This is a genomic window from Thioalkalivibrio sp., from assembly GCF_007692535.1.
Lineage (GTDB): Bacteria > Pseudomonadota > Gammaproteobacteria > Ectothiorhodospirales > Ectothiorhodospiraceae > Thioalkalivibrio.
This window is the reverse complement of the sequence record NZ_REBW01000144.1, coordinates 1-46,439: the sequence shown is the minus strand read 5'-3', so window position 1 is coordinate 46,439 and position 46,439 is coordinate 1. Positions and strand designations below refer to the sequence as shown.

28 protein-coding genes are annotated in these 46,439 nt (G+C 62.9%); 9 read left to right on the top strand and 19 right to left on the bottom strand.

Features of this window, described 5'->3' with window-relative positions; translation table 11 throughout:
• Positions 1-178: 178 nt before the first annotated feature.
• Together EA346_RS07955 and EA346_RS07950 are read right to left on the bottom strand one after the other, a co-directional pair.
• The gene (locus tag EA346_RS07955; RefSeq protein ID WP_296757327.1) at positions 179-466 is read right to left on the bottom strand and encodes a hypothetical protein; all 288 of its coding nucleotides are present in this window, start codon (positions 464-466) and stop codon (positions 179-181) included.
• Positions 453-1,484: a DUF21 domain-containing protein gene (locus EA346_RS07950; protein ID WP_296757326.1), complete on the bottom strand. Its 1,032-nt coding sequence runs from the start codon at positions 1,482-1,484 to the stop codon at positions 453-455. Before EA346_RS07950 ends, EA346_RS07955 begins: the two co-directional genes overlap by 14 nt.
• Positions 1,485-1,710: 226 nt before the next feature.
• On the opposite strand from EA346_RS07950, the gene EA346_RS07945 reads away from it, so the two are divergent.
• The gene (locus EA346_RS07945; RefSeq protein WP_296757324.1) at positions 1,711-3,066 is read left to right on the top strand and encodes an MgtC/SapB family protein; all 1,356 of its coding nucleotides are present in this window, start codon (positions 1,711-1,713) and stop codon (positions 3,064-3,066) included.
• 287 nt (positions 3,067-3,353) lie between these two features.
• Here EA346_RS07945 and EA346_RS07940 read toward each other — a convergent pair whose 3' ends face one another.
• Positions 3,354-3,734 carry a hypothetical protein gene (locus tag EA346_RS07940; protein ID WP_296757323.1) on the bottom strand — a complete coding sequence of 127 codons (381 nt, stop codon included), beginning with the start codon at positions 3,732-3,734 and terminating at the stop codon, positions 3,354-3,356.
• 388 nt (positions 3,735-4,122) lie between these two features.
• Here EA346_RS07940 and EA346_RS07935 point away from each other — a divergent pair, with 388 nt between their 5' ends.
• On the top strand, positions 4,123-5,580 hold the full coding sequence (locus EA346_RS07935) for a phospholipase D-like domain-containing protein (protein ID WP_296757321.1): 1,458 nt from the start codon (positions 4,123-4,125) through the stop codon (positions 5,578-5,580).
• A 309-nt stretch (positions 5,581-5,889) separates the two neighbouring features.
• On the opposite strand, the gene EA346_RS07930 is transcribed toward EA346_RS07935, so the two are convergent.
• A complete protein-coding gene (locus tag EA346_RS07930; protein WP_296757320.1) occupies positions 5,890-7,128 on the bottom strand; it encodes an MFS transporter in 1,239 nt (412 codons plus the stop codon).
• A 471-nt stretch (positions 7,129-7,599) separates the two neighbouring features.
• On the opposite strand from EA346_RS07930, the gene EA346_RS07925 reads away from it, so the two are divergent.
• The 4 genes from EA346_RS07925 (at position 7,600) to EA346_RS07910 (ending at position 10,778) form a co-directional block, all read left to right on the top strand.
• A complete protein-coding gene (locus EA346_RS07925) occupies positions 7,600-8,082 on the top strand; it encodes a DUF302 domain-containing protein (RefSeq protein WP_296757318.1) in 483 nt (160 codons plus the stop codon).
• A 183-nt stretch (positions 8,083-8,265) separates the two neighbouring features.
• Positions 8,266-9,009, top strand: coding sequence for a 2,3-diphosphoglycerate-dependent phosphoglycerate mutase (gene gpmA / locus EA346_RS07920; protein ID WP_296757317.1), 744 nt, complete (start codon positions 8,266-8,268; stop codon positions 9,007-9,009).
• A 469-nt stretch (positions 9,010-9,478) separates the two neighbouring features.
• Positions 9,479-9,682: a cold-shock protein gene (locus tag EA346_RS07915; protein ID WP_296757316.1), complete on the top strand. Its 204-nt coding sequence runs from the start codon at positions 9,479-9,481 to the stop codon at positions 9,680-9,682.
• A gap of 82 nt (positions 9,683-9,764) precedes the next feature.
• Positions 9,765-10,778 (top strand): hydroxyacid dehydrogenase, encoded by a 1,014-nt coding sequence (locus EA346_RS07910; RefSeq protein ID WP_296757314.1) that lies wholly within the window; start codon positions 9,765-9,767, stop codon positions 10,776-10,778.
• A gap of 312 nt (positions 10,779-11,090) precedes the next feature.
• On the opposite strand, the gene EA346_RS07905 is transcribed toward EA346_RS07910, so the two are convergent.
• Together EA346_RS07905 and EA346_RS07900 are read right to left on the bottom strand one after the other, a co-directional pair.
• The gene (locus EA346_RS07905) at positions 11,091-12,626 is read right to left on the bottom strand and encodes an L-lactate permease (protein ID WP_296757312.1); all 1,536 of its coding nucleotides are present in this window, start codon (positions 12,624-12,626) and stop codon (positions 11,091-11,093) included.
• 68 nt (positions 12,627-12,694) lie between these two features.
• Entirely contained in the window at positions 12,695-14,020 is a 1,326-nt protein-coding gene (locus EA346_RS07900; RefSeq protein WP_296757310.1) for an ATP-grasp domain-containing protein, read from the bottom strand.
• Between the two features lie 448 nt (positions 14,021-14,468).
• Here EA346_RS07900 and glgX point away from each other — a divergent pair, with 448 nt between their 5' ends.
• From glgX to treZ, 3 genes are read left to right on the top strand one after another with little or no spacing between them, the layout of a single operon-like run.
• Positions 14,469-16,610 carry a glycogen debranching protein GlgX gene (gene glgX, locus EA346_RS07895; protein WP_296757309.1) on the top strand — a complete coding sequence of 714 codons (2,142 nt, stop codon included), beginning with the start codon at positions 14,469-14,471 and terminating at the stop codon, positions 16,608-16,610.
• Positions 16,600-19,257 carry a malto-oligosyltrehalose synthase gene (gene treY, locus EA346_RS07890; protein ID WP_296757307.1) on the top strand — a complete coding sequence of 886 codons (2,658 nt, stop codon included), beginning with the start codon at positions 16,600-16,602 and terminating at the stop codon, positions 19,255-19,257. Before glgX ends, treY begins: the two co-directional genes overlap by 11 nt.
• Entirely contained in the window at positions 19,254-20,993 is a 1,740-nt protein-coding gene (treZ, locus tag EA346_RS07885; protein ID WP_296757306.1) for a malto-oligosyltrehalose trehalohydrolase, read from the top strand. The genes treY and treZ overlap by 4 nt, the downstream gene beginning before the upstream one ends.
• Before the next feature lie 141 nt (positions 20,994-21,134).
• On the opposite strand, the gene EA346_RS07880 is transcribed toward treZ, so the two are convergent.
• The 13 genes from EA346_RS07880 to otsB form a co-directional block, all read right to left on the bottom strand.
• Positions 21,135-21,422, bottom strand: a complete 288-nt coding sequence (locus EA346_RS07880; protein ID WP_296757304.1) for a hypothetical protein — start codon at positions 21,420-21,422, stop codon at positions 21,135-21,137.
• A gap of 328 nt (positions 21,423-21,750) precedes the next feature.
• Positions 21,751-22,254 (bottom strand): GNAT family N-acetyltransferase, encoded by a 504-nt coding sequence (locus EA346_RS07875; RefSeq protein ID WP_296757303.1) that lies wholly within the window; start codon positions 22,252-22,254, stop codon positions 21,751-21,753.
• Between the two features lie 7 nt (positions 22,255-22,261).
• A complete protein-coding gene (locus EA346_RS07870) occupies positions 22,262-22,777 on the bottom strand; it encodes a type 1 glutamine amidotransferase domain-containing protein (RefSeq protein WP_296757301.1) in 516 nt (171 codons plus the stop codon).
• A 117-nt stretch (positions 22,778-22,894) separates the two neighbouring features.
• Positions 22,895-24,841, bottom strand: coding sequence for an ATP-dependent zinc metalloprotease FtsH (ftsH, locus tag EA346_RS07865; protein ID WP_296757300.1), 1,947 nt, complete (start codon positions 24,839-24,841; stop codon positions 22,895-22,897).
• 101 nt (positions 24,842-24,942) lie between these two features.
• Positions 24,943-27,369, bottom strand: a complete 2,427-nt coding sequence (ppsA, locus tag EA346_RS07860) for a phosphoenolpyruvate synthase (protein WP_296757298.1) — start codon at positions 27,367-27,369, stop codon at positions 24,943-24,945.
• An 87-nt stretch (positions 27,370-27,456) separates the two neighbouring features.
• The gene (locus tag EA346_RS07855) at positions 27,457-30,114 is read right to left on the bottom strand and encodes an AMP-binding protein (protein ID WP_296757297.1); all 2,658 of its coding nucleotides are present in this window, start codon (positions 30,112-30,114) and stop codon (positions 27,457-27,459) included.
• Positions 30,115-30,234: 120 nt separating this feature from the next.
• Positions 30,235-32,199, bottom strand: coding sequence for a 4-alpha-glucanotransferase (locus EA346_RS07850; RefSeq protein WP_296757329.1), 1,965 nt, complete (start codon positions 32,197-32,199; stop codon positions 30,235-30,237).
• 2 nt (positions 32,200-32,201) lie between these two features.
• On the bottom strand, positions 32,202-34,415 hold the full coding sequence (gene malQ, locus EA346_RS07845; RefSeq protein WP_296757295.1) for a 4-alpha-glucanotransferase: 2,214 nt from the start codon (positions 34,413-34,415) through the stop codon (positions 32,202-32,204).
• Between the two features lie 61 nt (positions 34,416-34,476).
• On the bottom strand, positions 34,477-37,812 hold the full coding sequence (gene treS / locus EA346_RS07840; protein ID WP_296757293.1) for a maltose alpha-D-glucosyltransferase: 3,336 nt from the start codon (positions 37,810-37,812) through the stop codon (positions 34,477-34,479).
• 12 nt (positions 37,813-37,824) lie between these two features.
• Positions 37,825-39,822, bottom strand: coding sequence for an alpha-1,4-glucan--maltose-1-phosphate maltosyltransferase (locus EA346_RS07835; RefSeq protein ID WP_296757292.1), 1,998 nt, complete (start codon positions 39,820-39,822; stop codon positions 37,825-37,827).
• 6 nt (positions 39,823-39,828) lie between these two features.
• Positions 39,829-41,757 (bottom strand): 1,4-alpha-glucan branching protein GlgB, encoded by a 1,929-nt coding sequence (gene glgB, locus EA346_RS07830; RefSeq protein ID WP_296757290.1) that lies wholly within the window; start codon positions 41,755-41,757, stop codon positions 39,829-39,831.
• 118 nt (positions 41,758-41,875) lie between these two features.
• Complete coding sequence (locus EA346_RS07825; protein WP_296757289.1) at positions 41,876-42,175, bottom strand: hypothetical protein; 300 nt, start codon at positions 42,173-42,175, stop codon at positions 41,876-41,878.
• Positions 42,176-42,262: 87 nt separating this feature from the next.
• Positions 42,263-46,348: a trehalose-phosphatase gene (gene otsB / locus EA346_RS07820; protein ID WP_296757288.1), complete on the bottom strand. Its 4,086-nt coding sequence runs from the start codon at positions 46,346-46,348 to the stop codon at positions 42,263-42,265.
• Positions 46,349-46,439: the final 91 nt, after the last annotated feature.

Sequence of the window (46,439 nt, the reverse complement as noted above, 5' to 3'; positions counted from 1 at the left end):
CCCGTCGGGTTACGCCCTTTGGGCTAACCCGACCTACAGTTTGCGGCTTTTCATCATCAGGGGTGCCGCACCCCCCAACGGCATGAAAGTTAGCGTGAAAGTTCTGTAGGTCGGGTTAGCGTAGCGTAACCCGACGTGCCAGCGGTCAGCCAGGGACGATGCTGCCTGGCAGCCGCAATCACCGGAAGCGGTCAGCCGCGTCCCGAAATGCCTTGGCCATGTCGTCCCACGCCAGTTCCATCCCTTCCCGCAGTCGTTTCCAGGACTCATCGCTGGCTTTCTGCAACTCGCGCAGGCGTTCCTCGACCTGGTTGCGCTGCTCCCGCAACTCCTGGATCTGCTCGTCGTATTTCAACTGCCACTCCGCTTCGGCCTCCCGGGACTTCGCCTCCAGCTTGTTCAGGTCGGCATTCCACTCATCCAGCTTGGCCTTCATCTTCTCGGCATATTTTTCACGGTCGTTCATCGCTTACTCCTCTCCTCGTGGCTATTCCCCGTAACAGGCGGCCCAGGATGTCCGTGCCGGTCAATACACGGGGCCGGTCATCCCACAACAGGACGACGTCATCCTCAACGATATCGTCGCCCTCAGGTCCGGAATATAGACGGAAATGCTGAATCAGCTCGCCCAGCTTGGTGTCACCGCGCCGCACCAGGATTGGGCGATGGCAATGTCGAAAGGGGTTGAACCGGTCGGGATCGAACAGCGCCTCGCGCATGAAATCGTCGGTACTCAACACGAGTCGCGGCCGCTCTGCCTGGTCGAGGATGACCGCCCAGGTCTTGCCAGAACGGTTGAGCGCCTGGAGGAACGGATCCTCCGGGCTGGGCGAGATCACTGGAAATACCGGGTGTGGTCCATCGAACTCCAGACGCAGCAGACTCTCCCTGTCGATCAGCTCTCCCTCCTCGTCCAGGGGCACGTCGTCGAGCTCAAGAAAATTGAGCGCGCCCTGCCCCTCCACACGGGCAATTTCGGACTCGGCAGACTCCATGTGCAACTGGATCAGTTGCCGCAGGTCCCGCTCGGGAAAATAACGGATGCTCTCGCCGCCGAGCCACGCATCGAGCACCCAGGCCGTCGGCCGCGCGACCGGGTACAGAAGCACCTGGTAGAAACGCAGGACGGGGGTCAGCATCGACGCCATGCGCAGCGCATTGCGGGTGAAATAGGACTGCGGAATGATCTCTGCAAAGATCGTGATCACCACGGTCGAAAACAGGAACGCGGCCACGCCGGTCAGCACCGAGCCCGAAAGCAGGGCCAACAGCACATTGACCGCGACGTTCCCCCACAGAATCGTCACCAGCGCGAAGTTGGCGTCTTCGCGCAGCTTCAGCACACGCGCGGCGCGCTCATCCCCCTTGCGTGCAGCGACCTCGAGTTCGAGTTTCCCCAGCGAGAACAGACCGAGATTCAACCCGGAAAGCATCGCCGATTGCGACAGGCAGAGCAGAATCCCGATCCAGGTCAGCAGGGTCATCCGGTCACCTCGGAATGCGCCCACAACTGGGGCGACAGAAAGGCCATCACGATACTGGAGGCCACCCCCCACTGCTTCGAAGAAGGCGCCATCCACGCGCACCTGCGCGATCCAACGAAGGCCGCAAACGCGTTCACGGCGCTCAGGGGGAACTGTCGCGTTTCCTCGCGGGAGCCGTCACCCCACCGCTCGATGCGCAAGCTGCGAACCTTGGTCTCAACGCGATATGCTCGCAGGCACGGCAAACGGCCCCGGGAGCCAACAGCGAGGAAAGAACCCCTGCAGCCGCCTGCAAACCCTACCTGGAGGAGCCACGATCAACGGCGATATCACAGCATTCTACGCCCTCGGCATCGCGCTGGGTCTTGGCCTGGTGATTGGCCTGGAGCGTGGCTGGAAAGGACGGGAGCAGGAAGAGGGACAACGGATCGCGGGTATCCGTACCTTTGCGCTCATCGGTCTTCTCGGCGGCGCCTGGGGTTTGCTGGCTCACGAGACCGGAACAGCCATGCTCGCGGTCGCGTTTGCGAGCCTGGCAGTGGTCCTGGCGGTCGCCTATGCCCTGACACAGCATCGCGTTCAGGATCCTGACATCGGCATCACCGGCATTATTGCCGCTCTGCTCGCGTTTGCCTTCGGGGCCATGGCGGGTCTGGGGCATGGGGCACTGGCTGCCGCCGGCGCGGTGGTCACGACCATCCTGCTCGGCGTGAAGCCGACCTTGCATGCCTGGGTTAGCCGACTGGAGGAACGCGAACTGTACGCGGCCCTGAAACTGCTGGTGATTTCGGTCGTGATCCTGCCTCTGCTGCCGAACGAAGGCTATGGGCCCTGGGAGGCTCTGAACCCGTACCGGATCTGGTGGATGGTTGTCCTGATCACCGGGATCTCTTTCGTCGGCTACTTCGCCATGAAGATCGTCGGAGAGCGCAAGGGCATCGTCGCCACGGGGCTTTTTGCGGGACTCGCTTCGTCGACGGCGGCCACCGTCAGTCTCTCCCGCATCGCCCGCAGAAGTCATGGTGCCGAGAACCTGCTGGCAGCCGGGATCCTCGTGGCCGGCGCGACCATGTTTCCCCGCATGCTTGTGCTTAGCAGCATCTTCAACTGGTCATTGGCCACCGCCCTGCTCTGGCCGATGCTGGCCATGAGCGTCGTCAACTATCTCGCAGCCGCGCTCTTCTGGCATTGGAGCGTGCAGGGTTCGAAAACGGCAAACGCGCGGCTGCAAAATCCCTTTGAACTCCGGCCCGCCCTGCTGTTCGCGGCCCTGCTCGCAGGGCTGATGGTGCTTTCCAGGGCTCTCTCGGATCGATACGGGGACACCGGCATCTACCTGTTGTCGGCCGTCTCGGGCCTCGCCGATGTGGATGCGATCACCCTGTCGCTGGCCAACATGGCGAGCGAAGATCTCGCCACTTCCACGGCCGCCCTCGCAATCCTGATCGCGGCGTTCGTCAACGCCTGCGTGAAGGCAGGGCTCGCGGGGGGAATCGGGGGAGTGCGTCTCGGCAGCCGCGTTGGTGCGTCAACACTATTCGTAATCGCTACCGGCTTGACGACGTGGTGGGTGTTCCTTTGACAAACAACGGATCCGGGCGACAGCCGTCTAGTGGGCCATGCGGAAAGTTCGATGACTATGGAGCACAGCCAGACGCGCCGGAGCAAGGCGGGCAAGTGCAGGAATAGCCACTCTATTTCAAACTTGCCCAACGCAGCGCCGGCGTGTCTGGCGCCGCGATCTGATACCGAACTTTCCGCATGGACCACTAGGGCTTCTGACGCACACCACGCCTGGAAGCCCGTTTTTGCCCCCAAAAACACCCCGATAAGGCCAGAAAAACCGCCCAAAAACACCGTTTTTTTATTTTATTTCAATGGCTTGGCTTGGTCCGACCCCGCGGGTGTCATCCATGACCAGTCGAGTCGTTCGGGGTGCTCGATGTACTGGTCACTGTCCTCGACCACTTTTCTCAGGAAGGAACGTCGCATTGTAAATCGGCTGTCCGGGTCGTACTCGCCTTCTTCCACGGGTCCGAATTGGCCATCAACGAACCGGGTGGTGTACCAGCCAATCGTTTCCTGCGAGTCGTCGACCAGCCTCAGGGTGATGACCCGGTTCGACGTCACCTTGATCACCAGCGACTCGACCAGAGTGATGACCGGGTTCGCATTCGGCGTCGCCAGGGCTGTATTGCAGACATTGAAGTACCACTTCACGAGATCGAGATTGCTCAATTCGTCGCTCATCGTTCGCTCCTGATTACGTCCAACTGGCAGCATTGGCTTCGTCTTCCCCGCCGGCTGCCACAATGGCCTGCAAAACCGCGGACGGATCCATCCCATGGAACCCGTTTTCACGACCCAGCTGTCTACAACCCAGTGCGCCGCAGCATGGTCTGCTACTGAATGACTCCGTACGATCCAGAAGATCGGGCAGCATCGAAACACGCACCCCGAGCGCGTCCTGCACGCCGGCATTTAGTCGACGAGCATGCCCGCAAGACGCGTACGCGCGCAAGGAGCGCACGCGAGCAGGAAGGCCAAACGGTGAATCCCGGACTTCGGTCTGGACGCCGCAAGGATGCATCGGCACCCTGTAGATCCGGGTTGTCTCAAGACTTTAATGGACGCAGGCATGACAGTATGGGATTGGTTCCGCAATAGGCCGCACCGCGTGTTCGTGGTGGTGCTCCTCGTTGCATACGTGCTGACAGGCGTGTACCACGTCTACAAGCCCCTGCCTGACGGGCTCGATGTCGCGACTCCCTACCGAGCGGCTGAGGCCGTGGAATTCCTGGTCGACAGCACTTGGCTGGATACCCGCGGCGAACAGCATACCCACCATGAGATCTTCGACGCCGCACTGGAAATGGTTGCGCGGGCACAATCGCTGGTGGTCGCGGATTTCTTTCTCGTCAATCAGTTTGCCGGCACTGTCGATGACGGGCACCGCCCGCTCTCAAGCGAACTCGTGGATGGCTTGACGGAGCGTCGCGCACAAGGACCCGAGAAGCTTGAGGTGCTCCTGATCACTGACCCGTTCAATACCCTCTACGGCGGCGTGAAGCAGCCGCTGTTTTCGCGGCTGGAGGCGCATGGAATCCGCGTGATCGAGACCGATCTGCGGGTCCTGCGTGATTCCAATCCGTTGTGGTCCGCCGCCTGGCGCATCTGCTGTCAGTGGTTCGGTAACGATTCGAATGGGGGCTGGCTGCCGAACCCGGTAGGCGAGACGCCCGTCACCATCCGCACCTATCTCGCGCTTCTGAACTTCAAGGCGAACCACCGCAAGACGCTGGTTACGGACGGGCCGGACGGCTGGACCGGCTTGGTGACCTCGGGCAATCCGCATGACGCCAGCAGCCGGCACGACAATATCGCCGTGCGCTTCCGAGGCGACGCGGCAATCGACCTGTTGCATACCGAACGCGCGGTCGTCGCATTCTCGAACGGTACCCGAATCGCCTTTCCGGATCCCATCACGGACAACGGCGCTGTCGATGCGCAAACCCGGGTCCGCATTCTGACGGAATCACAGATTCGCGATGCCACCCTCGAGATGATTGAAGCCGCCGGGGACGGCGATCGACTGGACCTGTGGATGTTCTATCTCTCGCACCGGGCCGTCGTCCGGGCCTTGGTCGCCGCGCAGCAGCGCGGGGTCGAACTGCGGCTGCTTCTTGATCCGAACCGAGACGCGTTCGGTCGCGAAAAGCGGGGCATCCCCAACCGGCCGGTCGCCAGGGAGCTGCATGGAGCCGGCGTGCCGGTACGCTGGTGCAACACCGAAGGCGAACAGTGCCACGCCAAGATGCTCCTGCATCGCACCCGCAATGGAGACGCCACGCTGCTCGCGGGCTCCGCCAACTTCACCCGGCGCAACCTCGACAACTTCAACCTGGAAACCAACGTGCAGGTCCGGGCCGACGCGAAGACGGCGGTGATGGCCGATGCCGCCGACGTTTTCGACGCCCGCTGGAACAACGAGCCGGACCGCATCCACAGCCTTCCCTACCGCGAGCATGCCGATGACTCCCGCCTTCGCTACTGGCGCTATCGGCTGATGGAAGCCACGGGCCTTTCGTCGTTCTGAACCGTCCCGTGAGCGCAGTGGCTTCAACATCGCAGGCAGAAGAAGGCCAGGGTCGACACTGGCAGCCCAAGTCCCACAGGCTGCTCGGTCAGGCCGCTTTTTCCTCGCTCAGGTCCGACTCGCGATCCGAGGCCAGCCATGGCCTCGACGGTCTCGTCAGTGGGTTCAGCGCGCCAGGACCGCCCGCTTACTCCTCCTTTGATGGCTTGCCGCTTGACGTCATCTTCCAACACCTGTGCATGAGGGAATTGCGGCGAGTATAGCGAAGCCTCCTTCAAGACCCGAACGCGCGTGATGTGCGGTCCGCCGTCATGACCGGTCATCCAGCCTGCCTCTTCGCAAGAGATGAACCGTGTAGACGCCGACCAGGATCGAGGCCAGGCCCGAGACAACGAAGATGTGGCCCGGGGTGGCGCCCAGCGGTCCGGTCAGGATCCAGAACAGCACGGGCGCCATGAGCATCGCCGAAAAAGCCAAGAAATTGCTCGCAGCGATGAACCGGGCGCGCCGCTTGGCCGGACTTTCATTCTGGAGGTAGGCGGAAATCGGCACGATGAAAAAGCCCGCGCCGACACCCAGCAGAAAGGACAGGACGAGGGTAGCGACATAACTGCCGCCCGCAAGGAAAAGGAGGGAGCTGAACACGCCCACGGCAAGCATTCCGGCGGGTACGTGCCTCATCTCGATCCGGCCTCCGGCCAGCTGGCCCGCGGCGATGCTGCCGACGCCGATCCCCACCGCCAGCAGGGTGAGGATGATTCCGGTCCGCATCTCGCCCACCTGTAACTGGAGTTCCGCGAACATCGGCACGTTCAGCTGATACAGGGTTCCCAACGCCCAGAACCAGGCGATTCCCAACACGACCAGAAACAGCACGCGGAAGCGGTGAATCTCCCCAATCGCCGCCCCCACATCGGCGAGCGCGTTCAGGCGGAAGGGCGCCGGATCCCCCTCGGCCTCGGTGCGGGTCACGAATAAGCTCGAGATCAGGCCCAGGAGGGAAAAGACCACGATCACCGTCGCAGGCATCCACAACGCGTCACCCGCCCATTCCATGATGAACCCGGCCAGTGCCGTGCCAAGGATGATCGCAAGGAAGGTCCACAGCTGCATGTGGCCATTCGCTCGCGACAGTTCCTCCTCACGAACGACCTCCGGCAGGATCCCGAACTTCACCGGGCTGAAGAACGCGCTTTGCATCCCCATCAGAAACAGGGCGATGAACAGACCGGGCATATTCTGCAGCACCAGCATCACCGCGGCGGTCATCAGAACCACGGCCTCGGCCGCCCGGGTGCTGACGATCACCGCCTTCTTGCTGTAACGATCACCGACATATCCCGCATAGGGGGAAAACAGCACGAATGGAAGCAGGAAGATGAAGCCGATCAGGCTGTAGTAGAAGGTTCCATCCCCTTCGGTGACATACACGCGTAGCGCGAGAAAGAGGAAGACGAGCCGGAAGAAATTGTCGTTCAGCGCATTGATGAACACCGTGATCATCAAGGCCACGAAGCCCTTTGTTGCGATGCCTGAGGAACCGCTCATTCCAGTCGCTCCTCACCCTATTCCGGGTTTACAGAGGCCAGCCGTCTGACGCCGACGGTGTCCTTCTCGGGGGTCGGGTGGCTAACGAGGACACCGCAGTTGGCATGACCGGGCTGCGGGACATCGTCTTCCGCCAGCTTGAGGATGCCCGGAAGCCGCGGCCGGGCGCAACTGGACGGGTGACACAGGGACCCCCGAACCGTCATTGAATAACCCAACTTCATTTTGTTATGGTTTTGGCAAAGATCCGCGAAAGCGACATGCAGTCACCAGCCTTTCGCGAGCGTTGCGCAACTGCCGCTGAGTTGCAGCCGAACACCTGGTTGCGGGGAACACAATCTCCAGCTTCAGCGGAAAGGGTTGACCACGGCCGAAGTGGCTCAGGGGCTTTCCCGACATCACCGACCAGGCCCGTTGCACAACCCACCAGCACCCATCCATGCACGAACATGACCCAAGGAGACTCCAAGCATGACTGGAAAACTTTCACTCGCCGCCGTGGGCGGCTTCATCCTGGGCGTCATCGTCATGTCGGTCGTCACCTTCACGGGCGCCCCCGAGCTGATGGTCATCGAGGACGAGAGTCGTCACAGCTTCGATGAGACGATCGAGTTGATCGAGAGCCATGCGGAAGAGAAGGGCTGGGCAGTGCCCAATGTGCATATGCTGCACGAGCCTGTGAGGGCTGAGGGGTACGACGTGCAGCGAGTCGCTGTCATCGAACTCTGCCAGCCCCATCACGCAGCCGAAATCCTGGCAGATGACCGCGCCAAGGTCGTCACTTCCATGATGCCCTGCCGGATATCGGTCTATGAGACGGAGGACGATCGCGTGATCGTTTCGCGTATGAATACCCGCATGATGGCAGAGATGTTTGGCGGCACGGTTGCTGAAGTCATGCCCGCAGCAACGGAGGAGGTGGAGGAGGTCCTTGCCGCCGTGCTCGGCGACTAGGACAGGCTGCTAGACGTTCCGCTCTACGGGCACCGGTCTGTCACGGGCACCGGTCTCGCGCCGCAGTGCGCGTGAAGTTATTCTCGTCTGCGATCGACGCCGCCTTCGGGCGCACTTTCAGGACGGCCGGACACGCCCGCGATGCCGGTATTCCTGGGTGACATCGCACAGGAGGGAAACACCATGCCGCAGCTGATCCTTCTCCGCCACGGGGAAAGTTCATGGAATCGCTCCAATCGGTTCACCGGCTGGACTGACGTGGATCTGACCGACACCGGCCGACAACAGGCTGCTGATGCCGCCGCTGCGCTGGCGTCGGAGGCTCTGACGCCAGACCTTTGCTTCACGTCCGTGCAGATCCGGGCCATCCGAACCCTGTGGATCGTGCTGGACGAGATGCATCATGCCTGGCTGCCGGTGGTTCGCGACTGGCGCCTGAATGAACGCCACTACGGCGCGCTGCAAGGGTTCGACAAACAGGAGATGGCGGATCTCGCAGGCAAGGAGCAGGTCCACGCCTGGCGCCGCTCCTGGGACGTCCGGCCACCGCTGCTCGATCCCGAAGACCCACGTTTTCCCGGCAAGGATCCTCGGTATGAGGAAGTGCCCCGGAAACAACTGCCGCGCGGAGAGAGTCTCCAGGACACCGTGTCGCGGATGAAACCAGCCTGGGAAGGCCCCGTGATGCAGGCCCTGAAAAAGGGCCGCACCCCGCTGGTTTCGGCACACGGCAATTCGATCCGCGGCATGGTCAAGCTTCTGGATGACATCCCGGACGAGGTCATCCCTCACGTGGAGATCCCGGTGGGCGTCCCGCTCGTCTACGATCTCGACGGAGACTTGCGGCCGCGGTCGAGCCGCTACCTCGGCGAAGTCCCGGACGGTGTGGAGCTTCCGCGCGAAATCGCCGAAAGAATGCGACGCTGATTGATCCGTTTGCCAGTGCGGTCAGGACCGATTCAAGCGGGTGGAACCGGCTCGGGATGAAGCGGACCAGGACCGCGCCCTCGATCTTCTATGGCCCATCCGGACGATTCCTTCTCCAAAAACGAGCGCCGGTTATTTGGCTCATGGGTACAAATACGCCGGCCAAAGAGACCACATAAGCAACCTGATGATCACGAATCCTTCTCAGGCAAGGATAATCGCATTGACCGCAGCGAAACCGCCAAAATCTTCACGCGCAAGGCGCGCTCCTACAACGGCAAAGACCCGTTAAGAGCGCGCCTTGCGCGCGAAGGGATGCTCTGCGGAGCTTCCGTGATCATCAGGATGGGTAATGACACCCCTTGCCCCCGGTCGGGTTGTTCGTGAATTCTTTTCCTAGCGCGACACCGCCAGAATGGATGTGTGGATACGTGCTGTCATACGGTCCAACTGAAGGAGATTCGAAAAAATGACGACGGGCACAGTGAAATGGTTCAGTAACGAGAAGGGGTTTGGGTTCATCACCCCAGTTGGCGGTGAGAAGGACGTTTTCGTCCATCACAGCGCAATACAGGGATCAGGCTTCAAGTCCCTGACCGAGGGTCAGACAGTTTCGTTCGAGGTCCAGCAGAGCCCGAAGGGCCCGAGCGCTGCGAATGTCGTCCCCCAGTGAGGGAGACCACGTTCACACGGACGGCCCGGCCTGACCGGGCCAGGTATATCCGCGCAGACGCCGGGTCCACCCTGGGGACAGCATGAAGATCGGTGTATTCGAGATTGAGTCATGGGAGCGCGAGGCGTTCGAGAACCTCTCGCAGGAACACGAACTGGTCTTCGACGAGCGGGAACTCGATGCCGAAATCGCAAAGGAGTATGCAGATCTTGATATCGCATCGGTGTTCATTTACTCGTCTCTCGATGCAGAAGTTCTGCAACAGTTTTCCCAACTCAAGCTGATCACGACGCGTTCGACCGGCGTGGATCACATCGATGCCGATTACTGCCGGGAACACGGAATCGCGGTCGCCAGTGTTCCCGATTACGGCACCCACACGGTGGCCGAACACGTCTTCGCGCTTCTTCTGGCGATCAGCCACAAGCTGATCGAGGCAGTGGACCGAACGCGCCGGGGAGATTTCTCGCAGCAGGGCCTTGTCGGTTTCGATCTGGCCGGGCGAACCCTCGGCGTGGTCGGCACCGGCGACATCGGGCAGCACACGGCGAGAATTGCGAAAGGATTCGGCATGAAGGTCCTGGCGTACGACGTCGAGCCGCGGGACGAACTCGCCGACGAAATCGGCTTCCGGTATGTCGAGCTCGCGGAGTTGCTCGCGAACTCGGACGTCGTTTCGCTGCACGTACCAGGGTCTGAAAAGACGGAAAACCTGATTGGGGCCGAGGAGTTCGCGAAGATGAAGCACGGGTCGGTCCTCATCAACACCGCGCGCGGCAATATTGTCGATACCCGCGCAATGCTGAGGGCGCTGGCAGACGGGACGCTGCGTGCCGCCGGCCTCGACGTTCTGGACGAGGAGCCGATTGTGAGGGAGGAAGCAGAACTGCTGCATTCCTATCACCGCAAATCCCATAAAATGGAATCGATCCTGGCCGATCACATTCTGCTACGGGTGGGGAATGTGATCGTAACCCCGCATACGGCATTCAACACCAAGGAAGCGGTGGAACGCATTCTGCAGACCACCCGCGAAAACATCGTGTCCTTCATCGAAGGAGAGGCACAGAACCGCGTTGTCAGCCCGAAGGAATGACCGGATCGTCACGCAAGCTGCGCAGGCCGTTCCGTCGTACAGAATGCACTCTCCGCCTTAGCCTTCCCCGATAGGACGCGAGCCCTCTCGCCGATCCGGCGCCGGAAAATCCCATCGACCAGGGAATGGCCTTCTACGGCCGCGGGCATCCGGCCCCCGGCGGATTATCGTGCAGCTCGCCTGCGCTGTTATGGGCGCAGTGTTTTTTCCAGGAAAGTCAGGAATGATGGAAGCGGAAGCGTCTATGGAGTGCGGCGGCTTGCCGCCGCTGTGGGGATCTGCTGTGTAGGGGAAGGACATCCACTTCGTTGCCTACCAGAACAGGAGCAGCAACCCGGCCGCGAGACAGACCACGAGCATCGGGATGATGGTTTCTCGAATGACCTGACCCTCACGTGCCTCAAGCCCTGCCGCTCCTGCCGCCATGGCGATGTTCTGCAACGAGATCATGTTGCCGACTCCGGCGCCAACGAGTTGCAGGGCCAGAATCGACGGTACCGCCATCGATAGCGCGGTTGCCGTATCCAGTTGCAATCCGCCAAACAGGAGGTTGGAAACCGTTGCGCTCCCGGTCATGAACGAACCCAGGGCCCCGATGAAGGCGCTGACGAGCACGAAGGTGTCGTTGAATATCCCTGCGAGCCCTTGCCCCAGCACTTCCGGGATCGATGGCAGTTCAGCGGCGTTGTTTCCAGACAGCAGCAGAAGCTGGGTCATCGCAATGATGAACAAAAGCACGACCGCGGCGACCCGGAGCTTCTGCCACGTCGACGCCACGGCCTTGCCCAGGGTCTGACGACTGACCTGAAACAGAAGCAGAGCGGTTATCAACGCGAGGCCGAAATAGAAATACGGCGTGTACAAGGGTGTGAGGCTTTGACTCAGTTCCACCCCCCGGAAGTCGTCCAGCGAGAGGCTGACCGATTGCAGCATCTCCCGTAACGGCATCACAGTCCGGGACAGAATCAGCGCAACGGCCATCACCGCGAACGGTACGAACGCGTACATGACCCGGCTCATCGGCTTGCGTTCCCTCGCTTCAGCGCGCGCGGAATCCGGGAGCAGGAATCCGTGATGGGCGGCATAGGCGATGACCACAATCGCGGACGCTCCCCCCACGATCGCCGGCAATTCCGGTCCGACCAACCAGGCCACCAGAAGGTATGGGATCCCGAAAGCGAGAGCCGAGAACATGGCGAACGGCAGGAATTCCCGGAAACGGCCCTTCTCGTGGTCCAGAGTGACGACATAGATCATGAACGCGGTGATGAACAAAGCAAACACCGCGTGAAGCGCCGCAGCGATCAGGACAGCCTCGGCCACCGCGTCTTCTTCCAGGCCCAGGCCCGCAAGCCCGATGATCACCGGCGTTCCCGCTGCACCAAAGGGAACTGCCGTGCTGTTGCCGATCAACGCAACAGCGACGGCCTTGAGCGGCTTCATTCCGAAATACACGAGCAAAGGTGCTGCCAGTACCGCCGGAGTCCCAAACCCGGCGATACCCTCGATGAAGCCGACCAGCCCCCACCCCAGAAGCATGGCCAGGACACGCTGGTCCCGGGAGATCGCCCCGATCAGCGATTTGATCGCGTCCATTTGCCCCGTCTCGATGGTGACGTTCAGGACCAGCAACGCCAGGGCCACGATCAACATGACTTCCACGAAGACCACCAGGGCCTCGAGCAGGCTCGCGGCGACGACCTCGCCCGACACCTGCCACACCACCAGCGCAATCACCAGTGTGCTGATATACGCAAGCGGCGCCGCCTCGTAGGCCGGCCGCCGCAGGGGCACCAGCAGCCCGAACAGTGCGACGAAAGGCACCAGCGTGATCCAGAAATATGTCACTCAGCGATCCCGCAAGGCTTGGCTGAGGACATACAGTGGACCGGTCGTGCCGGCAGGCTTGCCGTGGTTCAGGATGTGATTTCCTCCACCTCCGGTGCCTCCAGCGATTCGTCGGGAACGGGCCCGAACTCGAAGTGCAACGCCTGCAGGATACGGTTGTATTGCTCCAGCAGCGCCTTTTGGTCCCGGGCGCCCGTATGGACATGGGCGATGTCGTAGCTGTAGCTGTCCTGCTCGAGCATCTCGGACAGACGCGTCCCCTGTTCGACCTTGAGTTCGATCAGCGTCTCCGGAAACTCTTCCTGGATCTGCTGGAGATCGGCGAAGTTGGGAACACGGGTGACGACTCCATCCTCGAACACCCGGACGTGAAACTTCGCGGCGCACCCGAAGCGACCACGCCGCAACGGAAAGTCGGGCTCTCTTCCCAGCGCAAGTTCGAGCATGATCTGAAAATTGGAGGCCCCATCCACCTTTTCGAACATGTCGCTGTGCGATTGCGACAGGCGTGGGTTGATCTCCAGCAACATGAGCTTCTCGGTCTTCGGCTGGTAAAAATACTCCACGTTGTACGTTGCGTTGTCGTACCCGAGATGAGGAAGGAGCGTGTCGGTCGCTTCGCGAATCCTCTCCTTCACCCGTTTCGGAAGAAACGACGGATACTGGTAGCGAAGAAAGGACGAGCGCTTGGGATAGTTGATCGAATCGATGATCCCGTGGTGCCTCGGTTCGCCGTCGAAGACATATCCCTCGATCGTGCACTGGCGACCGCCAACCGATTCCTCGATGATGCAATGGTGACCACCGATGCCGGCAATCTCTTCCGGAAGGTCGGCATGGGAGAGGATCTGGTCAAAAGGTCTTCCGATCCGGTCGATCCGTTCCCGAATCCTGCCGATGCTGTGGTCCAGTTCACGCCGGTTCCGCACCTTGAAGGCGAGTAGCGAGTCCGTCCCCTTCACCGGCTTGATCCAGAAGGGGAATGGGATGTCGATGCCGTTGACCGATGCATCGTCGAACGGATCCACCGCACCGAAGCGCGGGGTCATGTCAGGGATGACCTTGCGCTGCTCGATACGGCTCCAGTATTTGTGCTCGCAGCGCAGGACGCTCTCGAGCGAAGGGGACGGAAGCCCGTATTCCCGGCAGAGAATCGGAATCATCGCGGTGACCGGAAAATCCCAATACCCGAGGATGGCATCGATCGATCCGTCGAAGGCCTGAAGACGTTCCCGCGCCTTCTCAAGGCATTGCTCGACCGGGTAGAAGCCTTTTCCTTTTACTTCCCCAAAGCTGAGCAGCTCGTGGAGTTGATAATCGGCATCAATCTCGACACTTCTCATCTTCTGCATGTTGAAGGGATCAGCGCCGACAATAAAAACGTTTTGTGACACATCGACTCCTGCTTTCGTTACATTGTATCGTAACCGTGATTTGCGGCCTGCACCGTGACGCGCACCAAAATGCCGCACATGCTGGGCAGACCTGCGCAGAATTGTTTCCCTCAATTATAGTATGTTCGAACTGCGTCGTGAAACGACCCAACAATCCGGGGATGAAATCTGGATTTCTATTTTTGTAAATAGGTAAGACTACACCCCGGAGTGGAGCATTGAAGCTCTGATTGTCCAGGAATGCGAGTTCGATGGGCTTGAGGCCAACCGACCACCGATGCCGCTCCATGGGGAGACAGGTCATTTCCGCCTCTACTCCCAATCCATGGGCCCAAGGCGTATTCTGGTTCCGGGCGGTTACCGCGGGGAGGCGACACCGAACCGCGAACCGCCGGCTTTTACCATCTTGAGCGCGCCCGGAATACACGACCGGGCACAAGGAGGCCGCGTGTCACGGAAATCCACGACCCGTCCGCCCGACAGCCCAGCCGTATTGCCCGGAGAGCCCTACCCCCTCGGTGCCAGCTTCGATGGCAAGGGCACCAACTTCTCACTGTTCTCCGAGGTGGCGGAACGGGTGGAACTCTGTCTCTTCGACGCCAAGGGCAGGCAGACCGCATCTCACGACCTCACCGAGGTCACTGCTCTTTGCTGGCACGGCTACCTGCCCGGCGTCGGTGTGGGTCAGCGGTACGGGTACCGTGTGCACGGCCCGTGGGATCCCGAGCAGGGCCACCGCTGCAACCCGGCGAAGCTTCTGCTCGATCCCTATGCAAAGGCGGTGGACGGCGCCGTTGAATGGGACGAAGCGGTATTCCCGCATCATTTCGATGATCCGGAGGACTCCTTCAACGACGCAGACAGTGCTCCGTTCGTTCCAAAGTCGGTGGTCATTGATCCTGAATTCGACTGGGAACACGACCGGCATCCGCATACCCCCTGGCACGAGACGATCATTTACGAGACCCATGTGAAGGGGCTGACCGTCCAGCACCCGGCAATTCCGGAGGAGCTGCGCGGCACCTACGCCGGCCTCGCGCATCCGGCCATGATCGAATACCTGACCGATCTCGGCATCACCGCGGTCGAACTGATGCCGGTCCACCAGTTCATCCACTACGCGTTTCTCGAAGAACGCGGCCTGCGCAACTACTGGGGATACAGCAGCATCGCCTACCTCGCCCCTCACAACGAATACGCGGCCGACGGGTCGGATGGCGGCCAGGTGCGGGAATTCAAGACCATGGTCAAGGCCCTGCATCGGGCCGGACTCGAGGTGATCCTGGACGTCGTCTACAACCACACCAGCGAGGGCAACCACCTGGGCCCCATGCTGAGCCTGAAGGGAATCGACAATGCAGCGTACTATCGTTTGGTCAACGAGAATCCCCGCCACTACATGGACTACACGGGGACCGGCAACAGCCTGAACATGCGGCACCCGCACGTGCTGCAACTGATCATGGACTCGCTGCGCTATTGGGTGCTGGAGATGCATGTCGACGGTTTTCGCTTCGATCTGGCGTCCACGCTGGCCCGCGAACTCCACGAGGTCGACCGGCTCTCGGCGTTCTTCGACATCATCCAGCAGGACCCGGTCATCAGCCAGGTGAAGCTGATCGCGGAACCCTGGGACCTCGGAGAAGGCGGCTACCAGGTCGGCAACTTTCCGCCCCTGTGGTCGGAGTGGAACGGCAAGTACCGCGATACCGTCCGCGATTTCTGGCGCGGCGAGGACCAGACCCTCGGGGAATTCGCCTACCGGCTCACCGGCAGTTCCGATCTGTACGAATTGTCCGGACGCTGGCCGCACGCGAGCATCAACTTCGTCACCGCGCATGACGGGTTCACCCTGCGCGACCTCGTCTCCTACAACGAGAAGCACAACGAGGCCAACGGTGAGGACAATCGGGACGGCGAGAGCCACAACCGTTCCTGGAACTGCGGCGCCGAGGGGCCGACGGACGACCCGGAGATCAACGCGCTGCGGCAGCGCCAGCAGCGCAATTTCCTGGTCACGCTGGTGCTGTCCCAGGGCGTCCCCATGCTGCTCGGAGGAGACGAAATCGGCCGCACCCAGGAGGGCAACAACAACGTCTACTGCCAGGATAACGAGATCTCCTGGTACGACTGGGAAAACGTGGACGAAGATCTCCTGGCATTCACGCGCCGCCTGATCCGATTGCGCCTGGACCATCCGGTGTTTCGGCGCCGGCGCTGGTTCCAGGGCCGCGCGATCCATGGGGATGATATCAAGGACATCGCCTGGTTCACTCCCGATGGCGTACAGATGGCGGAAGAACACTGGGGCGAGGGCTCTGCCCAGTCGCTAGGGGTCTTCATCAACGGGCGCTCGATCACCACTCCCGATCCCGAGGGCGAGCGCGTACTCGACGACGGCTTCTATCTCATCTTCAACGCTCATCACGAAGCGCTCGACTTCGCGCTTCCCGGCGCCGAGTGGGCGGAGCAGTGGATCCAGGAACTCGATACGAATTCCGGTTGGGTCGATGACGAGGAGAAAATGCAGGCTGGCAGCACCCTACGCGTCCAGCCCCGTTCCATCGTGGTGCTCCGCTGTGCCTGCTGAACCGCTGGCCACCTACCGGCTGCAACTCCACCCCGGCTTCACGCTGGACGACGCATCCGACGTCGTCCCCTATCTCGCGCAACTCGGCATCAGTCACGTCTACCTCTCCCCGTTCCTGCAAGCGGCGCACGGCAGCACCCATGGCTACGATGTGGTCGATCCCTCCCGCGTGAACCGGGAACTGGGTGGAGAAGAGGCACGCCAGCGACTCTCCGCCGCGCTGGACAACGCCGGGATGGGTCAGGTGCTGGACATCGTGCCCAATCATATGGCCATCGCCGGAGATCAGAATCCCTGGTGGTGGGACGTCCTCGAGAACGGTCCCTCCAGCCGTTATGCGCTCTACTTCGACGTGGACTGGGAATCGTCGGAGGAACGCTGGCCGAACAAGGTCCTGCTGCCGGTGCTGGGCGACCACTACGGCCGGGTGCTTGAAGCGGGCGATCTGCAACTCCGTTTTAACGAGGGCCTGTTCACTCTTCACTATCACGAACACCGTTTCCCCATCGACCCTTCCTCACTCAGCACCCTTCTGCAGCGCGTTTACCGCCGCAGCGGTCTGGAACTGCTCGGCTTCCTGGCGGAGTCCTGCGCACGCCTGCCACGCCCCCAGGTCACCGCACTTGACTTGATGGAAAGACGCCAACGCGATCAGCAGGTGATCCACCGGCTCCTGGATGAATCGTTCCGGAAGGACGCCGAGGCCCGTGCCGCGGTCGAGAGCGAATTGGGTTGGATCAACGGCGACGCCGATGCCCTGGATGCATTGATCGACAGGCAGAACTACCGGCTCGCCTGGTGGAAGACCGCTGCCCAGGATCTCGGCTATCGAAGGTTTTTCGATATCAATGACCTGGCGGGATTACGTGTGGAACGGCGCGAGGTTTTCGAGGCCATCCACGCCCTGCCGATCCGCTGGGTCCGGGACGGAACGGTACAGGGCCTTCGCGTCGATCACCCCGATGGGCTACGCGACCCGGCCCAGTATTTCCGTCGTCTGCGCGAGGCCTGCCCCGGTGCCTGGATCGTTGCGGAGAAGATCCTCGAAACGGGCGAGCAACTGCGGGAGGACTGGTCCATTGCGGGCAGTACGGGTTATGACTTTCTGAACCGCTTGCAGGGACTCTTCGTCGACCCATCGGGCGAGTTGCCGTTGACCTGGCTTTACGAAGAGATCTCGGGTGATTCGGCGGATTTTCATGCCTTGGTTCTCGAGAGCAAGCACCAGGTCCTTCGCGAACTGCTGGGCAGCGAACTGCAACGGCTGGCCTCGCTGTTCGTCACGATCTGCGAAAGGCACCGTCGGCACCGCGACTACTCGCGCGAACAGCTCTACCAGGCACTCCTCGAGGTCGCGACTTGCTTCCCCGTGTACCGGACCTACGTGGCGAGTGGCAGCGACGTTACCGAAGCAGACGCGGGCTATGTCTCCACGGCCATCGATCAGGCCCGGAGCCAATCGTCGCAATTGGATGACGAGTTGCTGGACTTCCTTCAGGCACTCCTGTTACTGCGTGTGGAAGGTGGCCTGGAGACGGAATTCGCGCTGCGCTTTCAGCAGCTGACAGGCCCGGCCATGGCCAAGGGCGTGGAGGACACCGCGTTTTACCGGTTTCATCGCCTGGCGGCGCTGAACGAGGTCGGAGGCGATCCCGAACGATTCGGGATGTCCGTGGACGACTTTCACCAGGCATGCCTGCACTCCTGTCGCCGGCATCCCACGGCCATGCTCGCGAGCTCCACGCACGACACCAAGCGCAGCGAAGACGTACGGGCACGGCTGCTGCTGCTGTCGGAGATTCCCCAGCTCTGGGGCCGGGCGGTGCGGGACTGGATTCACCACAATGCTCGCCATCGCTCGGGCGACTGGCCCGATCCCGCGACCGAATACCTGCTGTATCAGACGCTGATGGGCACCTGGCCCATCGAGACCGAGCGCGTGACCGCTTACCTGGAAAAGGCGGTGCGCGAGGCCAAGCACCACACCAGCTGGACGCAACAGAACCCCGACTACGAACGGGCGGTACAGGAGTTCGCGAGCCGCCTGCTGAGCGATGCGGAATTCAGGGAGAAGATGGAAACCTTTGTGGCGCCGCTGGTCTCCGCCGGCCGCGTCAACAGCCTCGCACAGACGCTGATCAAGTGCACTGCCCCTGGTGTTCCCGACATCTACCAGGGAATGGAGCTCTGGGATCTGAGTCTCGTGGATCCGGACAATCGCAGGCCGGTGGATTTCGAACGGCGGCGCCTCCTGCTCTCGGCACTCGACACGCCCTCGCCCGCGCAGATCCTGGCGCGCGCGGACGAGGGACTTCCGAAGTTATGGGTCCTCCGCGAGGCGCTGGCGCTGCGCCGCAAGCGACGGGAGGCATTCGGTCCCGAAGGCGCCTACGAGCCGATCGCGCCCCGAGGGGAAAAAGCCGCACATGCGGTTGCCTACCTGCGCGGTGGCGACGTGCTGGTCCTGGTACCCCGGCTGGTCCTGGGGCTGGACGACGACTGGAAGGATACCGTGCTGCCGCTACCGCCGGGGCGATGGAACAACCGCCTCTCCGGCGCTTTGCTCGAGGGTGGGGACCAATCGGTCGCCGAGATCCTTGCGCCGTTTCCCGTGGCGCTGCTGGAAAGAGTGGAGGAGAAACCGTGACCCTGTTGAAGGTCTGGGCACCAAGCGCTGAGAAAGTCGTGCTCGAATGTGCCGGGTCCCAAACGCCGATGCTGCGCCGGGAGGACGACTGGTGGACGGCCGAATCCGGTGCCCTGGCGCATGGAGTGGACTACGCGTTCCATGTCGACGGAGAGGGGCCCTTCCCGGATCCGCGCTCGCCATGGCAACCCTTGGGTGTACACGGACCCTCGCGCTGGGTGGAACACGACACCTTCGAATGGAGCGATGCGGGTTGGCGAGCGCCGCCCCTTTCCGCGGCCGTGATCATCGAAATTCACGTCGGCACCTTCACTGCCGAGGGCAGCTTCGACGCGGTGATCGACAGGCTGGACCACCTGGTCAAGCTGGGCATCACGCACCTGGAACTGATGCCGGTACAGGAATTTCCCGGGGAGCAGGGCTGGGGTTACGATGGCGTCGATCTGTTCGCACCCCACCACGCCTACGGCGGGCCGGATGCGCTGAAGCGACTCGTCGATGCCTGCCATCGCCGCGGGTTGGCCGTGCTGCTCGACGTGGTCTACAACCACCTCGGCCCCGACGGCAACTATCTCGCCCGTTTCGGCCCCTACTTCACCGACGCCTATAGCACGCCCTGGGGCGACGCGGTCAACCTGGACCGTGCTTACAGCGACGAGGTTCGTCGTTTTTTCATCGACAATGCCCTGATGTGGCTGCGGGACTATCATATCGACGGGCTCCGCATCGATGCGGTCCACGCCATCGTCGACACCTCGGCGATACATTTCCTCGAGGCCCTGTCCGACGAGGTGCGAAGGCTCGAAGCTGGTACCGGGCGCCCCCTGGTGCTGATCGCCGAGAGTGACCTGAACGATCCGCGGCTGGTACGCCCGGTCGAGGTCGGCGGCTACGGCCTGGATGCGCAGTGGAACGAGGACTTCCATCACGCCCTGCATGCCGCCCTGACCGGGGAAGCCGATGGCTACTACGCAGACTTCGGCCAACTGGAACCGCTCGCGCGGGTCCTGATGCGCGGATTCGCATACGGCGGAATCTACTCCCGCTACCGGCGGCGTACCCATGGCCGTCCGGCGAACGGATTGACGGGCCGACGCTTCGTCGGCTGCCTGCAGAATCACGACCAGATCGGCAATCGCGCCACTGGCGAGCGCAGCAGCCACCTCCTCTCCCCAGGGTTACTCAAGGTCGGCGCGGCGCTGGTCCTGACGTCTCCGTTCGTACCCATGTTGTTTCAGGGCGAGGAATGGGGCGCGAGGAGCCCGTTCCTGTACTTCACCGATCACCACGACCCGGAACTGGCGGCTGCCGTGCGCGAAGGCCGTCGGGAGGAATTCGCGGCCTTCGGCTGGGATCCCGAGAGCATTCCCGACCCCCAGTCGCGGGAAACCTACGAACGCTCCCGGCTCGACTGGGATGAATGCTTGCAGGGACCGCATGCGGAAATCCTGGATTGGCACCGAGCACTCATCGGGTTGCGCCGCAGCGACCCCGCCTTCGCCGACGACCGCCTGCAGGAGGTTAACGTCCGGTTTGACGAACAGCGTCGCTGGCTGATCCTGGTGCGCCCTGAAGTGACGATCGCCTGCAACCTTCACCCCGAGCCGCAATCGGTGGAGTGTCCTGAGGCCCGCGGGCAGCAGCTGCTGTTGCGGTCCGGCCCCGGCATCGACTGGCAGGGCGACACCCTCGTGCTTCCCGGTGAATCGGTCGCCGTCCTGGGTGTCGGCCGGTAGCCCCTTGACAGGGTATACTTTATATATATAAAAGACTTGGCGATTCTTTCTATATTCAAGTGGAAGTTCTGACAACCGGGATCACACGGCGGCGCGGACCACCCCGTCGTCTAGGGTGAATCCGCCCGCCGCATCATCGGATCATCTGAAACGATCCGCAGCGTCCCGAAATGCCTTCGTCATGTCATCCCATGCCGATTCCATCCCGTCACGCAACCGCTTCCAGGAGTCTCCACTCGCTTCCTGCATCTCCCGAAGCCGTTCCTCGGCCTCATTGCGCTGCTCACGCAGTTCTTCGATCTGCTTGTCGTATTTCACCCGCATGTCGGCTTCGGCCTCCTTGGACTGTGCCTCCAGCTTGGCAAGATCCGCGTTCCACTCTTCGATTTTTGCCTGCATCTTTTTCACATATGCATCGCGATCGCTCATCGTCATCTCCTTTTTGTCGAGGGGGAAACCGGACCGCCGCAGCTGCGACGACCGATTTGGCATGAACCTGTCCGAGCCGATCCACACAGGCCACCAGGCCAAACCCAGTGCTGTGGATCGGCCTCGATTCCCTTATGTATAGAGGCCGACACCGAAATCTTCAAAGCCTTTCGTGTTCCTGATTGCCCGTAGGAGGCGAGCCCTCTCGCCGATCTGGGGCCGGAAAACCCATCGGCCAGGGGCTGGCCTCCCACATCCATCCGCGCCCCTTCAAACAACACGAATCCGACCACGGGCGGCCTGCACTCGGGCTGCTGATCGGAGCGCATCATTTCGAATCAGGAAGCATTTTCTGCAGGATCACCAGATCGATCCAGCGACCGAACTTGCAACCAGCCTGCGGAATCATGCCGACCGTCGCAAACCCGAGATTCCGGTGGAACTTCAGGGCGACGCCGTTCTCGCCCGTCACACAGGCGATCAGGGAATGCACGCCCCGCGCCCGCGCCTCGTGCTCGATGGCCTGCATCAGGGTTTCACCCAGGCCATCACCTCCAGCCTCCGGATCCAGAAAGATGGTGTGCTCCATCGTCCGGCCATAACCATCGCCCTGACGGAACGGCGCAAAACTGGCAAAGCCCGAAACTTGTCCCCCGTGCTCCACGACAAACCAGACATGGCCGGCAGCCTGACGCTGCACGATCATGGCTGCGATGTCATCCACCGAGTAGACCCGGTGATCGAAGGTGAACGCGGTGTCGAGGATCTGCGGATTCCATATGGCCGCAATCGCGGCCGCGTCCCCACTGTTCGCATACCGGATCGTCGTCATGACCGGATCAGCCCAACGCCTCGAGGAACGTACGGGAAAAGGCGGGCAGATCGTCGGGGGTGCGGCTGCTGATCAGATTGCCGTCGCGCACAACCTCCTCGTCACACCACTCGGCCCCCGCATTGACCATGTCATCGCGGATCGAGTGAAAGGACGTCGCCCGCTTTCCGCGCAGGATACCGGCCGACACCGCCATCCACCCACCGTGACAGATCCATGCCACCGGCTTGCCCTGCTCATGGATCGCCCGCACCAGATCGACCATCGCGCGGTGCCTTCGCATCTTGTCAGGTGCCATTCCGCCCGGGATGATCACCGCGTCGAAAACAGCGGGGTCGACGTCATCGGCGCTTGCGTCCGCCGTCACCGTGTAACCCTTTGCACTGGCGTATCCGGGCTTGCCAGCGCCCAGCACGGAGACGCGCACCCCGGCCTCCAGCAACCGCAGGCGCGGGTAATGCAGTTCAAGCTCCTGGTAATCGTCCTCAACCAGGATGGCGACGTGTTTGTCATCAAGGCTCATGGCATAGTCTCCAAGGGTTGGATTTCACAAGGGCCCGATTCATGGCCCACTCGCGATGGCAGAGAGTTCAACGGGAAAGCATTCGGCCGACCACCCTGTCCAGGGGGCTTGCGGAGATCAGGCCTTTTCTTGCCGAACCTTTCCTTTCAGGATCTCCCGAATTTCCTCGACTTCGAGCGTTTCACGCTCCTCCAATGCCTCCGCGAGCGTCTCCAGCGCATCGCGGTTTTCCTCCAGTGTCTCTCGCGCACCGCGTTCGATCGCACCGAGCAGCGCCCTGATCTCTTCGTCGATGGCGGTCGCAGTGGTCTCACTGTGTTCCCGCTCCTGGCCCAGTTCCCGACCGAGGAAGACCTGCTGCTCACTCTGGGGAAAGGAAACCGGCCCAATCCGTTCACTCATGCCCCAGTGCGCGACCATTTTTCGCGCCAGGCGGGTCGCCTGCCGGAGATCGTTCTCCGCGCCGCTGCTCACCTCGTTGAAGATGATCGATTCCGCCAGCCGGCCGCCGAACATCACCGCAATCTTGTCGCGCAGATAGGCCTCGCTGAAGTTGTACCGCTCCTCTTCAGGCACCTGGGCCGTCACGCCGAGGGCGCGCCCCCGGGGAACCACGGTCACCTTCTCTAGCGCATCGGCATTGGGCAACAAATAGGCCAGCAGCGCATGCCCTGCCTCGTGGTAGGCGACGATGTGACGATCCTGGTCCGAAAGCCCCTGTTCCCGCGTCTCGCCCAGCATGATTCGGTCGCGGGCATCGGAAAAGCAGGCCCCGTCCACCCGTTCCAATCCACGGCGCCCGGCAAACAGCGCCGCCTCGTTGGCCAGGTTGCGCAGATCGGCACCGGAGAACCCGATGGTCCCGGCGGCGATGCGGTCGAGATCGACGTCATCCGCCAGCGGCATCGACTTGGTGTGCACTTTCAGGATGGCCCGCCGAGCCTCGCGATGGGGGTTCTCCAGGGTGATCTTGCGGTCGAACCGCCCAGGCCGGAGCAACGCCTTGTCCAGCACGTCGGGCCGGTTGGTCGCGGCCAGCACCACCACTGATTCCTCGCCCTCGAAACCATCCATCTCGGACAGGATCTGGTTCAGCGTCTGCTCCCGCTCGTCGTGGCCACCCCCCATGCCGGCGCCGCGGGAGCGACCGACCGCGTCGAGCTCATCGATGAAGACCACCGAGGGCGCCTCCTCCTTGGCACGCTTGAACATGTCACGAACGCGGGAGGCCCCCATGCCGACGAACATCTCGATGAATTCCGAACCGCTGATGCTGAAGAACGGCACACCTGCTTCACCCGCCACCGCTCGTGCGAGAAGCGTCTTGCCGGTGCCGGGCGGTCCCATCATCAGGATACCGCGGGGGATTCGCGCACCAAGTTCCCGAAAGCGATCGGGGTCCTTCAGGAATTCCACCGTTTCCATGATTTCCTTCTTCGCATTCTCGACGCCGGCGACGTCATCCATGCGCGTGTCGCTGTCTTCGCTGCGAATCCGCTTGGCGGTCGATTTGCCGAAACCGAATGCGCCGCCGCCCCCGGCCATCGTGCGCTGCTGCATGCGATACCAGAACCACACCAGCAGACCCAGCAGCAGCAGAAAGGGCAAGGCACGGATCAGCATCTGTTGCCACCAGGGCAGCTCGGCCGGTTCCGCGGCGATATCCACCTCAGACTCCTGAAGCTTCTGCAACAGGGACTCGCCGGCCAGCTCCGGGCGGACCGTCTCGAATGACCCAGGCTCCTCGACGTCCAGAGCTTCGCGGCCGGCTTCCGTCAGGTTGCCCCTGACATCCTGTCCCCGCAGGACCACCTCGCGGACATGACCCTCCTCGAGCGCCTGCAGAAATTCGCTGTAGGTCAAAACCGTGTGCTGGGGCTGTTCCTCCCACTGCTCCATCAAATGAAACGCGAACAGAAGGGCGAGCGACAGCCAGACGAAGATCAGCCACTTCTCCCAGACGCCGTCAGGCGCACCTCTCGAGTCGCCGGTGCCACTGCTCCAGTCGCGTCCCGGCTTCTTCCTCGAATCCTTGCCTGCGTCGCGCTTGCGTCCCTGTTTCATCGTGGTGACTCTACCTCCTCGTCGTGTTGCCAACGTGATCCCTGTACTGACAGCCCCATGCCGCAACGGATCCTGCGCCGGCATTGCATGCAAAGCCGTGATCAGGGGGCACTCGCATCCGCGAGATCCCGCTCGCGCTCGGCCTGGGCAACGATCCGCTTCACGGCGATGAAACTGTCGGGACTGACGGAAATGCTGTCGATCCGGTGCTCGACCAGAAAGCCCGCGAACTCCGGGTAATCGCTGGGGGCCTGACCGCACAGGCCGGTCTTCACGCCGACATCGCGGGCCTTTTCCAGCAGCTCCGCGATCGACGCCTTGACCGCAGGATCGCGCGCGTCGAACTGCGATGAAAGAAGATCGTTGTCCCGATCGACGCCCAGTACGAGTTGCGTCAGATCGTTGGTGCCGATGGAAAAGCCATCGACCCGCGCGCCGAAATCGCGAGCGAGGATCACGTTCGACGGGATCTCCACCATCATGTAGATCTCAAGCCCTGCCTTGCCCCGGACCAACCCATGCTCGGCCATCGTAGCCAGGACGCGATCGGCCTCGTCAACGGTCCGGCAGAACGGAATCATCACGCGGATGTTCTCCAGCCCGATTTCTTCCCGTGCACGACGCAGCGCGGCGCACTCCAGCGCAAAGGCCTCGGCGTAGGGACCGTCGACATAACGGCTGGCACCGCGCCAACCGAGCATTGGATTGGCCTCCTCGGGCTCGAAACCCCGGCCCCCGATCAACCCGGCATACTCGTTGGTCTTGAAGTCGGACAGCCGGACGATCGCTGGCTCTGGCCACTGCGCCGCCGCCAACCGCGCGATCCCTCGCGCCATTCGATCGACGAAGAACTCCGCTCCGTCCTTGTAGCCCTGGGTGAGGTCGTCAATCTCCTTCTTCGCCGCATCGTCGTCGACACGGTCCGGATGCATCAGGGCCAGCGGATGCACCTTGATGTCATTGCCGATGATGAACTCGATTCGGGCCAGACCGATCCCCTTGGCAGGCAGCCTCCACCAGCGGTACGCCGCCCCGGGGTTGGCGAGATTGATCATGATGTCGGTCTGCGTGTCCTCGATCTCGTCGGGATCGGTCTCGCTGACCTCGACCTCGGCCTCGCCTTCGTAGACAAAGCCCCGCTGCCCCTCCGCACAGGACACCGTCACCTCCTGACCGTCCTTCAACTCCGCGCTGGCATTGCCGACTCCGACCACTGCCGTCACGCCCAATTCACGGGACACGATCGCCGCGTGACTGGTACGTCCACCGTGATCGGTCACAATGGCGGCGGCCTTTTTCATCACGGGCACCCAGTCGGGATCGGTCATGCCGGTGACCAGCACGTCGCCTTCCTTCAGCTTGTCGCTCTCCTCGGGGCTTTCCAGCACCCGCACGATCCCGGTGGCCACGGCATCCCCAATGGCCGTTCCCTCGACCAGCTTCCTGCCCTTGGACAGCAGCTTCCAGGACCGGAATGGCTCGTTCGCCTTCTGGGAATGCACGGTCTCGGGACGCGCCTGGACGATGAACAGTTCACCGCTGTCGCCATCCTTCGCCCATTCGATGTCCATGGGTTTGCCGTAATGCGCCTCGATGATCGCACCCCAACGACCCAGCGTGAGGATTTCCTCGTCGGAGAGCACGAAGGCGGCTTGTTCCTTTTTCGAGGTTTCAACGGTGCGCGCGGTACCTTCGTCGCCTTTCTTCTTCGCATAGACCATCTTGATGTCCTTGCCCCCGCGGCGCTTCTCGATGATCGGGAGCAACGGACCGTCCGGCTGCGCCTGTGACAGTAGTGGCTTGAAAACGTGGTACTCGTCGGGATCGACACTGCCCTGGACGACCGTCTCGCCCAGTCCCCAGGCGGCATTGATCAGCACGACGTCCGGATATCCGGTTTCCGTGTCCAGCGAGAACATCACCCCGGATCCGGCCTTGTCGGAACGCACCATCCGCTGAACGCCAACCGACAGGGCCACCTGCAGATGATCGAAGCCCTGTCGCTCACGGTAGGCGATGGCGCGGTTCGTGAACAGCGACGCGTAGCATTTGCGGCAGGCGTCGAGCAATGCATCGTGCCCGCGGATGTTGAGAAACGTCTCGAGCTGGCCCGCGAAACTGGCCGTGGGCAGATCCTCCGCCGTGGCCGAGGAACGCACCGCTACGTCCAGGTCCTTCATTCCCGTTTCACGGCGCATCTCGTCGTAGGCTTCGACGATCGCGTGCGCGAGATCCTCCGGCCAGCGCCCCCCCTCGATCATCCGCCGGACCTTGGCACCGACGGTCTTCAGATTGGACTGGTCGGATTTCAGTTCGCCCATGGCGCTTTCGATGCGGTCGCGCAGGTCGTTGTCGTCGATGAAGCGCCAGTAGGCCGCCGCCGTGGTGGCAAAACCACCCGGCACCCGGATGCCACGCGTCTCCAGTGTGGCGATCATCTCGCCCAGACTGGCGTTCTTCCCGCCGACCATGGCAGTGTCCGCATTGGTCAGTTCCGAGAGTCTCAGAGTCAACGGTTCCTTGCTCATTGTGCAGGTCCTCCTGTCGTTCTCCGATGGGCAGCGATCGCACCAGAAGCGGCGCGGACGCCCAGATGTTTACGGTTTGTCGAATCCTCAGTCGTCTGACTTCGACGCCTTGTCCAGGTCCTCCAGCCTGGATTGCAGGGTCTCGACGATCTCCCGCTCATCCGTCCCGTAGGAATCGGGGGAAATCGGATCACCAATGATCAACCGCACCTTCCCGGGGCGCGGGAAGCGTTGTCCCGGCGGCATCACTTCCCATGTGCCGTCGATCCACACCGGAATCACGGGCACCGGCTGCGCCGCCAGGACCAGCCCGATGCCGGGCCGCAGGCGCTGAAGCTTGCCGTCCGGGGAACGCTCACCCTCGGGAAACCAGATCAGACTGTGGCCGCGTTCGAGGCAGGCCGCCGCAATGGCCAGGCTTCGTCGTGGTGCAGAACCCGGATCGATTGGCAGGATGCGGGCCGTGCGGCTGAATGCACGGGTGAGGCGGTTGGAAAACAGGTAGGCCTCGAGGCCGGCCCAGTAAAGCGATTCGAGCTGCCTTCTACTCAGGGCGGGCAGGAGCGCCAAGGGATCGACGAAGCTCAGATGGCGCGGTGCGATCAGATACGGCCCGTCGTCCGGAAACTGCCCCTGAACCTCCACGCGCAACAGCAACCGGCCCACGAGCCGGGCCGGCCCCAGCACGATCCGACCCAGGATCCGGCGTACCGGTCCAGGCGGCTCCAGATCCTGCTTCTGTTCATCGTCGAGCAGTGATTCGGGTTCCTTGAGCTGTTCCTTCAGTTCGCCGCGCCCCTCCTTGGCCTCGGAGGCGCCGGCCGCCTCCTGTAGCAGATCGCGCACGGTCTCGACCCGCTCGATCGCCGAGTCGTCGAGGTCGATGCCGGCACGGTCCTGCAGTGCCAGCGTCAGATCCACCCAACTGAGCGAATCGATTCCCAGCTCCTCCGCCAGGCTGCTGTCCGGGGTGAGACGCAGGTCGTGAAAACGCTCCGCCAGGTACTTCCAGGTACGCTCCGCGCCGGGGTCCGATAACAGCTGCTGGTCCTCGGGCGCCATGGATTCCGGCGACACGGGTTCGGGTTTCGCCTCGGAAACGGCGTCGCTTTCCCCCAGTTTTTCGAACAGCTCCTCCAGTTTGTGCCGGCGCAGCTTGCCCAGGCGCGTGCGCGGCAGCGGATCCAGCGCAATACGGACGGTCCCCGGCCGATGGTGGCTGGGCAGTTTCTTCGCGGCCTCCTTCACCGCATTTTTCACCCGCTTCTCGAGGTCTTCACCGGTCACCTCGCGCAACAGCTTCGACTCCGGGACGACGACGGCTGCAAGACGATCGTCATGCGCGAGGACCCCGACCTCCCGCAGTTCGTCGAGGGCCTTCAACGCATCCTCGACGCGTTCCGGATCGACGTTCTCGCCTCCGGAAAGAAGGATCATCGACGACTCGCGACCGTGCAGATGCAGATAGCCATCGTCGTCCAGCTCACCCGTGTCCCCGGTACGGAACCAGCCGTCCTCGTCGAGGACCTCTTTGGTCTTATCCGGCAGATTCAGGTAACCGGCGAAAACGTTCGGACCCCGGGCCATTACTTCTCCACGTCCATCGGAGGAATCGGAGTCGTCGATGGCGAGTTCCACGCCGGGCAGGGCCAGACCCGCGGCCTCCAGCCGCAAGCGATCGGGCGGGTTGTAGGTCAGAATCGGAGAGGTTTCGCTGAGCCCGTAGCCGGTGGCCACTTCCCAGCCCAGCGCCTGCAGCTTGCGTCCCAGCTCGGGATCCAGCGCCGCACCGCCAGCGACGACCAGTCGCAGGCGCGGTGCGAGACGGCGATGCAGACTGGCAAACAGGCGCCGACCCAGACGCAGGCCGAGACGCCGGCGCGCAAGCCTGGAGACCCCCAGCGTCTGCCGAAACAGCAGCGCCGCGATCCGGCCTCGCCCGGCGACGCGATCCTCCAGTGCGTTCCATACAGCCTCATAGAGGCGTGGTACGCCCAGCATCACCGTGGCCTCGCCTTCGCGAAGGCCCCGGACGATCTGCGGGCCCACCAGCGAGAAGGGCACAATGATCGGGGCTCCCAGCGTCAGCGGGATCAGGATGCCCACAGTGAAGGGGTAGACGTGATGAAACGGCAGGGGAACCAGGACCCGGTCGCTGTCGTCCGCGAGTTCCTGGGCGCACAGAGCCTCCACATTGCTGCTCAGGTTCTTGTGCGTCAACGGCACCCCCTTGGGCGGCCCCGTCGTGCCGGAGGTGTAGAAGATCGCGGCCACGTCATCCTTCTCGGCCACGGCCGACGCCGGTTCGTCCGCAAGCAGGCCGACCCAACTGTCCGAGGCATCCGACTCGGCATCGAACAGATAAACCCGCACGTCGTCCAGGTCATCAGGAAGACGATCCTTCAGCGAGGAGGTCGTGAAGACGAATCGCGGCTCGGAATCCGACAGGGCATGTTCCAGATCCTCACCCGGCATCTGGGTATCCAGGGGCACAACTACAGCGCCGGCATTCATCACGCCCAGCGCCGATGCCACCCAGTCCGCGCTGTTGGGCGCGAGAATCAAGACCCGATCCCCCTTCTCCAGACCGGCATCCTGCAGACCAGCCGTCAAGCGTCCGGCACGCGCGAGGAGATCCGCTCGCGAAGTGGTGTCGAGGTCGTCGCGGCTCATCGTCACGACAGCCGCCTGATCCTCCGATACGGACCGGGAAGAAAGGAGTTCTTCGATGGTTTCAGCACTCATAGCGTGGCGCCTCCGGAAGAAGTAACTACCTAAGTATGGACTTTCCCTGCATCACCTGATCCCGCCCCCCAGGCCGGTCGACGCACACGACCGCTGGAGGCGCGTCGCAAACGACGCATTTCACTCACCACACCACCACCCCGATTGTTCGCGCAGACGCCCGATCAGATCGCCGTGGAGCCGCGCGAAATCATCGCCTCGCGCGCGCAACGCCAGCGCCAGCACGCAATGCAGGTTCAGGGCGTCGCCCCGCGCCACCGCGCGCGGAAACGAAGTGGCATAGTCGCGGGGCACGCGCAGGGTCCAGTTTTCCAGATCGACGAAGCCGGCCCGGTTGTATGTCTGTTCCTGACCCAGGAGATCGGCGAAGAACACCATGACCTGCTCTGCGGGACTCGCGAACACATCCGCCAATTTGGCATGCACCAGTTTGTTGCGATTCCCGGCCAACTCGCGCGCGAATGCCTCACGTTCCCCGGCGGGGACGAGTCGCGCGGCAAGATAGTCCGCCTCCTGCCGGGCCCGCTCACCCTCCTCCACCCACTCGCGGGCCAGGTGCCAGATCGGGGGCGTGTCGTGCGTGCCCACCATGATCCAGTCCCGGGCCTCGGCGTTCTCACTGCGGTAGACGTCATCACGGTTGAAGAGATCCGCCTTCTGCGTCACCCGAAACCGTCCCAGACCCTGGCGCCTGATGGCACTCGCCACGGGATAAGGCAATGTGCTCAACACCTCGCAGGGAATATCTTCGCTCGATCCCCCATGCTCCCGCACCACGCTCACGACCGTGTCCAGCAGCAGGGCGTAGCGCCCGACCTGATCCGGTCGCAGCCACCGCACCCATTCGTCCGCATAGCGGGGAACGGCCTGGTTCAGCTGCTCCACCCCGGCGATGGCAAAACGACCAAGGTCCGGATGGTCGGCGAGATGCGGCGACGAGAACAGCCGCGCACCATGCTGCACCGCATGACTGGGGTCGGGGTCGTCGCCACGGTATACCCACGGGCACACGAGACCATGAGGGTGATCGATGCGCAGCCCATCGAACTCTCCCAACATCTTTTCGATCCGCGCGAGCATGAAACGCAGCACCGGCCCCGGCGCACCGTCACCATCGAGGCACTGGTCCGGGTCATACACCCCGTAGCCCCAGGGTTGTCCGTCGCGATTGGTGCGGCTGGGTGGCGCACCCATGCGGTAACCCGACAGGTGCATACCGCCACGGCTCCATTCATCGCATGCCGAGAGCCCCACCTGGAGATCGCCGTAAAGGCGCAAACCCAGACCCTTCGTCTCGGCGTGGAACGCCGCGTGCTGGCGGTGGACGAGGAACTGTCCCAGCCGATAGCGTTCGAGTTCATCGCGATATGTATCGAAAAGCGCGCTCCGGCGCGAGGTGCATGGATCCGGTCGCTGGCCGATGTGCCGGTACAGTGCAGCATCGGGGCAGACGGCATCGGTTACCGGCCAATGCCGGTGATGCCGTTCTCCATGATGCCCCGACAGCGCGTGGTACAGCGCGTCGGGTGCGAGCCAGTCTCCATTGCGTCCGGCGAAATGGTCCAGCTCCGCATCGAGTTTCAGGGCGCCGGGATCGCCTCGGGCGCGGGCCGCCTTGAAATTTTGATGGATCGCGTCCAGGGCCATGTGACAGGCATCGAAAGCGTAGCCATGCACGCTGCGGGCGCCGTCGTCACACGGGCATTCCCCGACCAGACGTTCGAGGGTGTCCGCATGCAGCAAGCCGCCGGAAACATCACTGGAGCCGCCTTCCCCCGTCAGGCTTGCCAGATCGAGGTTCAGGACGTTTCGGGAAAACACTGTTCCGTTGTAGGGAGAAGGGTCATCGCGGGGCGTCTGCCCCATGGGCCCCAGCTGGATCGTGTCGAAACCCAGGCTGCGTACAAAGGCGACGAATTGCCTGGCGCCACGACTGTAAGGCGAGCCCCGCCCGACATCCTCGGCTGACAGCCCCGGAAAGCAGCGGTCATGGATGGCCAGTGCCAAGCGCCGTTTCCCGAGCAAGCGCAGCCCCTCCGTGATCGCGGGATCAGGCAAGGGGTTGGAGGCGATGTTCTGGGTCATCGTCACGTGATAACAGCCCTCTCCTCCCTCAGCGCATTCAGGATGGCGAGGACCCGCGGCTCCCGTTCCCACTGCTCCAGGTCCAGCCTCAACTTGTGGCGCCAGTTCGGACGCTCGTCGGTGGTTCCGGGAAGGTTGATCTGTTCGCGCTGCCCGAGTACGTCCTCCATCTGAGCCATCATCACCATCGCGGGGGTGCGGGCAAGGAAGCGGTGGATACTCACCGCGAGGTCCACCGTCATTTCCCCCTCGGGAACCGCCTGCACGCTCAGGCCTGCGGGCAGCAGACCCTCCTTTTCCAGCGCCACGAGCAGACGGGCCCGGTCCTCCGCGCGCCCGATGATCTGGTCTTCGCGGTGTTTCGCGGTTGGGAAAAGGTGCAGACGATCGCGCAACTCCAGATCCAGACCCTCCCAGTAACCGGAAAGCGTGGGCAGGTCATGCGTGCTGGTGGCGATCAGGGCCTGCGTGGCGAAATCCGCGGGCGTTCTGAAATTGCCGTCGTCCGCTTTCTCGAAATAGAGCAGCCGGTAAGAAAGCACGCCCATCGGCCGCAACGCCTCGCGCACCTCGTCGGGCACCGTGCCCAGATCCTCGCCGACGACGAGGCAGCGGTTGCGGTGACTCTCCAGCGCGAGAATGCCCAGCAGATCCTGAAACGGATACGAAACGTAGCCACCTTCGCGCGGAGACATCCCCGCCGGCACCCAGAAGAGCCGCATCAGACTCATCACATGGTCGAGGCGCACAACCCCGGCGGTGCTCATGTTCTCGCGCAGGGTCTTGATGAACGGCGCATACCCACAATCCCGCAGCATTTCGGGATTCCAGGGCGGAAGCCCCCAGTCCTGGCCGTCCAGGTTGAAGTCATCCGGCGGGGAACCGATCCGGCCCTCGAGTACATACAGTTCCTGATTCGCCCAGGTCTCCGCGCCGCCCACATCCACACTGACGGCAATGTCCTGGTACAGTCCCAGCGCAAGACCCAGCTCGAAGGCACGATGGCCGGCCCTCCTGAGCTGGGCATGGGCCTGCCATTGCAGGTATTCGTAAAACCCCGTTCGTTCGGCGTGTTCGGTCGCGAATGCCGCAACGGCCTCGGACTCCGGATGTCGATAGGGCTCCGGCCATGCAGGCCAGCCCCAGACCGAGGGATCCGCCCGATGCAGGGATTCCTGAATCGCCTCGTACAGCGCATGCAGACGCAGCGCATCACCCCGTGACCGCCGGAACCGGGCAAAGGCCTCGGCACGTTCATCGCCACGGTCCAGATGTTTCTTTTGAAAGTGCCCGTACAGGGTCTCCAGCACCGTCATCTTCGCCCCGGCAACCCCGGGATAGTCGACCAGTTCAGACCCCCGGAGCCGATCCAGCCGCTGCTGGAAGACCCGGTCCCGCACCTGATGCTGTGCCGCGTCGCACTCGGCGAATTCGGGCAACGCCTCCACGTCCAGGTACAGCACATTCAGGAACTGCCGGCTTGAAGGACTGTAGGGACTCGCGTGGGAGGGATTGTGCGGAAACAGGGCATGCAGCGGATTCAGGCCGACCAGGTCCACCCCGGCCTGCGCCGCGAATTCCAGCACCCGGATCAGGTCCGTGAAGTCGCCGATGCCCCAGTTCCGGCTCGAGCGCAGCGCGTACAGCGGGATATTGAGCCCCCATACCCGCTGCCCTCCCGACACCGCCTGCGGCCGGTAACAATCCGCCGGGACCACGATCAGCGACATGGACGAAATCCCCTCGCCAGGCATCTCGAGGTCCTGGAGTTCGAGGCGGTGGTAGCCGCCCGGCCGGTCGTCCGGCAGAGAGAGTATGCGCCGCTCCCGGACCTCGCCGTCCAGCATCCGCTGGCCCTCCTGCTCGAGATCCGAAGGCCGGAACCGACCCTCCCGGCGACCACCGTCCTCTTCCGTCAGCGTCCAGCGGTGCCAGTGACCGGCACTTTCCGCGCGCACCGTGATGTCCAGGCGGATGCAGCCCTCGCCCTCCCGTGCCACGTGTACCGGTGGCAGGGGACGCCCCCAATCCTCGGCCTCGGCCCGCTCCAGGGCCTGCTGCATGTGTTGGTCGCTGTCTGTAGCCACACCCATCACACCCAGCAGGGCGCGCTGGGTTTCTTCGGAGACCTGCTGGCGGTTGCCCCAGATATCGCGATACTCGGGCGCTATGTGGTAGCGCTCCGACAATCGATCGAGGAGTTCCGGGTGGCTCATGCAAGAACCGCGCAGAAAGACAACGGCCGCAACCACGTGCCCCATTCGGTGCTGTGCAGCCTCATGACGCCCCCCCGGCGTTCGGACCTGTCTCCACGCCGAGATTCAGAAGACCATCGATCGGAATACCGACCCAGTCCAGACGGTGATCGAGTTCGTAGCGCAGCTCGTAAAGCGCCTTCTCCATCACGAACAGATCCGTCAGCCGATCAGCCGCGGCGATGTCCGCAGGCGATGACGGGCACCCGGCCGCCGCCTCCCGATAGCCGCCCACAAAGGCGGCGGCGGCGGCCTTCTCCCACTCCCTCAGGTGCGGCAGCAGGCGTTCGCGGTCGGCGGGTCGCTCAGCAGTGCCATTCGCCAGCGCAACGGCCCCGGCGTAGCTGAACGACCGGAGCATTCCCGCCACGTCCCGCAAGGGTGAATGCTTGATCCTGCGCTCTTCGATCGGCCGGGCGGGCTCGCCCTCGAAGTCGATGATCACGAAGTCGTTCTCGGTCAAGAGGACCTGGCCCAGGTGATAATCCCCGTGGTAACGGGTCTTGACCGCCTGCACTGGAAGTTGCGTGAGTTCCTCCACGCGCTGGACGAACGACTCCCTCGCCTCGAGCAAACGCTCGGCCGCCGGGCGCACTGCTTCGGACAGGCCTTCCCGCCTTCCGGCCAGCATGTCCAGGGTCGTGTGCACGTCGTCGCGCACCCGGTTGCCCCAAGCGTCCAGATCCCCGGAACCCATGGGCTCGGGCGCAAAGGCGGGATCTGCGGCGGGCTGGGCCAGCGCAACGTGAAGTTCACCGGTGCGTCGGCCCAGCGTCCGCATCAGGTGCTCGTAGTCCCCATGCGGCTCGACGGAGAGGCCCTCTGGCCGGGTCATGCAATCTTCGAAGGAGCGGGTCAGATAGTCGATGCTGTAGCTCCAGCCGTCCCCCTGGTTCGGGACATAACCCTGGAGCAGGGCCAGAGTCGATGGGGACTCGCCTACCGCCTGGTATTCCACCGATCCGGCCAATGGAGAGATGTTCGGGAAGGGCGAGACTTCGGTCAGGTAACGCCCCATTTCCAGTTCCGGACTCACGCCCGGCTGGACACGGCGGTAGAGTTTGAGAAACAGACGGTCGCCTAGAATGACCGTGGTATTGGTTCCCTCAGCCCCGGGGCGCTGCAGGCCCTCGAGCGGATGATCGCCGACCAACCGGGGATACGCAGCGGTGGGACGGAATCGCAGCATTCCCGAATCCAGCAGATGGTCCGCCGGTTGCGCGATCGACCGGACCATGGCCTGAACGAAGTCTTCCGCTGCCACCGCATCGTGCAGAACACCGACCCGAGCCTTCTGACGCACGCGCGCCAGTGCGGCGGACAAGGTCAAACGTACCTGCTCCTCGTCGATCTCGCCCCAGATCAGCGCCAGCGGCAGGAAATAGGTCTGCGCCACTTCGCCCCCGAACACGCACCGCACCCACAGCAACAGCCATTCCCCGTCCGCCGTGGCCCACTTGACCATGTGGGTAGCCTCCACCGCCTCGAGCCCCTGGCCCTTGGCCGCAAACCAACGCTGGCCCTGGAGAAAGGCCGGCAGGACCTCGCGCTCCAGACGGCTTCTCAGCTGCATCGCGGCCTCTGTATTCCGCAGCCCTGGCTGTAACGGATCGGGGAAAAAGCTCCGCCAACCCCCGGACAGCACCAGCACGGGCAGCTCCATCGACGGCAGCGCCTCCTGGTGCCAGGTCGGCGCCTCGACGTCACTGGCCAGCTCGAACCAGTAGAAGCCATGCCCGGGCAGCGTCAGCAGGTAGGGCAGTTCCCCGATCGGGGGAAACACGGTGCGCCCCATCAATTCCATCGGCACCCGGCCCTTGAAACGCGCCAGATCGAGTTCGACGGGCTGCGCCGAGCGCGCAAGATTAGCGACGCACAGGATCGCCTCGTCACCATGCTCGCGCACATAGGCGAGGATCTTGCGGTTGCCCGGCTGTAGAAAGCGCAGGGTGCCGCGTCCGAAGGCGGGATGGACCTTGCGCACGGCAATCAGCCGTTTCATCCAGTTGAGCAGCGATGACGCCTCTCGGCTCTGCGCCTCCACATTGACGGCCTGGTAGCCGTACACGGGATCCATGATCGGCGGCAGGTACAGGAACTGGGGATCCGCCCGGGAAAAGCCGCCATTGCGATCCGGACTCCACTGCATGGGGGTACGCACACCGTTGCGGTCGCCCAGGAAAAAATTGTCACCCATGCCGATTTCGTCCCCGTAATAGATGATCGGCGAACCGGGCATCGACATCAGGAGGCTGTTCATCAGCTTGATCTTCTCGGGATCGTTGTCCATCAGCGGCGCGAGCCGGCGGCGGATGCCCACGTTGACGCGCATTCGGGGGTCGGCCGCGTAGCGTTCGTACATGTAGTCGCGCTCACGGTCGGTGACCATCTCCAGGGTCAATTCATCGTGGTTGCGCAGGAAGATCGCCCACTGGCAGGTATCCGGAATCTCCGGCGTCTGGCCCATGATTTCGAGAATGGGGTAACGGTCCTCCTGTGCCACGGCCATGTACATGCGGGGCATCAGGGGGAAGTGATAGATCACGTGGCATTCGTCGCCATCGCCGCAGTATTCCCGGGCATCTTCCGGCCACTGGTTGGCCTCGGCGAGGAACATGCGCGACTGGTAGTGCTTGTCCACCTCGGCCCGCATGCGCTTCAGAACCGCATGGGTCTCCGGCAGGTTTTCGTTGTTCGTCCCCTCGCGCACGCACAGGTAGGGGATGGCATCCAGACGCAGGCCGTCGACGCCCATGTCCAGCCAGAAGCGCATGATCCGGATCACGGCCCTCACCACTTCCGGATTGTTGTGGTTCAGATCCGGCTGGTGGTGGAAAAAGCGATGCCAGTAGTAGGCCCCGGCTTCGTCGTCCCAGGTCCAGTTGGAAACTTCGCTGTCGGTGAAGATCACCCGCGTCTCGGGAAACTTCTCCCTGGTGTCGCTCCATACATAAAAGGCGTGCTTCCGGCTGCCCGGCGGTGCCTTGCGCGCGGCCTGGAACCAGGGATGCTGATCAGAGGTGTGATTGATCACCAATTCGGTGATCACGCGCAAACCGCGGCGGTGCGCTTCACGCATGAACGTTCGAAAATCCCGGCGGGTACCGTAGTCGGGATAGATGTTGCGGTAATCGGCAATGTCGTAACCATCGTCGCGCATCGGCGACGGGTAAAACGGCAACAACCACAGCGTGTTGACGCCCAGGTCCTGGATGTAGTCGAGCTTGCTGGTCAGACCCGGAAAATCACCGATCCCATCATCGTTGCTGTCCTGGAATGCCTTGACATGCATCTGATAGATGATGGCGTCCTTGTACCACAGCGGATCGTCCTGCAAGCCGGTTTCCTGCGCAGCCATACCGCCCCCTTGTTACAGGTAATAGTCGAAGTCGTGCTCGGACCGCAGCCGGCGTCGCAGACGGAAGATGTGCGCCGGACCGGCCTGCGGATCGAGCGCTACGTAGTTGCGCGTTCCGTGCCACAGATGCCGGGAGTTGCTCAGCAAGTCGTGGACCTGGTAGGGATGCCCCGGATCCAGGCCGAATTCCTCGACCGGGAGCTGCACGTATCCCGACTGCACATGCACCGGATCGAGGTTGACCACCACCAGCACGACATTGACTCCGTCGTCCGTCCTCTTGCTGAAACAGAGGATTTCGTCGTTGTCCACTACGTGGAAGCGCAGGTTTCCGTCGTACTGCAACGCGGGATTCTCGCGACGGATGCGGTTCAGGCGTGCGAGGTAGTCTCTGAGGCTGTCCGGCCGCCTGAGATCCCAGTGCCTGATCTGGTATTTCTCGGAATCGAGATATTCTTCGGTTCCCGGCCATCGGGGCCTGTTCTCGATCAGCTCGAAGGCGGGGCCGTAAATGCCGTAACTCGCGCCCAGGGTCGCCGCCAGCGTCGCGCGGATCATGAACGCAGGCCGGCCTCCGAACTGCAGGTATTCGGGCAGGATGTCCGGCGTGGCGGGCCAGAGATTGGGCCGCAGGTATTCCCTCCCCTCGCCTCGGGTGAGTTCGGTGAAATACGCGGTCAGTTCCTGCTTGGTATTGCGCCACGGGAAGTAGTTGTAGGACTGGCTGAAGCCGCGCTTGGCAAGCCCGTGCAGCACGGCGGGACGCGCGAATGCTTCGGCCAGGAAGATGGTCCCGGGAAAATCCCGCTTGATTTCGGCGATGACCCACTCCCAGAACGCGAAGCTCTTGGTGTGAGGATTGTCCACCCGGAAAATCTGCACGCCCTGCTCGATCCAGAACCGGAAGATGCCCTCGAGCTCGGTCCAAAGACCCTGCCAGTCGGCGGTCTCGAAATCGAAGGGATAGATGTCCTGGTATTTCTTCGGTGGATTCTCCGCGTACTGCACGCTGCCATCGGGTCGGTGGCGGAACCACGCCGGATGCTCCGCCACATAGGGGTGGTCGGGCGCACACTGAAAGGCAATGTCGAGGGCGACCTCCAGACCATGGTCGCGTGCGCCGGCGACGAGGCTGCGGAAGTCTTCCAGCGTTCCCAATTCCGGATGAACGCTGAGATGTCCACCCTCCGCGGAGCCAATCGCCCAGGGACTCCCCGGGTCATCGGCGTCCGCTGTGAGCGCGTTGTTGGGTCCCTTGCGTCTGCTGCGCCCGATGGGGTGGATCGGCGGAAGGTAGAGGACGTCAAAACCCATCCCGGCAATGTACGGAAGCCACTTCTCGCAATCCCTGAAGGTCCCATGGACTCCTGGGGTCATGCTGCAGGAGCGGGGAAAGACCTCGTACCAGGCGCTGAAACGGGCCCGTTCCGGCTCCACCGTCACCACCAGCTCGCGCTCGTCGACGCTGGCCAGGCTGCGGTCGGGATAGCGCTCCATCAAATCACCCAACTCGGTGCTCATGGCCACCGCAACGCGTGTCTGCAGATCATCTTCCGAGCGCAGCGCTTCGGCCAGACGGACCAGGGTTTCAGCATCATCGCCGACCGCACGGTCACCCGCCCGAGCCACCAGTTCCGCGCCCATCACGAGGGCCACGCGTATATCCTCCGGCTCGGTGCGACGTTCCAGATCGTGGAGCCAGGAGAGGAAGCCATCGACCCAGCCGGTCACGGTATAGAGATAGCGGCCCAGATCCGGAACCGTGAACTCGGCGCGCCAGCGATCGTTGATCATCGGCAGCATCGGCGTCTCGTGCCACAGCGCGCCATCCTCCCGTCGATGCCGCAGCAGACACCGGAGACGATCATGTCCATCGGCGAAAGCACGGGCCTCGACCACCACCGATTCACCCACCGTTCGCTTGATGGGAAAGCGTCCGCCATCCACCTGCGGGCTGACCGCTTCGATCATCACCCGCTGCCTGCCTTCTTCGGGAAAGATGCGTGCCATGCGCTCTCAACCTCCCGGCTTCAGAAACAGCACCGCCAGCGGCGGCAGGTCGAGGACCAGCGAATGGTAGTGGCCGTGCGCGCCCACCGGCGCGCTCTCCACGCCGCCCCGATTGCCGCGCCCGCTGCCGCCGTAGGTCTGGGCATCGCTGTTCAGCATCTCCTGCCACCACCCGCCTCTCGGGACCCCAATGCGGTAGTTGTCACGCGGCACCGGCGTCAGGTTGCAGATCACGAGAATCATGTCGTCCGGGTTTCTGGCCTTCCGCAGGAAGCTCAGGGTGCTCTCCTCGACGTCCTGCCGGTCGATCCACTCGAAGCCGGCCGCGACGAAGTCCTGCTCGAACAGCGCGGGCTGGTTCCGGTAGAAGTGATTCAGATCGCCGACCCAATGCCGGAGGCCACGATGCGCTGGCTGCTCCAGCAGTTCCCAGTCCAACCCGCGATCGTGGCTCCACTCGCGCCACTGGCCGAACTCGTCACCCATGAACGTCAGCTTCTTCCCCGGGTGTCCGTACATGTATCCGAACAATGCCCGCAGGTTGGCGAACTTCTGCCAGTCGTCGCCCGGCATCTTGTTGATCAGGGAGCCCTTGCCGTGCACCACCTCGTCGTGGGAGAGGGCGAGCATGAAATTCTCGTTGAAGGCGTAGGCCAGGCTGAAGGTCAGCTGGTCGTGATGATACTTGCGGTACAGCGGGTCGTTCGCAAAATAGGCCAGCGTGTCGTGCATCCAGCCCATGTTCCATTTCATGCCGAAACCCAGGCCGCCCAGGTACGTTGGTCTCGAGACCATGGGCCACGCAGTGGACTCCTCGGCGATGGTCTGGGTGCCGGGCAGATCCCGGTAGACCGCCTCGTTCAGGTCGCGCAGAAAATCCACCGCCGCCAGGTTTTCGTTGCCGCCGTGCTCGTTGGGTATCCATTCGCCCTCCTGCCGGCCGTAGTCGAGGTAGAGCATCGAGGCCACCGCGTCCACGCGCAGCCCATCCAGGTGGTACTGCTTCAGCCAGAACAGCGCACTGCTGAGCAGAAAGGACCGAACCTCGTGACGCCCGTAGTTGAAGATGTAGCTCTGCCACTCGGGGTGGAAGCCGCTCTTGGGATCAGCGTGTTCGAAGAGGTGGGTGCCGTCGAAATACCGCAGCCCGTGTTCGTCGTCCGGAAAATGCGAAGGCACCCAGTCGACGATCACCCCTATTCCCGACTGATGCAGGCGGTCCACCAGGTGCATGAAGTCCTGCGGCGTTCCATAACGGGCGGTCGGCGCGAAATAGCCGGTGGTCTGGTAACCCCATGACCCGTAGAAGGGATGTTCGGTGATTGGCATCAATTCCACGTGGGTGTAGCCAAGTTCGCCCAGATAGGCGGGCAGCCATTCCGCCAATTCACGGTACGTGGGCACCCGATTGCCCTCCTCCGCCACTCGCCGCCAGGAGCCCGGATGCATCTCGTAGACGGACCAGGGGGCATCCAGGCCGTTGGCCCGATGGCGCCGTTCCATCCATGCGGCATCGTCCCACGAGTAATCCAGTTCCCGGACCCGGCACGCAGTCGCCGGGGGCTCCTCCCAGGAGAACGCGAAGGGGTCCCCCTTGTCCGCCGCGTAATCCTCGAGCCGGGACGCGATATGGAATTTGTACTGAGTCCCTGGCATGAGGTCCGGAATGAAGCCCTCCCAGATCCCGGAGTCGTCCTCGCGGATCTGCAGCGGATGGCTGCCGGCACGCCATTGGTTGAAATCACCGATGACCGAAACCTCCCTGGCATTGGGCGCCCATACCCCGAAGCCCACGCCCGCGACGCCGCCGACCTCCCGAACATGGGCACCCAGCTTTTCGTAAAGCCTGGTGTGCCGGCCCTGTTTGAACAGATAGACATCGTGCTCGGTCAGCATCGGGACGTCATGCTTGACGGATTGCGCAGGGTTTTTCATCGGTCGCTCTCGGGTTTGCCTGTCTTTCATTGCTCGGAGCGGCGCAGATGGCGGATTGGAGGGCACGCCCCCGCCAGAACGGAGGCCGTATGCAGTCCATCGCGGCGCCAGCGAACGTTCAAGGGGGCGGCGCTTTCCTCCACCGCGGCTTGCGCGCCTGCCAGAAAGCGAGTGCGAACGCGGGGACAAAGATCAGCAGCAGAAATACGATCGCGGGAATGACCCGTTCCAGCATCGGCGCAAGCCCCAAGGCAAGGGCCAGCCAGGACAACAGCCAGAACAGCACGCCAGCCACGACGGTAAAGATGCTGACGAAGATCAGATAGGCAGCGAATGCCCTCTGTTCAGGATGGCGGATTCGCAAAACCAGCGGTATGGCAAGCAGAAAAATGGCCAGCCAGACCAGCCAGACGATCACAGTCACTCCATTTTCCATGAGTCTTATCCTCTTCCTCGTTACCATCCATTAGGGGTGCCCGCGATCCAATTGCCGTTCACACAGGCGTCATGGCGATGGCTGCTCAAGAGCCGGTGCCTCCGAGTGCTCTCCTGCGCGACGATTTTCGTCACGCACACGCTCTTCCGGCTTGAGCAAACGGAACTGGCAGCTGTCGCCGGGTGCCATCTCACGATAATGCCCGCGATACGCAACGGTGATCGCCCTCGTTGTGTATGCCCCGCTGCGGATCTGCAGCGTATCGTGGTTGGCTTCCACTTCCAGCGTCTGGTTGCGATAGTGCAACCGTACCTTGACGCAATGCAGCTCGGAAGGGAATGCCGGATCGAAGTGCAGCACATTGCCGCGCATCCCGATGCCCAGGTAGCAACGCTGGACCAGGTCGATGCTACCGGCCATCGCACCGACATGAATGCCCTCGGGCGTCGTGCCACCCTGAATGTCGGCGATATCGCTGTCCAGGACCCTTTGGAAGAGATTCCACGAATGCGAACGGTCCGATCGCGCCAATACCCACGAATGCACGACCTGGCTCAGGGTTGAGCCATGCGAGGTGCGCGCAAGATAGTATTCGACATTCCGCGGAATCGTCTCTGGATCGAACGGGTAGCCGAGCTGCTCGAAGAGCATCGCCAACTCCTCCGCCGAGAAGAGAAAGAACAGCATCAGCACGTCTGCCTGCTTCGAGACCTTGTACCGGTTCGGCGTGTCGTCCTCGGCCTCGAGGATGCGGTCCAGGCGATGGATGTCGCCGTACTTCTTGCGATAGCCGTCCCAGTCGAACTCTTCGAGATCCTCATAGCCCTCGAACTGGCTGATGATGCCATCGTCCTGGATAGGCACGCGGAGCTTCCGGCTGATGTCGTACCAGAGCTCGAGTTCTTCGTCGCTCAGTTCCATGCGCTCGCGCAGATGCCGCCAGCGCATCTCGGGAAGCAGGTCGATGACGTCCCGTGCCCGTGTCAGCACCCAGGCCGCCATCACATTGGTGTAGGCGTTGTTGTCCACACCCCCAGCAGCCTCCGGGTCGGTATCCGGATAGGCGGTGTGATATTCGTCCGGTCCCATCACACCCCTGATCTCGTAGCGATCCAGTCCCGGGTTGTACACCGAGGCACTGGCCCAGAAGCGTGCGATCTCCAGCAGCATCTCCGCGCCGTAGAAGTGCATGAACTCCTGGTCATCGGAGGTCTGGTAGTACTGCCAGACGTTGTAGGCAATCGCCGAGTTGATGTGCCGTTGCCGGTGCGAGGTGTCCGGGAGCCAGCGGCCCGACTTCGGGTTGAGGTGCAGCCGCTGGGTCTCTTCCCGGCCATCACTGCCGCTTTGCCAGGGATACATGGCTCCCCGGTAGCCGGCATCCGCAGCCGCCTGCCTTGCCTCGCCGAGGCGACGATGGCGGTAACGCAACAGGGCACGGGTCAGCGTGGGCATGCGCAGGCTCAGGAAGGGAAAGATGAACAGTTCGTCCCAGAAGATGTGACCGCGGTAGGCCTCGCCGTGCCAGCCGCGTGCGGGTACACCGGTGTCGAGATCGACCGAGTGCCGCGACGCCGTCTGCAGCAGGTGGAAGATGTGTACGCGCAGCTTGAGTTCCGTCGTTGGCGCCCCGTCATCGTCGAGGGCGATGTCGCATTCGTTCCACAGGTGTGCCCAGGCTCTTTCGTGCCGCGCACGCATCACATCGAAGCGACCGGTGCGGCCGAGTCCCCGCAATGCCTCCAGCCCCGGTTCGGAGATCGCCCAGTCGCGCGACGAGTACAATGCGACGATCTTCTCCACCCGGGCCGCTTCGCCCTCGGCCAGGGCAAAGGCAATCTCCTGGGCGATGCCCGCTTCTTCGCTGATCGTCCGACGCTCTGCGGCCATCTCGGTGCCGCCCCGATACACGCGGGTCCGTGCCGCCTGGGCGATCCCGAGCACGGATTGGTTGGTGCGCGAATGAAGAAAGATCGTATCCTCGCCCCGATGCTCCGCGGCCAGAACCTCGAGATGACGGTTCGCCAGACCGCGGTAGCGGGCGACGCCGTCATTGACCACGTTGCCGTCGAGGGACGAACGCACTGTCATCCGACCTGACCAGTCCTCCGCCGTGAGCTCCACGCAAAGACCGGCAATGTGAGGGGTGTCCATGCTGACCAGTCGCTGTTCCCGCCAGTGGGTCGTGCGACCTTCGGCGTCGCGAAAGCGCAGGCTACGGTGCAGCAGGCCGTGGACGACATCGAGTTCCTGGTCCAGCGCCAGAATTTCCACATCGTCGAGCCGGAACCAGTCACCGTCATCGATGCGGAAGGTCAGCGGCAGCCAGTTCGGCAGATTGACCAGGTCCTCGTTTTCGACCTTCCGTCCGGCCACTTCGCTGATCAGCCGATTGTAGCCGCCAGCCAGATACGTCCCCGGGTAATGCACGTCGTCCGCCCGCGCATCGGGCGAGGCGCCTCGGGTGGCGCAGTAGCCGTTACCGAGCGTGCACAGGGCCTCGCGCAGACCTTCCTGTGTCGGCCGGTAACCCGAGTAGGTCAGCGACCATGCACCCGTTTCGCGCATCGCAGCGGCACCCTGCTCCCGCGCGGCAATGACGCCGGTCAATGACTGGAGAAGGCGTTTCACACCCAGCGTGTCATCCACGGCGTAGTCGGCTGCGGTCGCCCGGGCTTCGTCGTGGCGCACGGCAATGCAGATCCCCTGCCCCGCAAGCGCCTGAAACGCATCCTCATCGGTGATGTCGTCGCCGACGTAGACCGGAACCAGGTCCGGGTTGTCTGCCTCCAGTTCCTGCAGCACCCAGCGCACCGCTTCGCCCTTGTTCCAATGGATATCGGGGCCGATCTCCAGGACCTTCTTCCCACGGCCCAGGCGCAGGCTCGGGTGTTCCTGCAACACCTTGTCAACGATGGACTTCAGGGACTCCACGTCCGTGGACGCGACACCGCGATAGTGCACCGCGATCGAGAACTTCTTCCGTTCCAGCGAATGCCCGTCGATGCCGGCCAGTTGATCCTTCAAGCCGCGCTCCAGTTCATCGAGTTCCGGGAGAAATTCTTCGCCTTTCTCCAGGCCCCGGGAAGCACCTTCTGGGCCGACGATCTCGAAACCATGGCTGCCCGCAAACCACACGGAATCCAGCCCAACCAGCTCACGCAGTTTCGCCAGATCACGGCCGCTCACGATCACCACCGTGCAACGTCGGGCAAGAGCCGCCACCGTCGCCCGCATATCGTCGGCCAGGAGCGCCTTCGTGTGGTCATCGACGATCGGTGTCAGAGTGCCGTCGTAATCCAGAAACACCGCGGGATCGCTGGTTTTCAGACGGCTGCGAATGTCGTTCTCACGATCCAGGGCCGAGGGCAGATTGTCGAGCGTGCGCAGAGTCAGACCGTCCGCGGGGGTGAAGCGAAGTTGGGCCAGATCGCGAATCACGAGGTCGGCACCTGCCTCCTTCAATCGATCGCCGTGATCGTTGCGGGCGACACCGATCACCGGGTGGAACCCGCCCTCGACACCGGCCTCGATACCGATGCCGGCGTCCTCGAAGACCGCACACTCCGCCGGCGCGACCTCCAGTTGCCGGGCCGCCTCCAGCAACATCGCAGGGTCCGGCTTGCCGGGGATGTCCAACCGGAGCAGATCGTTACCATCGACCCGGGCAGCGAAGCGATCGAGCAAGGCGGCGCTTTCCAGCACCGCCTCGGCATTGCGGCTCGAGGAGAACACAGCCGTCGCCACACCCCCATCGCGCAGGGCCTCGAGCAGCCTCAGGGTTCCCGGGTAAGCTTCGACACGATTTTCGTCCAGCCAGGCGCGGAAATACCGGTTCTTGCGATTGCCAAGACCAGCAACGGTGTCGTCATCCGGGCCGTCGTCCCTGCTGCCGGCCGGCAGTTCGATACCCCGCGAAGCGAGAAAGCTCCTGATGCCGTCGGCGCGCGGTTTTCCGTCGACAAACCGGCGATAGTCATCGCGGGGATCGAACGGTCGAAACTCCTCGCCGAGGCGGTTTGCGCGCGCCTCGAGAAATTCGTCGAACAGGCGTTTCCATGCAGCGGCGTGCGCGCGCGCGGTGTCCGTCACCACCCCGTCCATATCGAACAGCACGGCCTTCACCTTTGACCGGAATTTCGCCTCTTCGAACATCTGGGTCTCCGGTGCTGTCGTTGGTCATCGGGATCCCGGCAGACCTTCCACCGAGAGTGGGATCGTGCGTCATCGGCGCGCCAGGCAAAAA

Excerpts from the sequence above, each read along its gene's own strand:
- EA346_RS07955 (WP_296757327.1), bottom strand. The coding sequence starts at position 466 with ATGAACGACCGTGAAAAATATGCCGAGAAGATGAAGGCCAAGCTGGAT.
- EA346_RS07950 (WP_296757326.1), bottom strand. The coding sequence starts at position 1,484 with ATGACCCTGCTGACCTGGATCGGGATTCTGCTCTGCCTGTCGCAATCG.
- EA346_RS07945 (WP_296757324.1), top strand. The coding sequence starts at position 1,711 with ATGCTCGCAGGCACGGCAAACGGCCCCGGGAGCCAACAGCGAGGAAAG.
- EA346_RS07940 (WP_296757323.1), bottom strand. The coding sequence starts at position 3,734 with ATGAGCGACGAATTGAGCAATCTCGATCTCGTGAAGTGGTACTTCAAT.
- EA346_RS07935 (WP_296757321.1), top strand. The coding sequence starts at position 4,123 with ATGACAGTATGGGATTGGTTCCGCAATAGGCCGCACCGCGTGTTCGTG.
- EA346_RS07930 (WP_296757320.1), bottom strand. The coding sequence starts at position 7,128 with ATGAGCGGTTCCTCAGGCATCGCAACAAAGGGCTTCGTGGCCTTGATG.
- EA346_RS07925 (WP_296757318.1), top strand. The coding sequence starts at position 7,600 with ATGACTGGAAAACTTTCACTCGCCGCCGTGGGCGGCTTCATCCTGGGC.
- gpmA (WP_296757317.1), top strand. The coding sequence starts at position 8,266 with ATGCCGCAGCTGATCCTTCTCCGCCACGGGGAAAGTTCATGGAATCGC.
- EA346_RS07915 (WP_296757316.1), top strand. The coding sequence starts at position 9,479 with ATGACGACGGGCACAGTGAAATGGTTCAGTAACGAGAAGGGGTTTGGG.
- EA346_RS07910 (WP_296757314.1), top strand. The coding sequence starts at position 9,765 with ATGAAGATCGGTGTATTCGAGATTGAGTCATGGGAGCGCGAGGCGTTC.
- EA346_RS07880 (WP_296757304.1), bottom strand. The coding sequence starts at position 21,422 with ATGAGCGATCGCGATGCATATGTGAAAAAGATGCAGGCAAAAATCGAA.
- EA346_RS07875 (WP_296757303.1), bottom strand. The coding sequence starts at position 22,254 with ATGACGACGATCCGGTATGCGAACAGTGGGGACGCGGCCGCGATTGCG.
- EA346_RS07870 (WP_296757301.1), bottom strand. The coding sequence starts at position 22,777 with ATGAGCCTTGATGACAAACACGTCGCCATCCTGGTTGAGGACGATTAC.
- ftsH (WP_296757300.1), bottom strand. The coding sequence starts at position 24,841 with ATGAAACAGGGACGCAAGCGCGACGCAGGCAAGGATTCGAGGAAGAAG.
- ppsA (WP_296757298.1), bottom strand. The coding sequence starts at position 27,369 with ATGAGCAAGGAACCGTTGACTCTGAGACTCTCGGAACTGACCAATGCG.
- EA346_RS07855 (WP_296757297.1), bottom strand. The coding sequence starts at position 30,114 with ATGAGTGCTGAAACCATCGAAGAACTCCTTTCTTCCCGGTCCGTATCG.
- EA346_RS07850 (WP_296757329.1), bottom strand. The coding sequence starts at position 32,199 with ATGACCCAGAACATCGCCTCCAACCCCTTGCCTGATCCCGCGATCACG.
- malQ (WP_296757295.1), bottom strand. The coding sequence starts at position 34,415 with ATGAGCCACCCGGAACTCCTCGATCGATTGTCGGAGCGCTACCACATA.
- treS (WP_296757293.1), bottom strand. The coding sequence starts at position 37,812 with ATGGCTGCGCAGGAAACCGGCTTGCAGGACGATCCGCTGTGGTACAAG.
- EA346_RS07835 (WP_296757292.1), bottom strand. The coding sequence starts at position 39,822 with ATGGCACGCATCTTTCCCGAAGAAGGCAGGCAGCGGGTGATGATCGAA.
- glgB (WP_296757290.1), bottom strand. The coding sequence starts at position 41,757 with ATGAAAAACCCTGCGCAATCCGTCAAGCATGACGTCCCGATGCTGACC.
- otsB (WP_296757288.1), bottom strand. The coding sequence starts at position 46,348 with ATGTTCGAAGAGGCGAAATTCCGGTCAAAGGTGAAGGCCGTGCTGTTC.